The organism is Cyanobium sp. CH-040 (assembly GCF_024346135.1).
GTDB lineage: Bacteria > Cyanobacteriota > Cyanobacteriia > PCC-6307 > Cyanobiaceae > NIES-981.
Window position 1 is genome coordinate 54874 of record NZ_JAGQCJ010000012.1, and the last position, 52532, is coordinate 107405.

At 70.9% G+C, this 52532-nt stretch carries 47 protein-coding genes and 1 pseudogene (1 of these 48 running past the window's edge); 25 read left to right on the forward strand and 23 right to left on the reverse strand.

Features of this window, described 5'->3' with window-relative positions:
* Together pta and KBY90_RS11320 are read right to left on the reverse strand one after the other, a co-directional pair.
* A protein-coding gene (gene pta / locus KBY90_RS11315) for a phosphate acetyltransferase (RefSeq protein ID WP_254968745.1) crosses the window boundary here: on the reverse strand, positions 1–823 show its beginning. 1280 nt of this gene lie to the left of the window's left edge; only the first 823 of its 2103 coding nucleotides appear in the window; its start codon is at positions 821–823; its stop codon lies off the left edge, out of view.
* A 163-nt stretch (positions 824–986) separates the two neighbouring features.
* On the reverse strand, positions 987–1265 hold the full coding sequence (locus KBY90_RS11320; RefSeq protein WP_254968746.1) for an RNA-binding protein: 279 nt from the start codon (positions 1263–1265) through the stop codon (positions 987–989).
* Positions 1266–1485: 220 nt separating this feature from the next.
* On the opposite strand from KBY90_RS11320, the gene KBY90_RS11325 reads away from it, so the two are divergent.
* Entirely contained in the window at positions 1486–1860 is a 375-nt protein-coding gene (locus KBY90_RS11325) for a DoxX family protein (protein WP_254968747.1), read from the forward strand.
* Here the strand turns inward: KBY90_RS11325 and KBY90_RS11330 are convergent.
* The 3 genes from KBY90_RS11330 to KBY90_RS11340 are packed head-to-tail and all read right to left on the reverse strand — an operon-like array spanning position 1842 to position 3714.
* A complete protein-coding gene (locus KBY90_RS11330) occupies positions 1842–2804 on the reverse strand; it encodes a bile acid:sodium symporter family protein (protein ID WP_254968748.1) in 963 nt (320 codons plus the stop codon). The genes KBY90_RS11325 and KBY90_RS11330 overlap by 19 nt on opposite strands.
* A 56-nt stretch (positions 2805–2860) precedes the next feature.
* Positions 2861–3418 (reverse strand): DUF924 family protein, encoded by a 558-nt coding sequence (locus KBY90_RS11335; RefSeq protein WP_254968749.1) that lies wholly within the window; start codon positions 3416–3418, stop codon positions 2861–2863.
* Positions 3418–3714, reverse strand: a complete 297-nt coding sequence (locus tag KBY90_RS11340) for an MTH1187 family thiamine-binding protein (RefSeq protein WP_254968751.1) — start codon at positions 3712–3714, stop codon at positions 3418–3420. The genes KBY90_RS11335 and KBY90_RS11340 overlap by 1 nt, the downstream gene beginning before the upstream one ends.
* Before the next feature lie 185 nt (positions 3715–3899).
* Here KBY90_RS11340 and KBY90_RS11345 point away from each other — a divergent pair, with 185 nt between their 5' ends.
* The 5 genes from KBY90_RS11345 (at position 3900) to KBY90_RS11365 (ending at position 7999) form a co-directional block, all read left to right on the forward strand.
* Positions 3900–4418, forward strand: a complete 519-nt coding sequence (locus tag KBY90_RS11345; protein ID WP_254968753.1) for a hypothetical protein — start codon at positions 3900–3902, stop codon at positions 4416–4418.
* Complete coding sequence (locus KBY90_RS11350; protein WP_254968754.1) at positions 4415–4933, forward strand: DUF3122 domain-containing protein; 519 nt, start codon at positions 4415–4417, stop codon at positions 4931–4933. Before KBY90_RS11345 ends, KBY90_RS11350 begins: the two co-directional genes overlap by 4 nt.
* Before the next feature lie 195 nt (positions 4934–5128).
* Entirely contained in the window at positions 5129–5530 is a 402-nt protein-coding gene (locus KBY90_RS11355) for a DUF6858 family protein (protein WP_254968755.1), read from the forward strand.
* Positions 5530–6501 (forward strand): arsenic resistance protein, encoded by a 972-nt coding sequence (locus KBY90_RS11360; RefSeq protein WP_254968757.1) that lies wholly within the window; start codon positions 5530–5532, stop codon positions 6499–6501. The genes KBY90_RS11355 and KBY90_RS11360 overlap by 1 nt, the downstream gene beginning before the upstream one ends.
* A 193-nt stretch (positions 6502–6694) precedes the next feature.
* Positions 6695–7999, forward strand: a complete 1305-nt coding sequence (locus KBY90_RS11365; RefSeq protein ID WP_254968759.1) for an NAD(P)/FAD-dependent oxidoreductase — start codon at positions 6695–6697, stop codon at positions 7997–7999.
* A 27-nt stretch (positions 8000–8026) separates the two neighbouring features.
* Here KBY90_RS11365 and KBY90_RS11370 read toward each other — a convergent pair whose 3' ends face one another.
* A complete protein-coding gene (locus KBY90_RS11370; protein WP_254968760.1) occupies positions 8027–8458 on the reverse strand; it encodes an Hsp20/alpha crystallin family protein in 432 nt (143 codons plus the stop codon).
* A gap of 798 nt (positions 8459–9256) precedes the next feature.
* On the opposite strand from KBY90_RS11370, the gene KBY90_RS11375 reads away from it, so the two are divergent.
* Entirely contained in the window at positions 9257–12517 is a 3261-nt protein-coding gene (locus KBY90_RS11375) for a DUF5801 repeats-in-toxin domain-containing protein (protein ID WP_254968761.1), read from the forward strand.
* Positions 12518–12898: 381 nt separating this feature from the next.
* On the opposite strand, the gene KBY90_RS11380 is transcribed toward KBY90_RS11375, so the two are convergent.
* Positions 12899–13324, reverse strand: a complete 426-nt coding sequence (locus tag KBY90_RS11380) for a MerR family transcriptional regulator (RefSeq protein WP_254968762.1) — start codon at positions 13322–13324, stop codon at positions 12899–12901.
* A 76-nt stretch (positions 13325–13400) separates the two neighbouring features.
* Between KBY90_RS11380 and KBY90_RS11385 the strand changes: the two genes are divergently transcribed.
* From KBY90_RS11385 to KBY90_RS15190, 5 genes and pseudogenes are all read left to right on the forward strand, one after another.
* Entirely contained in the window at positions 13401–14126 is a 726-nt protein-coding gene (locus KBY90_RS11385) for a DUF305 domain-containing protein (protein ID WP_254968763.1), read from the forward strand.
* Positions 14126–16276, forward strand: coding sequence for a heavy metal translocating P-type ATPase (locus tag KBY90_RS11390; protein WP_254968764.1), 2151 nt, complete (start codon positions 14126–14128; stop codon positions 16274–16276). The genes KBY90_RS11385 and KBY90_RS11390 overlap by 1 nt, the downstream gene beginning before the upstream one ends.
* A 172-nt stretch (positions 16277–16448) precedes the next feature.
* The gene (locus tag KBY90_RS11395; RefSeq protein WP_254968765.1) at positions 16449–17966 is read left to right on the forward strand and encodes a multicopper oxidase family protein; all 1518 of its coding nucleotides are present in this window, start codon (positions 16449–16451) and stop codon (positions 17964–17966) included.
* Positions 17967–17979: 13 nt separating this feature from the next.
* Positions 17980–18516 carry a cytochrome B gene (locus KBY90_RS11400; protein ID WP_254968766.1) on the forward strand — a complete coding sequence of 179 codons (537 nt, stop codon included), beginning with the start codon at positions 17980–17982 and terminating at the stop codon, positions 18514–18516.
* A gap of 130 nt (positions 18517–18646) precedes the next feature.
* Positions 18647–18691: pseudogene (locus KBY90_RS15190) on the forward strand (hypothetical protein); the annotation flags it as partial.
* Here the strand turns inward: KBY90_RS15190 and KBY90_RS11405 are convergent.
* The 3 genes from KBY90_RS11405 to KBY90_RS11415 all read right to left on the reverse strand — a co-directional run bounded on the left by KBY90_RS11405 (position 18682) and on the right by KBY90_RS11415 (position 21909).
* Positions 18682–19533: a penicillin-binding transpeptidase domain-containing protein gene (locus KBY90_RS11405; RefSeq protein WP_396122576.1), complete on the reverse strand. Its 852-nt coding sequence runs from the start codon at positions 19531–19533 to the stop codon at positions 18682–18684. The pseudogene KBY90_RS15190 and the gene KBY90_RS11405 sit on opposite strands and share 10 nt — an antisense overlap.
* A gap of 201 nt (positions 19534–19734) precedes the next feature.
* Entirely contained in the window at positions 19735–21285 is a 1551-nt protein-coding gene (locus KBY90_RS11410) for an acetolactate synthase large subunit (RefSeq protein ID WP_254968768.1), read from the reverse strand.
* Positions 21286–21459: 174 nt separating this feature from the next.
* The gene (locus KBY90_RS11415; protein ID WP_254968769.1) at positions 21460–21909 is read right to left on the reverse strand and encodes a nucleoside deaminase; all 450 of its coding nucleotides are present in this window, start codon (positions 21907–21909) and stop codon (positions 21460–21462) included.
* A gap of 149 nt (positions 21910–22058) precedes the next feature.
* Here KBY90_RS11415 and KBY90_RS11420 point away from each other — a divergent pair, with 149 nt between their 5' ends.
* Complete coding sequence (locus KBY90_RS11420) at positions 22059–22481, forward strand: GNAT family N-acetyltransferase (protein ID WP_254968770.1); 423 nt, start codon at positions 22059–22061, stop codon at positions 22479–22481.
* Positions 22482–22584: 103 nt separating this feature from the next.
* Positions 22585–22731, forward strand: coding sequence for a hypothetical protein (locus KBY90_RS11425; protein WP_254968771.1), 147 nt, complete (start codon positions 22585–22587; stop codon positions 22729–22731).
* 7 nt (positions 22732–22738) lie between these two features.
* On the opposite strand, the gene KBY90_RS11430 is transcribed toward KBY90_RS11425, so the two are convergent.
* Positions 22739–25573: a cation-transporting P-type ATPase gene (locus KBY90_RS11430; RefSeq protein WP_254968772.1), complete on the reverse strand. Its 2835-nt coding sequence runs from the start codon at positions 25571–25573 to the stop codon at positions 22739–22741.
* A 675-nt stretch (positions 25574–26248) separates the two neighbouring features.
* Here KBY90_RS11430 and KBY90_RS11435 point away from each other — a divergent pair.
* Together KBY90_RS11435 and KBY90_RS11440 are read left to right on the forward strand one after the other, a co-directional pair.
* The gene (locus KBY90_RS11435) at positions 26249–27025 is read left to right on the forward strand and encodes an ATP-binding protein (protein WP_254968773.1); all 777 of its coding nucleotides are present in this window, start codon (positions 26249–26251) and stop codon (positions 27023–27025) included.
* A 268-nt stretch (positions 27026–27293) separates the two neighbouring features.
* Complete coding sequence (locus tag KBY90_RS11440; RefSeq protein ID WP_254968774.1) at positions 27294–27752, forward strand: hypothetical protein; 459 nt, start codon at positions 27294–27296, stop codon at positions 27750–27752.
* Here the strand turns inward: KBY90_RS11440 and KBY90_RS11445 are convergent.
* From KBY90_RS11445 to lysA, 7 genes are all read right to left on the reverse strand, one after another.
* Positions 27722–28261, reverse strand: a complete 540-nt coding sequence (locus KBY90_RS11445) for a hypothetical protein (protein WP_254968775.1) — start codon at positions 28259–28261, stop codon at positions 27722–27724. The genes KBY90_RS11440 and KBY90_RS11445 overlap by 31 nt on opposite strands.
* Complete coding sequence (locus tag KBY90_RS11450; protein WP_254968797.1) at positions 28258–29313, reverse strand: DUF952 domain-containing protein; 1056 nt, start codon at positions 29311–29313, stop codon at positions 28258–28260. The genes KBY90_RS11445 and KBY90_RS11450 overlap by 4 nt, the downstream gene beginning before the upstream one ends.
* 419 nt (positions 29314–29732) lie before the next feature.
* Positions 29733–30701, reverse strand: coding sequence for a rhodanese-related sulfurtransferase (locus KBY90_RS11455; protein WP_254968776.1), 969 nt, complete (start codon positions 30699–30701; stop codon positions 29733–29735).
* Entirely contained in the window at positions 30698–31693 is a 996-nt protein-coding gene (gene bioB, locus KBY90_RS11460) for a biotin synthase BioB (protein WP_254968777.1), read from the reverse strand. The genes KBY90_RS11455 and bioB overlap by 4 nt, the downstream gene beginning before the upstream one ends.
* A gap of 43 nt (positions 31694–31736) precedes the next feature.
* Positions 31737–32525 carry an isoprenyl transferase gene (locus KBY90_RS11465; protein WP_254968778.1) on the reverse strand — a complete coding sequence of 263 codons (789 nt, stop codon included), beginning with the start codon at positions 32523–32525 and terminating at the stop codon, positions 31737–31739.
* Positions 32522–33352 carry a diadenylate cyclase gene (locus KBY90_RS11470; protein ID WP_254968779.1) on the reverse strand — a complete coding sequence of 277 codons (831 nt, stop codon included), beginning with the start codon at positions 33350–33352 and terminating at the stop codon, positions 32522–32524. The genes KBY90_RS11465 and KBY90_RS11470 overlap by 4 nt, the downstream gene beginning before the upstream one ends.
* A 21-nt stretch (positions 33353–33373) precedes the next feature.
* Entirely contained in the window at positions 33374–34789 is a 1416-nt protein-coding gene (lysA, locus tag KBY90_RS11475) for a diaminopimelate decarboxylase (RefSeq protein WP_254968780.1), read from the reverse strand.
* Positions 34790–34847: 58 nt separating this feature from the next.
* On the opposite strand from lysA, the gene KBY90_RS11480 reads away from it, so the two are divergent.
* Both KBY90_RS11480 and KBY90_RS11485 read left to right on the forward strand, forming a co-directional pair.
* The gene (locus tag KBY90_RS11480) at positions 34848–35288 is read left to right on the forward strand and encodes a GNAT family N-acetyltransferase (protein ID WP_254968781.1); all 441 of its coding nucleotides are present in this window, start codon (positions 34848–34850) and stop codon (positions 35286–35288) included.
* A gap of 244 nt (positions 35289–35532) precedes the next feature.
* The gene (locus KBY90_RS11485; RefSeq protein ID WP_254968782.1) at positions 35533–38085 is read left to right on the forward strand and encodes an ATP-dependent Clp protease ATP-binding subunit; all 2553 of its coding nucleotides are present in this window, start codon (positions 35533–35535) and stop codon (positions 38083–38085) included.
* A 12-nt stretch (positions 38086–38097) separates the two neighbouring features.
* On the opposite strand, the gene KBY90_RS11490 is transcribed toward KBY90_RS11485, so the two are convergent.
* Positions 38098–39594, reverse strand: a complete 1497-nt coding sequence (locus KBY90_RS11490) for a gamma-glutamyltransferase (RefSeq protein WP_254968783.1) — start codon at positions 39592–39594, stop codon at positions 38098–38100.
* A 35-nt stretch (positions 39595–39629) separates the two neighbouring features.
* Here KBY90_RS11490 and KBY90_RS11495 point away from each other — a divergent pair, with 35 nt between their 5' ends.
* From KBY90_RS11495 to KBY90_RS11505, 3 genes are read left to right on the forward strand one after another with little or no spacing between them, the layout of a single operon-like run.
* On the forward strand, positions 39630–40853 hold the full coding sequence (locus tag KBY90_RS11495; RefSeq protein ID WP_254968785.1) for an iron-containing alcohol dehydrogenase family protein: 1224 nt from the start codon (positions 39630–39632) through the stop codon (positions 40851–40853).
* Positions 40850–41776, forward strand: coding sequence for an alpha/beta fold hydrolase (locus KBY90_RS11500; protein WP_254968786.1), 927 nt, complete (start codon positions 40850–40852; stop codon positions 41774–41776). Before KBY90_RS11495 ends, KBY90_RS11500 begins: the two co-directional genes overlap by 4 nt.
* A complete protein-coding gene (locus KBY90_RS11505; protein ID WP_254968787.1) occupies positions 41773–42450 on the forward strand; it encodes a DUF2993 domain-containing protein in 678 nt (225 codons plus the stop codon). Before KBY90_RS11500 ends, KBY90_RS11505 begins: the two co-directional genes overlap by 4 nt.
* Before the next feature lie 33 nt (positions 42451–42483).
* Here KBY90_RS11505 and KBY90_RS11510 read toward each other — a convergent pair whose 3' ends face one another.
* From KBY90_RS11510 to KBY90_RS11520, 3 genes are read right to left on the reverse strand one after another with little or no spacing between them, the layout of a single operon-like run.
* Positions 42484–43371, reverse strand: a complete 888-nt coding sequence (locus KBY90_RS11510) for a phosphatidate cytidylyltransferase (protein WP_396122574.1) — start codon at positions 43369–43371, stop codon at positions 42484–42486.
* Entirely contained in the window at positions 43368–43979 is a 612-nt protein-coding gene (gene cbiT, locus KBY90_RS11515) for a precorrin-6Y C5,15-methyltransferase subunit CbiT (protein WP_254968788.1), read from the reverse strand. The genes KBY90_RS11510 and cbiT overlap by 4 nt, the downstream gene beginning before the upstream one ends.
* Positions 43980–43985: 6 nt before the next feature.
* Positions 43986–45362, reverse strand: coding sequence for an aminotransferase class I/II-fold pyridoxal phosphate-dependent enzyme (locus KBY90_RS11520; protein ID WP_254968799.1), 1377 nt, complete (start codon positions 45360–45362; stop codon positions 43986–43988).
* Between the two features lie 175 nt (positions 45363–45537).
* On the opposite strand from KBY90_RS11520, the gene KBY90_RS11525 reads away from it, so the two are divergent.
* From KBY90_RS11525 to KBY90_RS11540, 4 genes are all read left to right on the forward strand, one after another.
* Positions 45538–47148, forward strand: a complete 1611-nt coding sequence (locus tag KBY90_RS11525) for an ABC1 kinase family protein (protein WP_396122577.1) — start codon at positions 45538–45540, stop codon at positions 47146–47148.
* Positions 47149–47289: 141 nt separating this feature from the next.
* Complete coding sequence (locus KBY90_RS11530) at positions 47290–47709, forward strand: hypothetical protein (RefSeq protein ID WP_315858736.1); 420 nt, start codon at positions 47290–47292, stop codon at positions 47707–47709.
* Between the two features lie 93 nt (positions 47710–47802).
* Positions 47803–51261, forward strand: a complete 3459-nt coding sequence (locus tag KBY90_RS11535; protein ID WP_254968789.1) for a hypothetical protein — start codon at positions 47803–47805, stop codon at positions 51259–51261.
* A 13-nt stretch (positions 51262–51274) separates the two neighbouring features.
* Positions 51275–52234, forward strand: coding sequence for a M48 family metalloprotease (locus KBY90_RS11540; RefSeq protein ID WP_254968790.1), 960 nt, complete (start codon positions 51275–51277; stop codon positions 52232–52234).
* Here the strand turns inward: KBY90_RS11540 and KBY90_RS11545 are convergent.
* On the reverse strand, positions 52219–52532 hold a 314-nt coding region (locus KBY90_RS11545; RefSeq protein WP_315858735.1), incomplete at its 5' end, for a sigma factor-like helix-turn-helix DNA-binding protein. The genes KBY90_RS11540 and KBY90_RS11545 overlap by 16 nt on opposite strands.

The window sequence follows — 52532 nt, forward strand, 5'->3', positions numbered from 1 at the left end:
GCGATTCATGGGCCTGGAGCATGCCCATGATCACGTCGCCCCGGTCCCCCGGCGTGACCACCAGGCTGCCCTCGCGCAGCCAGTCGAGGGCGTGCTGCATCTGCATCGCGGCCACCATCTGATGCAGGGCCAGCCGCTCCAGCGCGGCATGCCCGTAGAGCACCTCCGCCTCCAGGTGGTGGGCGATGTCGCGCACACGGGGACTGATGAGGCGCCGGTCGAAGGGGATCACGCTCAGCACCCAGCCGCTGCCCCCGAACTCCCGCTCCAGGTCCTGGCGCAGGGCATCGACGCGGTCGGGATCGGCCTTGTTGAGCACGATGCCGACGATCCGGCAGCCATGGCGCCGGTAGGTCTCCACCGCCAGCCGCACCGGGCGCAGGGCATCGTCGCTGTCGCGCCGGTGGGCGTTGCCGAGGATCAGGATCGGGCAGCCGAGGTTGCGGGCGATCTCCTGGTTGAGGTTGAACTCGAAGGCGGAACCCTCGCCGAGGTAGTCGGAGCTCTCGCAGAGCATGAAGCTGCCGTCTCCGGCCAGGGCCTCGTAGCGGCTGATGATCTGCTCCAGGCCGTCGTTGATGCGGTTGGCGGCGATCAGGTCGTTCATCGCCGCGGTCGACAGGCCGAAGGAGTCGTCGGCGCGCTGCGGCAGCGCAAAGCTGCTCAGGATCAGCTCGATGTCCTCATCCGGGGTGTCCTGGATCACCGGCCGGAAGAAGCGCACGCGATCGGTGCGCCGCAGCAGCTCGTGGATGAGGCCCAGGGCCACCAGCGCCTTGCCGCTGCCCGCCTCGGTGGTGCTGATGTAGAGGGCCCTGCTCATCGGCGCGGAGACGGCTGGCGACAGCATCGCCCCGGCCGCCGGGATCAGCGTGTATCGGCTCGCCGCGGTCGCCGCCCTCGCTGGCGGGTCTTCGGCACGAAAAAAGCCGCCCCTGGGGGCGGCGGGCTGGTGTCACCAGACTGGTGTCACCTGGACTGGAAGGTCACCAGCGCGAGCGGCCACCACCGCCGGCGGGGGCGGGGCGGGGTTCGGCCTTGTTGACGCGGATGTTGCGGCCCATCCACTCGACGTCCTGGAGGTCGTCGATGGCCTTGGTTTCCTCGCTGGCGCTCGCCATCTCGACGAAGGCGAAGCCACGCTTGCGGCCGGTTTCCCGGTCCAGGGGCAGGGTGCACTTGCGCACGTCGCCGTATTCGGCGAACAGGTGCTGGAGGTCCTCCACTTCGGCATCGAAGGAGAGGTTGCCCACGTAAATGGTCATGAAAGAAATGAAACTATGAACCCGATTCGTCGAAAGCCCTGAAGAAAGTTGCTGGCCTGGTGGAGAAATCCCGTGGAACTCGCCGCGCTGGGGAGAAACCCGCTGAAGACTGATCGCTGAATCGGCTCAACCCTACAGCACCTCGATGGACAGTCAGCAGATTGCCCCTGGGGCCTGGCCGGCGCTGCCGCCAGACTGGGGCTGACTGACGGCCAACCCCATGCCCGAGCAGACCACGCGCCCCTCCCTGCTGAACCGGGTCGCCCGGGTGCTGCTCTGCCTGGTGTTCCTCCACTCGCTGATCGGCAAGCTCACGGGCTTCGCCGGGCCGGCCGGCGCCATCGCCGCCAAGGGGCTGCCGCTGGCGCCGCTGCTGCTGGTGATGGCCATGGCCCTGATGGCCGTGGGCTCCGCCCTGGTGATCAGCGGCTGGAAGGCCCGCCTGGGCGCGGTGCTGCTGCTGGTGTTCCTGGTGCCCACCACGCTGATCTTCCACGGGGATGTGGGCGATGCCGCCGAGCGGATCCAGCTGCTTAAGAACCTGGCGATCGTGGGCGGCCTGCTGCTGGTGGCCGATCAGGACGGACGACCCTGAGGAACGGCCTGGGCGCCCGAGGTTCCCGCCACTCCGCGCCGCCGCCACCAGCTGGCCAGCAGGCTTCCCAGCACCGCATGCACCACCGCCGAGACGGCACCGGGCAGGGCCGTGAGCGGGGCTGCGGCAAAGCCGGAGCGGGCCAGCACCACCGCCAGCCCGGAGTTCTGCATGCCCACCTCGATGCTGATCGTGCGCCGCACCGGCGGCGGCTGGCCCGCCGCCGAGGGGATCAGCCAGCCCAGCAGGAAGCCGATGCCGTGCAGCAGCAGGGCCGCCAGCAGCAGCAGGGGGCCCTGATCCAGCAGCGCCTGGCGCTGGCTGCCGACGATGCTGGCCACGATCAGCACGACCGCCAGCACCGCCAGGGGCGGCATCACCGGCGCGATCGCACGGGCCAGGCGGGGGACACCCCGCCTGAGGGCCACACCGGTGGCCACCGGCAGCAGCACCACCTGGAGCACGTCCAGCAGCAGCCTCCAGCCGTCGACGGGCACGTAGCGGCCGGCCAGCAGGCCGGTGAGCGCCGGGGTGAGCAGCACCGCCGCCAGGGTGCTCGCCGTGGTCATCACCACCGAGAGCGCCACGTCGGCCCGGGCGATCAGGGTCACCACGTTGCTGGCCGTGCCGCCGGGGCAGCAGCCCACAAGGATCAGGCCCACCGCCAGCGGCGGCTCCAGCCGCAACGCCCAGGCCAGCGCCGCCGCCAGTGCGGGCATCACGGCGAACTGGGCGAACACCCCGAGGGCGGCCGGGCGGGGACGCAGCAGCACCCGTCGGAAATCGGCCGCCTGCAGCTCCAGGCCCATGCCCAGCATCACCAGGGCCAGCGCCAGCACGATCAGCGGGCCCTGCAGCCAGGTGAACAACCAGGGGAAGGGCAGGGCCAGGGCCACCCCCACCACCGTCCAGACGGGAAACAGCAGGGTGAACCGCTCCAGCACCGCCCACCCACGCCCCAGGTGGCGGGACCCTACCCCGCCCCGTCGGGCCGGAGGGATCAGAAGCCGGAGCCCGGGGTCTGCAGAAAGGCCAGTTCCTCCGGCGTCGACGGGCGGCCCAGGGCGGCATTGCGGTGGGGAAAGCGGCCGAAGCGGGCGATCACCTCGCGGTGGCGGCGGGCGAAGTCCAGCGTGCGCCCATCGCTGAAGCGCGCGAACAGCGGCAGGGCCGCCTCCTGCACCGCCAGCTCCTCGCTGTGCATCAGCGGCATCAGCCAGAACTGCCGCCGTGCCTGCTCAGGTTCCGCGGCCACCCAGCCGTCGTCCACGGCACGGCGGCTGAGGGCCAGGGCCTGGGGGTCACCGGCGAAGGCCGTGGCCGTGCCCCGCCAGATCTGGCGGGGGAACTGATCCAGGAGCAGCACCAGGGCCAGGGCGCTCTGCGGCTCCTCGCCCCAGGGGCTCAGCGCGCCGGCCACCGCCGCCCGGGTGAGGGCGCAGAAGCGATCCTGCACCTGGGCGTCAAAGGCCGGATCCTTGGCGAACCACTGATGCGGACTGGCCTCCTCGAACCAGAAGCGCAGAACATCGGCCGGATGCGGTCCGTGGTTCGGCATCAGAGCAGGGCCTGCACGCTGGCCACCTTGTCCTCCAGGGTCTGCTCCCGGTCGGTGCGGGTGTTGATCTTCACCGTGGTGTAGAGGCGCGGGCAGCCCATGGCGTGCACCGCCCGGTGGCAGGCCTCGATGGCGGCGAACACCGGGCCCCACTCCCCTTCGATGGCGGTGCCGTTCGGGTGCAGCTGGAACTTCAGGCCGGCCTCGCTGAGCACCCTCTCGCAGGTGGCGATGTAGGGGGCCAGATGCACGCCGACGCCGATCGGCACCACGCACAGATCCACGATCACCTTCATGGCCGCCGAGAGTTCCGTGCAGCCATCGTGGGACCGTCAGCCCTGTGCATGACGCCGGCGGGCACGGGCCTCACATCCTGGCGCAATAACGGTATCGTGATCACGTGACGTGCTCCTGCCGCGCCCCCGGTCCCGTCCTCCCCTCCTCTTCTCTCCTTTCCGTTCTCGTCACTGAGCCGCCTGCCATGTCTCCACTGATGCCCCGCGAGCTGGAGGCCCTCCAGTGCGCCCTCGACCTGGCCTACCAGGGCTGGGCGAGCTGCGATCAGGTGATCCGGCGACACGGTGAGGTGCGCCCGTTCTCCCGCATCCGCGATGCCGAGCGGCGGCGGATCCACCAGCTCTGGCGGCTGTTCATCAGTCACGGTCTGCCGATTCCAGAGAATCCCTGGGCAGGAGCGATCCCCTCGGCGGAGTCCCTGCCGGAAGCCTGTGCCCGGGCCCTGGAACAGGAACGCGCCCGCTTGCGGTGCTGCGCGCGGCTGCTGGCCGGGGTGGACCAGGAGGATCTGCGCACCGCCCTGAGCGACCTGGCCGAGGCCAGCGAAGCGCGGCACCTGCCGGCCTTCGAGCGCTGCGGCCAGTGCCGCAACACCGCTGCCGGCGGCTGCCCGGATGGGCCCTCCCGGCCGGCTTCCGCTCCGCCGCGGCGCTGCGTGGCGCGGACCCATCAGGACTGGCTGTGGGAGGCGGCATGCTCATGAGGCGCAGCCGAGGCCAGGCACGGTCGGCCGGCAAGCGGTTCGCGCCCGGCGCCGCCTTCGCCGCGGCGATCGGGCTGGCGCTGCTGGTGCTGCTGATCGCTCCCTCCGTCGGCCTGGCGCTGGAGCCCCAGCGCTGGACGCTGCAGGACCAGAACGGCCAGCCCTGGTCGCTCACCCTGCTGGAGCAGGCGGATCCCAGCTATCCCCCAGGCCTGCGGCTGCGCCTCACCGACCGCTCGCGTCAGCACCCCCTGGACCATCGCCGCCCGCTGCTGCTGCGCGACGGGGCCGGCGGCAGCTGGGAGCTGGCCAACCGCAGCGAAGAGCTGGTGCCGGCCGGCACGGAGGCGCTGCCCCCAGGCTCAGCCCAGTTCGACCTGGCCGGCCTGGAGCCCAGACCCCGTGCCGAGCTGCCGCTGGCCCTGGCCGTGCCGCTGCAGTCCGGGGCTGAGGCCCGGCTGGTGGCTGGTGCGGCCACGGTGGCGGCGCTGCACGGGGCGGCGGAGGGCGCCTGAGGGCAACAGCAGGGCTCCCGAAGTGTCCCCTCTCCCCCCGGGTGCGTGGCGAAGGGGCCAGGACCGCCGCCATGGCCATCCTCTGTCTTGCGCCTCCAGGCTTGCGTCTACGGCCTTGCGCCTACAACCTTACCGTTATGTAGCATTGAGGTGGTGGCGTCTGTCGGCGCCCGGTGTCACTCCCCTGCCAGCGCCATGAAGCAGACCGTCCTGCTGGAGAAGTATCCGGTATACGAGCTGGAGCTCGACAAGCGCGAAACCACCTACCAGAACGCCCAGGAGGTGATCGAGGCTCTCAAGGCGATGATCAAGGCTCACCCATTGGTGTCCTACATCGGCGACTTCGACCACTACACCCACACCCGCAATCTGGATGCCGGCGAGATCGCTCCCGAGATCAAGGATGCGCGCCTGGTGGTGTTCTGCTTCGGCGTCAAGCTGCCCAACCCCCATGTGCTGGCGGTGCGTCCCCGCTCGATCGGCGTGGCCGACATGGGCGACCGCTTCGTGATCAATTTCCTCGAGCCGCCGATGCCGGTGGCCACCGAGGCGATGGAGGGCTGGGTGAAATCCCTGCGCAATCGGAGCCAGGACTGATGGGGCTGCTGTTCGCGTTGCAGAAGCGGCTGGTGTGGGCCGTGCCGGGCGCCATGGTGCTCGGGCTGATCTGGGGGGCGCTGCTGCCCTCCGGCTGGCTGGCGTCGCTGGTGATCCCGCTCACCTTTCTGATGGTCTACCCGATGCTGGTGGATCTGCGCCTGCCGCTGCTGTTCGGCGGCAAGGACGTGCGCCTGCAGCTCACCGCCCAGGCCATCAACTTCCTGGTGATCCCCTTCGTGGCCTACGGCATCGGCCGCTGGTTCTTCCCCAGCCAGCCCCTGGTGGCGCTCGGCCTGCTGCTGGCCGCCCTGCTGCCCACCAGCGGCATGACCATCTCCTGGACGGGCTTCGCCAAGGGCAACCTGGAGGCGGCCGTGCGGATGACGGTGGTGGGCCTGGTGCTGGGCTCGCTGGCCACGCCGCTCTATGCCAAGGCGCTGCTGGGAGCGGTGGTGGAGGTGCCGATGGCGAAGGTGTTCCAGCAGATCCTGATCATCGTGTTCCTGCCCCTGCTGCTGGGTCAGATCACCCGCGCGGTTCTGATCGCCCGCACGGGGGAGGAGCACTACCGCAAGGTGCTCAAGCCCCGCTTCCCGCCCTTCTCCACCCTGGGGGTGATCGGCATCGTGTTCGTGGCGATGGCCCTCAAGGCGGAGCTGATCGTGAGCCAGCCCTTCCTGCTGGTGCGCATGCTGATCCCGCTGCTGCTGCTCTACGGCATCAACTTCGTGCTCAGCACCCTGGTGGGGCAGCGGTTCTTCGACCGTGGCGACGGCATCGCCCTGGTGTACGGCACGGTGATGCGCAACCTCTCGATCGCCCTCGCCCTGGCGATGACGGCCTTCGGCAAGGAGGGATCGGAGATCGCCCTGATCATCGCCCTCGCCTACATCGTGCAGGTGCAGGCAGCGGCCTGGTATGTGAAGTTCTCCGACCGCCTGTTCGGTCCGGCACCCCATCCCTACTGAGCGTCTTCCAGTGGAGCGTCATCAGGCGCAACCTTTCTCAACCCGAATGTCCCTGCCGGCTGCGCGAACAGGCCTCCCTTTCTAGGTTGAATCCATCCCATCGATCCCTGATTCCCCTGTCCCACGACTGGAGGCCCTTCGGGAATCTTCCAGAGCAGATCCACGTCATACAGATCCACATCGGAGGTGAGCCATGGCACGGGCGGTCGTGATCGGAGCGGGGCTCGGAGGACTGCCCGCGGCCTACGAACTGCGGCACCATCTGCCGAAGGACTGTGACGTCACCCTCATCGCCGGCGAGCCGCAGTTCACCTTCATCCCTGGCCTGGTGCAGGTGGCCCTCGGCCACAAGCCCCTGGAGCACGTGCAGCAGGATCTGCACGCGCTTGCCCGGCGCCACCATCTCACGCTGGTGGACCGTGCCGTGACCGCCATCGATCCCGCCGGCCGCCGCATCACCGTGGCGGGCGGGGAGACGGTGGACTACGACCAGGTGCTGATCGCCACCGGCGCCGCCCTGGCCTTCGACCTGATCCCCGGGCTGGGGCCCCACGGCGGCCACACCCAGTCGATCTGCACGCCGGAGCATGCGCTGCAGGCCCGCGAGGCCTGGCAGCGCTTCCTCGAGGAACCAGGCCCGCTGGTGGTGGGGGCCGCTCCGGGTGCCGGCTGTTTCGGGCCCGCCTACGAGTTCCTGCTGATGGCCGACCACGACCTGCGCCGCCGCGGCCTGCGCGAGCGGGTGCCGATCACCTACGTGACCCCCGAGCCCTACGTGGGGCATTTGGGGGTCTCCGGGGTGAAAAACGCCCGCGAGCTCACCACCCAGCTGATGGCCGAGCGCGGCATCGAGGTGATCGACAGCATGCGCATCACCGCCGTGGAGCCGCAGCGGCTGCTGCTGGAGAACGGCCGGGCGCTGCCCTTCGGCTACGCCATGGTGCTGCCGTCGTTCCGCGGCGTGTCGTTCATCCGCGACTGCCCCGGCCTCGGCGACGAGAAAGGCTTCATCCCGGTGGACCCCACCATGCGCCACCCCCGCTTCGAGAGCGTCCACGCCGCGGGGGTGAGCGTGAAGCTGGTGCAGCCGGACCCCACCCCGATCCCGATCGGTCTGCCCAAGAGCGGCCAGATGACCGAGGCGATGGCCACCGCCGCCGCCCACAACATCGCCGTGGAGATGGGCGCCCTTCCGGGTCCCCTGCAGGTGCCCACCCTGGAGGCCCTCTGCTTCGCCGAGTTCGGCCCCACCGGCATCGCCTACATCGCCGCGCCGGTGCTGCCCGATCCGGAGACGGGCCGGCGGCGCTCCTCCTACGCCGTGCGCGGTCCCTGGGTGGTGTGGGCGAAGGCGGCGTTCGAGGAGTACTTCATGCTCAAGATCCGCTACGGCGCCGGCCTGCCCTGGTTCGAGCGGCTGGGCCTGCGGGCCCTGTTCCGGCTCCGGCTGTTCAGGCCGGCCCCGCCACGGCAGGCACCGCAGATCGCCGGCACCTGATGGTCACCGCCGCGGGGCGCTCAGACCTCAGCCGTCCACCTGCACGGTCACACTGGTAACCTTGTTGGCCTTGGGGGCCGTGACGGTGAGCACGCCATCGCGGTAGGAGGCCCGCAGCTGGTCGCGGTCGATGGCCTGGGGGAAGCGGAAGCTGCGGCTCCAGGTGCCGTAGCGGAATTCGCTCAGCAGCGGAGCCTTGGCCTCCGTGGAGCCTTCCGGCTCGGCGGGCTGCTGGCGATGGCTGCGGCGCTCGGCGCTGATCACCAGGCTGCGGTCGGTGGCCTTCACGTCGATGGCGGCCTTGTCGACGCCGGGCAGCTCGAGCAGCAGCTCATAGGCCTCGGGGGTCTCATGCACCTCGGCGGCGGGCACGCGCTCAGCGGTGTGGAGCTGCTGGCTGAGCTGCTGCTCGAGGCGGTCAAACAGATCGAAGGGAGAAGACGAACGCAGGCTGAGCATGGCTGGGATGGCGAAGGATGGGTCGCGGGGTCGTCATTCGCCCCCGGTGCAAGCACTGTGGCCGCGGTGATCCATGCCGAGGATCCGGGCAGCCGAACCGTCCGATTCGGCCCCCACGACAGGGGGCGGCAGACCCCACCGCGCTGCCGGGAGAACCGAAATCAGCCCCAGAGGCGAGCGCAGCGGCTGTACGGGAACAGGAACGCCCCCAGGGCCCCCCAGCCCGGCAGCAGGCTTACCTTGAGGTTGAGGGGAGGGAGAGGCCAGCCCCACCGTCCCCTCCACAGGAATCCGGCCAGGTTCGCCCGAGCCGGTGCCAGCCAAGGAGTTGCAGCCCTTGATCTTCACCTCGGTGGCGCAGCGAGAACGCCACCCCGACCGCGTCGAGCCACATGCCACTTCTGATTCCGGTGATTCCGGTCCGTTGAACCCCCGGGCTGCATAACCCGGGCAACGGTCACTGATGGGGAGGTCAAGCCCCGAGCATCTCTCCCCAGCGCCGTGACCGCGTCCTTGCCTGCCAGGCCCAAGACAGGCTGACCGTTGAAACCCAGACACCCGACCGATGGCGCCCGAAATGCCAGGGTGACCCCTCGCAACCGGTGCAAAGGCGCCCCCCATGGGGCGCCTTCTTCGGCGATCGGCACGGAGGGGTGAACTCCGTGCCGATTGAGGTCACCCCTGGCCAGAACACCCCGAAGGTCTCCCGGGGTCAGGCGAAGGCGGTCCGGCGCTTTCCGTGCCGTCGACGACGTTCAGCTCCAGGATCCAGCCAGTGCTGTTGACGGCCTTCCGGCTTTGCCGCGGCCTCTGGTTCGGCCAGAGACAGGAGCAGCTCCTGTCCGCATGCCCCGGATCTGCAACCAACACAGGGGGTGTGGTGGTCGCTGCGCAGCAGCCGGCTCGGCCCGCACCGCCCGACGAGCACCCGGGAATGTAGCGGTTGTTACAGATAGTGATGCTTGGTCAAGCATCCCGCGATTCCGTTGTCGCAGGCCTAGACCAAAAGAAGAGAGACAGCCCCCCTCCGGGGGGCCTGCGGCCATGACGACTCCAGCAACGGTCCTGTATCTGGACCAGACGACAGGCAACCAGCACGACGAGACAGATCCGAGCCAGACGCTCCTAAGCGAGTGGGGCTTCACCGAGCCCACCGACTTCGCATCAACTGCATCAACGCCCCAGAGCTTCAGCCAGCCCTCCGACTCCATCAGCTTCCAGTTGCAGGCTGGCAACGACACCGGCCTGACCTCCCTGGACGGATCTCCGATCCTGCTCAGCGCGGCGAAGACCGCTGCCAACGGCGACACCTACTTCGATGCCGTCGTGAGCGGTGGCGCCTACGACGGCGAGGTGGCCTTCCGGCTGGTGTACGTGCCCACCTACAACAGTGACAGCCAGGTGACGGGCTACACCCTGTACACCCTTCTGTACAACGACGCCGCCCCGATCCGGCACGGCGATCCCGCCAACCCGAACGATCTGGCCACCATGACGGCGCTGGTGGAGGCCCTCCTCACCGTCGACCTGCAGTTCGTCTACAGCGACTTCTCCGGCATTCCGGCCGGGCAGCAGGCCTTCGGGGTGCTCAAAGAGCCCAGCCTCGACCCGGATCCCAGTCCTGGGATTTCCAACGATGTGGTGATCACCAGCAAGGTCTTCAACGGCACAACCTGGGTCGACGGCACCATCAACACCAGCAATGTGGCCGGCACGGCCAGCGCCATCGGCGTCGGCAGCCAGGCGGTGGGCACCAATGAGGCGGTGATTTACGACTTCGTCACGAACGCCACCTACACCGACAGCAAGAACCTCGACACGCTCGATATCACTGGCGCGGTGTCCGCGAACCGGGCCTTCTCCACCGTCACCCAGCTGAACCCGAACAACGCCAACACCCGCGCCGATGTGAGGGTGTGGCTACGCGACGGCGATCCCGGCGCTGCCATGTTCGATGGCGCGGACAACACCGGCATCAAGACCGTCTACCTCTACCTCAACGGCAACTACACCGAAGCTGCCTACACCATCCCCAGCAGCGGCGGGAACTGGACAGGCCCCGGCGGGCTGAGCGTGACATTCGAAAATTCGGATGGCGACGCAGCCTACGAGTACGCCGTGATCAAGGGCCTCAAGGCGGGAGACCGCTTCGAGGTGGAAGGCGACACCCAGTTCAACCGGCTGGTGGTCGGCAACGCCGGCACCGGCAACCGCACCTTCGACCTGGGCGTGACGGGTTATTCCATCGACAGCTCCGAGACCACCGGCCAGCTGCTGGGGGGCATCGGCATCTACGACGACGGTCCCAGCCTCTCCGCCATCGGGGTGGGTGACACCACCCTGACGCTGGATGAGAGCCCCCTGCCCACTGCGGGGGATGGCCTCTTGAGCGACAGCGTGGTGTTCGGCACCGCCGCCTACTTCAACGACCCCGACTATGGCGCCGACAAGCAGGGAGCCGACCCCGCGACTTATGCGCTGGCGCTCAGTGCCGATGGGCTCGGCTCCGGTCTCTTCGCCCTCGATCTGGCCAACACAACCAACGGCAAGGGCAGTGAGATTCTGCTTTACAACAATGCCGGCACCATCGAGGGCAGGATCGACGGCACCACCTACTTCACCATCGCCGTGAATTCAGCCACCGGCGAGGTGACCTTCACCAGGGAGAAGAACATCTGGCACGGCAATGCCAACAATCACGATGATGCCGAAAGCCTGGTCGTGAGCGGAGGCACGCTCATGCTCCGCAAGACAGTGAAGGACGGTGACCTGGATCCCGCCACGGCCGATCTCAACCTCGGCAACGGCGTGTTCGAAATCGAGGACGACGGTCCGGCCTTCCTCTTCCCTGCTGGCAAGACGGCCGTGGAGCTGCTCTCGGCAGCCGGACCGACAGCCCAGACCGAGGAGGTGCTCGACTGGGATCCCGGCACCGACGGCTTCCGCAAGCTCGACCTGGCGAACTTCAGCGGCACCGCCACCCCGGGCAATGGCGGATTCAGCGTCAGCGATCCAGTCGTGAGTGAGGACGGCACGAGCATCAGTCTCGACGTCAGCTACGGCGGCCAGAAGATCGCCAGCCACGTCTTCAACGCCGACGGAGACGACACCTTCACAACCTACAAATATGAAGGGCAGGTGCTGATCGAGCCCACCCAGCTTGAGGCCGGCGCCGCCGTGAAGGCCGGTGGTCCCCATCCGCTGGAATTCCGCTTGTTCCCGGATCCTCAGGCTCTGGCGATCATGGTCACGGGCGGCACCCGTACCTCCTCGGAGGACGAGACCGATCCCTTCACTCCAGGCCAGCTCAACACCAGCGCCCAGGGGTATGCCGCTGGCAACACCAACCAGAACCTGGAATTCCGCGAGGCGATCAAGTTCACGTTCACCGAACACGGGGCCTATGACTACAACGGGATGGCTGCACAAGCAGCAGCCGACTTCAAAGCCGGAACCTACAGCGAGCCTGTGCCGGGAGTAGACATGGGTGATTACAAGGCCGAGGGTGGCTTCGGCTTCGACATCACCAAGCTCACCGGCGGGGCGAAGGTGGCCGACTTCATCGCCAAGGCAACCTTCGAGCTTGAAGGTGGTGGAACGACAGATGTCTACTTCCAGTTCACGGATGTGGGTGTGAATACCAAGCACAACCCCAAGGTGTTCGTGGGCTACGACATGCTCACCGGCTGGACGGCCTACACATGGAAGGACGCCAACGGCAACAGCCTGCGTGATGGTGACCCCCTTGAAGCCCTGAATGGAAAAGCAGAGCTGATCCATGGAGGAGCCCTCCCGGACAACATCACCGGCCTGGATGCGCTGGAGATCTACAACAACGATGTCGACGGCAAGTCCGACACCTTCAACGTCACCAACCCTCGCTTCTACAGCCTGGGCAGCCGCACGGAGGTTGTGCCGGAATTCAACTACAGCTTTGATCTGAACCTGTACGACCTGGACTTCGACACCACCACCGCCAGCATCAACGCCAAGATCGATGGCAAGAACACCGGCAGCATGAGCGAGCAACTGCTGCTCGGTCAGTCGTCCCTGGTCTGAGGCACGACGCCACACGCCAGGGCCTGATCGACTCCACTTGCTTCCAGGGGGGGCTTCCCCCCCTTTTTTTGTGCTTGCCCCGCCAGCCTTCCGCACTGGTTCTTGCTTCCTTGGCGCTGCTCACCGCCATCCGCAGGGCGTGGGGCTGCCCCTTGGACCGCTCCCCGCTTGCCCCAGGGTTGCACAACGTTTCTGTGCTGCCAGTGGGTCGGGTGCTTGCTCCTTCAGCTGCTCAGGATCGAGGAGGCCGGTCTGTTCTCCTTGACCATGGTTGCGGTGACCATGGTTGCGGTCGCTCTCAAGGATCAACCGCTCCAGGGATTGACTGCGACCGTGGGACTCTGCGGGCTGAGGAAGACCGGCATGGGCACTTGAGCCCCATCAACCTGGCGCGGCAGAAGCCGCCGAGGCCAGCGGCGGGTGTGATGGCCGCCGGCCACCGCAGGCCTGCCAGGTCGCGAGCATGCGCGTGAGCTCGCCGTGCAGCTGCTGCAGATCGCTGATGCGCTGCTCGATCTCGCCGGCTTTCCGGCTGATCGTGCCTTTGAGTTCATCGCAGTGGCAGATGCCGGAGCGACGCGCTTTCAGCACCTCGCCAATGGTGACCAGAGGGATCTCCAGAGCCCGCAGCATGCGGATCAGGGCCAGTTCGTCGTACACCGTCTGATCAAAGAGGCGGTAGCGCCCTTCACTGCGGGCACTGGGCTGCAGGAGGCCCTGATCGCAGTAGAAGCGGATGGTTTTCACCGGCACGCCGGAGCGCTGGGCCACGGCGCCGATCTTCTGGAGCACGGGGGAGGAAGGCATGGCGAGCCGTCGTCCAGACACTTGACTCTCCATCTACAGGAGAGTGCATGGTAGGTGCAGATCGCGCTCGTCCGTCATGCGCCTGTTGGCTGCTCCCCTGCTGCTCGCCGGGACCTGGGCGGTTCCGGCCCTGGCTCAGCCGGATCCCCATCTGCACCACCAGCATCACAACCACCAGCAGCATTCAGCCCCGGCCAGCCCCAGGCCAGGCAGCGCCAGCCATGGCAGCCACGGCCATGGCAGCCACAGTCACGAGCTGGGCCCCGCCGGCGCCACCTACGACCTGCGCTGGCTGGACGCGATGGTGCAGCACCACACCGGCGCGCTGCGCATGAGTGAGTTCGTGTTCAACGTCGGCTCGCCCGGCATCGGCGCCCTGGCCACCAGCATCTGGCGCGACCAGGCCCGCGAGATCAGCGCGATGAACCGGTGGCGCCGGGCCTGGTATCCCGAGGCGCCCGCCTATCCGCTGGCGCTGCGGCCCGGCGGCGACCCCAACACCATGGCGGGCCTCGAGCGCATGACCCCTGCCCAGATCGAGGCGATGCGGATGATGGCCGAGATGCCCAGCCGCGACAACCGGGTGGTGTGGTTTCTCGAGGGCATGCTCATGCACCACGGCGGGGCCCTGGAGATGGCCCACGACGCCCTGGAGAAGTCCACCAACCCCAGCGTGCGGCGGCTGGCCCGCGAGATCATCGTCGCCCAGCGCCGGGAAATCCTCGAGCTGCGCCGCATGCTCCGGCACGAAGGCCTCGACAAACCTGACTACCGCCAGTTCGACAGCCTCTTCAGCTTCTGATGCCCACATCCAGCTGCACGCACCACGCCTCCGCGGAGCGGATGGCCAAGGATCCGATCTGCGGCATGGTCGTGCCCACGGCCACGGCGCTGTCGGCGCAGCGGGGAGGCCGCACCTATTACTTCTGCAGCCAGGGGTGCCGGCAGACCTTCCTGGCGCCCGAGCAGCACCTGCGCCGCATGCGCCGGCGCATCGGCATCGCCCTCAGCGGCGTGCTGGCGCTGGCGATCATGCGGGCCGGGGCCTTCCTGGCCCTGGCGGCCGGGGTGAGTGTCATCAACATGGCGCCGGTGGCCCAGCTGCCCTGGCTCACCTGGGGGGTGTGGCTGTTCCTGCTGGCCACGCCGGTGCAGGTGTTCGGTGGCTGGAGCTTCTACGTGGGGGCCTGGACGGCCCTGCGCCAGCGCGCCCTCAACATGGACGTGCTGATCGCGCTGGGCACCTCGGTGGCCTACATCTACAGCGTCGTTGTGGTGTTCGCGCCCCAGTGGCTGCCCGTCGGCGTCGATGAGCGGGGCGTCTACTTCGAGGTGTCGGCGGTGGTGATCGCCTTCGTGCTGCTGGGGCAGTACATGGAGGAGATCATCAAGCAGCGGTCCTCGGCGGCGGTGCGCCGGCTGCTGGATCTCCAGCCCGCCAGCGCCACGGTGATCCGCGAGGGCCAGGAGATGACCGTGCCCGCCGAGGCCGTGCTGCAGGGCGATCTGGTGCTGGTGCGGCCTGGCGAGAAGGTGCCGGCCGATGGGGTGGTGGTGGAGGGCCGCTCGTCGGTGGATGAGGCGCTGATCACCGGCGAATCGCTGCCGGTGAGCAAGCAGGCGGGATCGGAGCTGATCGGCGGCACGATCAATGGGCCGGGGCTGCTGCGCTTTGAGGCCACACGGGTGGGGGCCGACACCGCCCTTGCCCAGATCATCCGCATCGTCGAGGAGGCCCAGGCCAGCTCGGCGCCGGTGCAGCTGCTGGCGGATCGGGTCACCGCCTGGTTCGTGCCTGCCGTGGTGGGCGTGGCCGTCCTGGCCTTTGCCCTCTGGACCCTGGCCGGCAGTTTCAGCGGCGGCCTGCTGGCCTTCATCGCCGTGCTGGTGATCTCCTGCCCCTGCGCCCTGGGCATCGCCACACCGGCGGCCCTGATGGTGGGCGTGGGCAAGGGGGCCGAGCTGGGCATCCTGATCCGCAGCGGCGAGGTGCTGGAGCGGGTGGAGCAGCTCACCACCGTGGTGTTCGACAAGACCGGCACGCTCACCCGCGGCAGGCCGGCGCTCACCCGGGTGGTGCCGTTCGCCGGCCGCTCCCGGCAGCAGGTGCTGCAGCTGGCGGCCTCGCTGGAGCATGGCTCGGAGCATCCCCTGGCAGCAGCCCTGCTGGAGGCCGCCGGCGCCGAGGAGCTGACGCTGCTGCCGGCCCGGCACTTCCAGGCCCAGGTGAGTGAGGGCGTACAGGCCGAAGTGGGCGGTCAGCGCCTCTGGCTCGGAAATCGCCGGATGGCCGGACGGTTTCTGCCCGAGCTGAACGGGACCCTCCACCAGCAGCTGCAGCAGCTGGAAGCCCCCGGCAACACGGTGATGCTGCTGGGCCAGGGCGCCGAGGTGATGGGGCTGCTGGCGGTGGCCGACACCGTGCGGCCCGAGGCCAGGCACGCCGTGGAGCTGCTCCAGCAGCGGCGGATCCGGGTGGTGATGCTGAGCGGCGACAACCGCACCACCGCCCAGGCCATTGCCACCCAGCTGGGCATCACCGAGGTGATCGCCGAGGTGCGCCCGGCCGACAAGGCCGCCACGATCCAGACGCTGCAGCAGGCCGGTCAGGTGGTGGCGATGGTGGGCGACGGCGTCAATGACGCCCCGGCCCTGGCCACCGCCGACATCGGCATCGCCATCGGCTCGGGATCCGATGTGGCCAAGGAAGCGGGCGACCTGTTGCTGCTGGGCAACGACCTGCGCGATGTCGTCACCGCCATCGGCCTGTCGCGGGCCACGATGCGCAAGATCCGCCAGAACCTGTTCTGGGCCTTCATCTACAACAGCCTGGGCGTGCCGATCGCGGCCCTCGGCTGGCTCAACCCGATGATCGCCGGCGCCGCCATGGCCCTGAGCTCGCTGTCGGTGATCGTCAATTCATCGCTGCTGCGCCGCTACCGGCGTGCCTGAGCTGCAGCACCGCTTGACTCTCCCCTCACTGGAGCCCCTACGGTTGACGGGTGCCCCTCGGATCTGCCGGCATGGAATCGTCCCTGGGGAGAGAACCCGACGCCGTCTTCTCCTTCACGGCTGAGGGGACCTACCGCGCCTTCCAGGGGATCGAGGTCTGAGGGCGCGATCCGTGACCAGAGCCCACCTCAGCCGGCGTTCGTTCCTCACCCTCGCGGGCACTGCAGCTGCCACGGTTGCGGCCGCCTCCGTCTGGACCCGTTCGCGCCACGCTCGCCACGGCGCAGGCACCCATGCCGCGGCCGAGGGGGCGTGGCGCTCCAGTGGCGGAGTGCTGGAGCTGGATCTGGTGGCCGAGGATACGACGGTGGCCATTCCCGGTGGGCCGCCGCGGGCGCTCACCTACAACGGGCTGCTGCCCGGTCCGGTGCTGGAGGTGCACCCCGGTGATGCGGTGCGCCTGCGCCTGCGCAACCGGCTCGATCAGCCCACCAACCTGCACTACCACGGGCTGCACATCCCCCCCGGCGGCACGGCCGACAACGTCTTTCTGAGCGTTGACCCCGGTGCCAGCCAGACCTACGCGTTCACCCTGCCCGCCGACCACCCCGCCGGCACCTTCTACTACCACCCCCACCGCCACGGCACCGTGGCCGATCAGGTGTTCGGTGGCCTGGGCGGAGTGCTGATCGTGCGCGGCGCCCTCGATCACATCCCCGAGGTGGCGGCGGCGCGGGAGCAGGTGCTGTTCCTCAAGGACCTGCCGGCCGGCGGCGGCACGGCAGGCGTCATGGGCATGGGCATGGGCATGGGAGGGATGATGCTGGGCCGGGAAGGACCGGTGCTCACCGTCAACGGCAAGGTGAACCCGGAGCTGTCGGTGCCGGCCGGCGGCCTGCTGCGGCTGCGCATCGTCAACGGCTCCAATGCCCGCTTCTGGCGGCTGGCCCTGGAGGACCATCCGCTCCATCTGATCGCCAGCGATGGCGGTGCCCTCGAGGCGCCGGTGGAGTTGCAGGAGCTGCTGCTGGCCCCCGGGGAGCGCGCCGAGGTGCTGGTGCAGGCCAACCGCAGCGCTGGCCGCTACCGGCTGCTGAACCTCCCCTATGCCCGGGTTCGTGGCGGCATGGGCATGGGCATGCGCGGTGGCATGGGTATGGGTATGGGCCGTGGTCCCGGAGCCGGGCCGGGCCCTGGAGCAGGTCGCGGCCAGCAGAGCCAGGAGACGATCGCCACCCTCACCTACGCGGGATCCGTCGCCCCCCTGCCCCTGCCCCGGCGACTGCTGCCGGTGCAGCCCCTGCCGGAGCCGGTGCGCACGCGCCGCTTCGAGCTCAACCACGGCATGGCACCGGGCCAGGGCCTGGTGTTCCTGATCAATGGCCGCCCCTACGACCACCACCGCACCGACACCCGCGTGCGGCTGGGGGACACCGAGGACTGGGAGGTGATGAACACCGGCGTGATGGATCACCCCTTCCACGTGCACATCAATCCCTTCCAGGTGATCAGCCGCAACGGCACACCCGAGCCCTACCGGGCCTGGAAGGATGTGGTGCTGGTGCGGCCGGGGGAGACGGTGCGGATCCGCACCCGCTTCGCCGATTTCGCCGGACGCACCGTTTACCACTGCCACATCTTTGACCACGAGGAGCTGGGCATGATGGGCAACCTCGAGATCGACGCCTGACCGGCCAGCCGCCATGCCGCCTGCCCGTCCCTATCAGCCTTCCCTGCTGCGGCTGCTGCACGGCGCCATGGTGCTGCTGGTGCCGCTGGCCTGGCTGAGCGGACTGGTCGTGTACTCCAACCACGATGGCCGCTGGGGACGCCTGGGCCAGCAGGTTCCCGGCGCCTGGATCGACATCCACGGCAGCCTGGGCGTGCTGCTCTGGCCCCTGGCCCTGCTGTTCGGTCTCTATGCCCTGAGCCTCGGCCGTTTCCGCCTCCGGCAGGGGGCCCATGCCTCCGCCCTGCTGGCCCTGGCGCTGGCGGTGGGCAGCGGCAAGCTGATGAACGAGGACTGGCTGCGCAGCGGCCGGCTCGATCACCTTGTCTACAGCCTGCACCTGCTGGCCTGGCTGCTGATCGCCGCGGCGGTGCTCTGGCATGTGGCCTCGGTGCTGAACCGGGGCGGCCTGGCCCTGGCCGTCTCGATGGTCCAGCTCCACGTGCGCGGCGGCGACGGGCCGCGCCACTGGCCTGCCCAGGTGCGCCGCTGGTTCCGGCGCCCGGCCTGAGCATGGCGATTCATGGCGACCTCAGCGAGCCGGTGGTGCTCGACAGCACGGTGCTTCCCTGGACGCCCTCGCCGATGGCCGGGTGGAGCGGCGCCTGCTCGAGCGCCACGGCGGCGGGGAGGAGATCCTGGTGCTGGAGGGCACCTTCTCCGATGAGCGGGGCGACTATCCGGCCGGCAGCCCCCACCGGCCCTGGAGCGAAGCGGGCTGCACGATCTGGGTGAAGACCGGCCCTGGCGAGGCCGGCAGGATCTCCAACGCCTGCAGGCTGGCGCGTCCCAGCTGTTCCCGTCTGGGGGCATCGGCCGCGCCAGCCATGGCGATGTTGAGAGCAAAGGGCGTGATGCGCTCGCCCCGCCGCACCCAGCCCACCCACCAGCCCACGCCGGCGCCCGGGGCGTTCTGCCAGCCGGTCTTGGCATGGAGGCTCCAGCCGGGGCCTGCATCCACCAGGCTGATCGCGGCCACCTGCTGCTGGGCGGACCGGGGGAAGGGCAGCGACTGGTGAGCCAGCCGCGAGAGGAAGCGGGTCTGCTCCACCGCACTGATCGCCAGGGGGCCCCGCAGCCAGAAGGTGGTCACGTCGTTGCCGATCTGGGCGTTGCCGTACTCCAGCCGCCGAATGGCCTCACGCATGGGCTCCAGGCCGATGCGCCGTGCCAGCTCCTGATACAGGGGCACGTTCGACACCCGGAATGCACCGCGCAGGCCCATGGGCTCCAGCCACTCGCGCATGAACGGATTGGCGTCGCCCGTGTAGGGGATCCGCTCGTCCACACTGCTCACGGCCCGAAGCGACAGCCCCACCAGGGTGTTGGCGAACTTGAAGGTGGAGGCCGGTGAGAAGCGTTGCTGCGCGCGCGCGTGGTTGTGGCCGCGAAGCTCCCCACTGCGCTCATCCAGCAGCACGAAGCTGCCATCCACACCAGCCTGCCGGAACAGGGCCGCCACCGCCGGTTCCTCGCGCCACGGGGCTGCCCCGGCCGCGCTGGGCAGAACCGCTGGCACAAGCAGCAGAACAGCTGCCCTGAACCGAAAAGCCGCTGCAACGGCAGCCTTGCCCCTTCTCTGGGGCGTCCAGGCGCACCGCGTCCATCTGCAGTTCATCGGGGACCGGTGCGGAGGGTCGGCCCAGCCTGGCCCGGAAGACCCGGCGCACCGGCACGGCCTGGCTGCCATTGCAGCAGGCATCGGGGTGGGATGGAGCGCCTCGGCTGGCTAGAGCAGCGCCTCGATCAGGCTCGGGCCCGGTTCAGCCAGGCAGCGCCTCAACGCCTCGTCCAGCGCCAGCTCACTGCGCACGCGACAGGCCGGCATCCCGAAGCCCTTCGCCAGATCGGTCCAGTTGATCTCCGGGCGGGTGAGTTCCGTGAGGGAGCTGGCGGTGGGTCCAGGCTCCCGGCAACCGGCGCGCTCCAGCTCCACCTGCAGGATCCGGTAACAGCGATTGGCGCACACCACGACGGTCACGTCGACCTGCTCCCTGACCATCGACCAGAGGGCCTGAAGGGTGTAGAGACCGCTGCCATCGGCCTGGAAGGCGATCACCCGCCGGTCGGGGCAGGCGAGCGCCGCACCGAGGGCATTCGGCAGGCCCTGACCGATCGCTCCTCCTGTGCTGAACAGCATGGTGTGGGGCGCCGCCTGGGCCGCGTGCAGGGTGTTCCAGGTGAAGCCGGCGGTGGTGGCTTCGTTCATCACGATCGCCCGCTCCGGCAGCTGCGTCGCCAGCAGCTGACACAGGCGGTCGGCTGTGAGTGGAACGGACCGGGGCGGCACGGGAGCCGCCTGAGCTGGGGGCATCGCCCAGGCCGGGGCGTCCAACGCCTCGGCGAGCGCCTCCAGGGCCAGGGCCGCGTCGACGTTGTCCTCCGGATCGGCGAGGTGAAAGCTCTCCGCCCCCTCCGACAGGAGCCGTGAGGGCTGCTGCGGATAGGCAAAGAAGGCCACCGGCTCCCGTGCACCCGCCAGCACCAGGCCACGCAGATTCGCCAGCGCCTCGCAGGCCTGTTCCGGGAAATAGGGCAGGGGCGGAATCCGGGGAACATGACGGCCGCACTCCTGGCGAGCGGGGAAGGTTTCCAGCCAGAGCGGGCAGCCGCTGGCCGCCGCCACCCGCGCCGCCGCGCGCAGGCCGGCGGCCGTGAGGGCCGACCCCCCGAGCAGAAGCCCGGTGCGCCCGTTGCGCAGTTGGCGGGCTGCGGCCTGGATCACCGACTCCGGAGCCTCGCGCCAGGTGGGGGTGACGCTGGCGCTGAGGGGGGCAGGTCCAGGCGCCCACTGGCAGTCCGAGGGAATGATCAGCGTCGCCACGCGCCCCGGCGGGCCGAGGGCAGCCTGCACGGCCGCCAGGCTCGCCTCGGCCATCTCGTGCACAGCGCCCACGCTGCGGGTCCAGCCCACGCAGCCGGCGAGGACGGCGATGTCGCTCAGCAGGGGCGGATCGAAGGGCCGATGGCGGGCAGGGTGCTCGCCGATCCAGTTGACGACGGGGCTGCGGGCCCGCCGCGCGTTGTGCAGGTTGGCGATGCCATTGGCCAGGCCCGGGCCCAGGTGCAGCAGGGTCGCGGCGGGCCGGCCCGTCATGCGGGCCCAGCCGTCGGCGGCACCCGTGCATACGCCCTCGAACAGGCCGAGCACCACCCTCAGGCCAGGGGTGCGATCGAGGGCGATCACCATCGGCATCTCGGTGGTGCCGGGATTGGCGAAGCAGATCTCCACCCCCGCCTTCCGAGCGGTCTGCACCAGGCTGTCGGCGCCCGTGGTCATGGCTTGCCTGCTGGGCCCAGGGATCATCCTCGGCGTGAACCAGCGGCGTGCCGGTCAGTCGCAGCCCTTCTCCACAGGCCCCGGCATCGCCGCGTCAGCCGCCATCGCCGCAGATCCGATGCGATCGGGCAACGGCGTCTTCAGCGGAGCCCCGGCTGACAGCCCGAACCCGTCTCAGCGGCCGATGTCTTCCTGCCAGAGGTCCGGCTTGAGGCGCTGCATCCGCTCCATCAGCGCCACGCAGGCCGGATCGTCCAGACAGTCCACGGCGATCCCCGCCTGCCTCAGCCACTCCTCGGCGCCCTGGTAGCTGCGCCGTTCACCGATCACCACCCGGCGCAGGCCCAGCAGCACGGCGGTGCCAGCGCACATCGGGCACGGGGAGAGCGTCGTCACCAGGGTCAGCTGGTGCCAGTCGCGGCGCCGTCCTGCCCTGCGGATGCACTCGGTTTCTCCATGGCTGGTGGGATCCCCGTGCTGCACCCTGCAGTTGTGGCCGCGGGCCACGATCGTGCCGTCCTCGCTGGCCAGCACGGCACCCACCGGGATGCCGCCGTCCTGCCAGCTGCGCTCCGCCTCGGTGCGGGCGGCATCCATCAGGCGCGTCATGGTGAAGGAATCCATCGGGGGCCGGATGGCACACATGGCCCCAGCTTCCAGCGGCCCCGGGCGTGGAGCCACAACCTGGAACACGACCTCACCCATCGCGGCAGCCGAGGGCGGGAGGATCACGGTTCCGAGCCTCGGCATCCCCGGTCCTGGTGGCAGTCCCGTTGCAGATCCGCCCGTTTCAGCCGGCCGACTGGCCGGGGGTGTGGCAGGTGCTGGAGCCGGTGTTCCGCGCCGGGGAGACCTTCCCCCATGACCCGGCCATCAGCGCAGCCGAAGCGCGGATGCTTTGGGTGGAGCAGGCCGGGCACTGCCGGCGACAGGGCCTCGGCAGCCGCCTCTGCCAACACTCCCTTCAGACGGCGCGCCAGCTGGGCTACCGCGCCATGCAGTTCAACCTGGTGGTGAGCACCAACACCGCCGGGATCCGCTGCTGGCAGGCGAACGGCTTCCGCATCGTCGGCACCCTGCCCGGCGCTTTTCGCCACCGGCAGCTGGACTACGCGGATGCCCTGGTGATGTTCCAGGGCCTGGTGGAGGAGGGAGGCGCCAGCGAGATCCCGGCCCCCAGGGGGCGACTGGCGTGAAGAGCGCGGGCGGGGGAGCGGACTTGAGACAACAGGCATGAGCACCTATTGACCCGGCACCGGGCCGCAGCCGAGCATCTAAAGAGATTCTTAAGAACCGGCCGTGCCCCGCCATCCCGAGACGTCCCTGATCGTCTATGTCGACCACAGGCCGTTCGCCTGGTGCATCGACCGCGGCGAAGGTCTGCGCGTCGTGCGTGATCTGCTGAAAACCCATCACTCCAAGCGGGTGCACCTGCTCAGGGCCTGACCCCCGATCAGACCGTTCCTGCCGCACCGGCGCTCCAGAGCCGCCGCCCCAGCCGCTTGTGGACGCTGTCGGCCAGCAGCACCGCCAGGGGAGCCAGGGCCATCGGCAGCACCAGCCGGGGTGAGAGCGGCGTCAGGGTGAACACCCCGGCCAGAGCCGGCAGCAGCACCAGGGTGGACGCCACCAGGGGCTGGCTCAGCCAGCCAAGCCAGAGCAGCGGACTGGCGCTGCGCAGACGGTGCCAGAAGGGCAGCCGTGCGCTGCGGCAGGCCAGCAGATTGCCCATCTGGCAGGCCACGATCAGGCAGAAAGCCACCGTGGAGGCGCGGCGCTGGATCTCCTCCACGGCCGGAGGGGCGCTGCGGTGCAGCAGCGCCGGCGCCAGGGTCTGCAGCTGCACCAGATCGACGCCATTGGCCTGCCACACCAGCAGGTAGCCGGCCATCGCCACCAGGCCCTCCACGAGCCCCAGCACCAGGTAGGCCCGCAGCAGCAGGCCCCGGTTCAGCAGCGGCAGACCCCGGGGCCGGGGCGGCACCCGCATCACCCCAGGCTCCGGCGGCTCGGCCCCCAGCCCCAGGGCCGGCAACAGGTCGGTGCCGAGGTCGACCGCCAGGATCTGGAGGACGGTGAGGGCAGCCGGGATCCGCAGGGCCACCATGGCCAGGAACGGTGCGATCTCCGGCACGTTCGAGGCCAGGATGTAGGTGATGAACTTGCCGATGTTGGCCACCACGGCGCGGCCCTGGCGCACGGCCTCCACGATCGTGGCGAAGTTGTCGTCGAGCAGCACCATGTCGGCGGCCTCACGGGCCACATCGGTGCCGCTTCGTCCCATCGCCACCCCCACATCGGCGGCGCGCAGGGCCGGGGCGTCGTTGACGCCGTCGCCGGTCACCGCCACCACCTCCCCAAGGGCCCGGTAGGCCTGCACCAGGCGCAGCTTCTGCTCCGGCGCCATGCGCGCGAACACCAGCCGATGCCGGTACTTGAGCAGTTGCCGCAGCTGCAGGTCGCTGATCCTGGCCAGCGTCGACCCCTCGATCACCCGCACCGGATCCGCCAGGCAGCCGCTCTGGGCCTGGGGAGAGGGCGGGTCGAGCAGGCCGATCTGGCGGGCGATCGCCTGGGCGGTGAGGCCGTGGTCACCGGTCACCATCGTGATCTTGATGCCCGCCTCGCGGCAGCGCCGGATCGCCTCGGGCACCTCCGGCCGCGGCGGGTCGTACAGGCCGATCAGACCCAGGAGGATCTGCCCGGTCTCCAGCTCCTGGGCCGGGTCCATCTCCACCGATGCCGGCTGCGCTGATGCCGGCTGCGCTGGGGCCGGAGCGGTCTCCAGGGGGCGCAGCGCCACCGCCAGCACCCGGAACCCGGAGCCGGCGAGGGCAGCGTTCGCGTCCAGGGCCCGCTGCCGGCGGTGCGGGTCCAGGGCTTCGTCGCCGCGGGGGGTGCGCCAGCTGCGGCACTGGGCCAGCACATCAGCCGGGGCCCCCTTGGTGATCACCATGGCCGTGCCCTCCCAGTCCACCACCACCGTCATGCGGCGGCGGTGGGAGTCGAAGGGCACCTCCCGCAGGCGGCGATGGCGTCGATCCAGGGTCTCGGGCTCCAGCCCGGCATCGCGGGCCGCCTGCAGCAGCGCCGTCTCGGTGGGATCGCCCACCGGCTGGTCCCGGTCGAAGCGGGCGTTGCTGCAGAGGCAGGCCGCCTTCAGCAGCGCCATCCGGGTTGCCGGTGAATCCCCGCCGGGGTCAGCGCTCTGCGCAGCAGCCTCACCTGGAAGCCAGATCTCCTCCACCGCCATGCGGTTGCCGGTGAGGGTGCCGGTCTTGTCGCTGCAGATCACACTCACCGATCCCAGCGTCTCCACCGCCGACAACCGCCGCACCAGGGCCTGGCGCCGGGCCATCCGCTGCACGCTCAGGGCCAGCGCCAGGGTGACTGTGGGCAGCAGTCCCTCCGGCACGTTGGCGACGATGATGCCGATCGCGAACACCAGGCTTTCCAGCGGGGTCATCCCCACCAGCACCAGGCTGAGGGCAAAGGCGAGCAGCCCCATGGAGATGGCGATCGTGCTCACCGTGTGCACGATCCGGGCCACCTGCGTCTCCAGCGTGCTGGCACCCCGGCGGGTGCCGGCCGTCAGGTGCGCCACCTGGCCGAATTCCGTCTCCGGGCCGGTGGCATACGCGAAGGCCTCGCAGCGCCCGGCGGCGATCGCACTGCCGGCCAGCAGCAGATTGGGCCGCTCGCCGGGGGCGATCGGACACGCCTGCTCCGCTGACGAGAGGTCCGTCGCCTCGCGCGCCACCGGCAGCGCTTCGCCCGTCAGCACCGACAGATCCACCAGCAGGCCGTGGCTCACGGCCAGGCGACAGTCGGCGGGCACCCGGTCCCCTTCCTCGAGGAGCAGGCGGTCGCCCGCCACCAGCACCTCGGCGGGCCGGAACACCAGCTCGCCATCGCGCCACACCTGCACCTGCTGCGGCAGGGAGCGCCCCAGGGCGGCGAGGGTGCGCTCCGCCTGGAACTCCTGCAGAAACGAGAACAGGCCGTTGATCAGCACCACGGCCCAGATCGCCCAGCCCAGCTGCGGGGTGCCGGCCACGAACGCCAGCCCCCCAGCCAGCCAGAGCAGCAGCGCCATGAAGTGCAGCAGCTGATCGAGCAGACGCAGCCCGAGCGGCCGCCGCCGCAGGGCCGGCAGCCGGTTGGCGCCATAGCGCTCCAGGCGGCGGCGCGCTTCCTCCTCCCCCAGCCCCAGGGCCGTGGAACCCAGGGCTGATGGCACCTGCTCCTGCGGCAGGCACCAGATCGGCCGGTCGGCAGCGAGCAGCATCAGGGGGCTCGGCGGGGCGGGATTCGCGGCCAGCGGCCACGCTCATCTGACGGCATGGATTGATCCCGGCAGGCAGGTGAGCTCGGCAAGGTCATCATCGCGGTGACTCATCTCCCTGTGTTCAGGTGATGTTCAAGCCACGGCAGTCCCCGGAGTCCTTCTGACCTCGTCGTGGCCTCGTGAGCTCCCGCAGATGTCAGGGGACCTCGGGCCCATCCCTGAACGTGATCTCTCCGCTGAGCCATGGCCCTTCGACAACAAAGACATGCCTCACGGGTCGCCGACTCACAAGCAACCGTTCCAGGCCTGGAGGGCTGAAACGATCAGGATGATTGGGGAACATGGGCCACTTCCAGGCCGGTTGTCTGGCGGCGCCTTGCCAAGACCGAGTTGAGCGGCGACAGGCAGTCGGAGGCTGGGAGCAGGGCAAGGAACCCACCAGCCGCTCGGCTCAACCGCCCAAGCGGAGCTTTCGCCAGATGGGCGCGACACGCAGAGGAACGTCGCGTCGTCGTTTATGGACATCGAGAGAGGCTGGCAACCTGGTGAACCATGCAGCCCAGAGAATCGAGTCCGACAATGCAGTCCAAGCAGATGACATCGATGCAATGGATCCGCTCGGATCAAGGCCCCTCGCTCGCCTAGAATCACCCTTATTCCCGCCCCGCAAGTCCGATGGGCCCCCTGATCATCGTCTACGGCCTGCCAAGGACTGGTACGACGTGGACCTTCAATGCCGCCATCAACATACTCAGGCAAAAAACAGCAAACGTCAGAAGCTTTTACGCAAAACCTGGATTAGAGAAGCTGCCCATCGACGCATGTCCGACCGCGGATTCGGTCGTCATCAAGACTCACAAGCTTCAGCACGTGAATACGGCATGCCAACAGGCCGAGCCGCAACGCATCAGGATCCTGCTCGCGCTGCGCGATCCAGGAGACACCATTCTATCCCGGATCAGAGTCGGAATTGCAGGAAAAGACAGCACTGGAACGACGGACACGGATGTGACCCGAAAGCTTCAAAGGCTCCGGCAAGCCTACAGAAGAATGGAAAAGGCGCTGCAGACAACGCCCAGGATCTTCATTGTTGACGAAGCACACATCGAAAGCGGCTCTGTCGAGATTCTGCGAAGCCTGTCTCGCTACATAGGCCACCCCATTGACCCCGATGCGGCCAGCAGACTGGCCCACAGCCTATCCAGGAAAGTGATCGCGCAGAGCATCAACGAAGCAAATATCAATCTCGACCGCAAGGGTGTCTTCAATGAATTCGACAGAGCGACCCATTGGCACGCGAACCACATAAGATCGCACGATTACTCGCATCGCTGGAGCAGCAGAGACAGGAGGATCATCAATAGAACACTCCGGATTCATGAACGAATCAAACATGCCAATGAGCTGAAGACGCATTCCGCTCTCTTTCCGCCAGCTGCCTGCACGTCCTGAATGCCCATCGCTCCAGGCAGCCAGCTGCCGCTGCAGGTCATCCAGCCCCACCCATGAGCCCCTGAGATCAGAGTTCCCGAGATCCGAGTTCCCGAGATCCGCGACATCCCTCCTCATTCAGGCGCGGTCCACAGGCGCAGCCGCAAAGCCATGGCTGGCTGACGGATCGAGCATCGGCGGGCTCTGGCTCACTCACTCACTGCCGCCCTGATCCGTTCACCGACGCGCCCTAAGGTTGCCGGATCCCGATCACCTCAGGCCTGCACCGATGCCACCGCTCCCGGCCCTGCTCGCCGCCTCAGCCCTCGCACTCACGGCGGCAGCCGGGCCGGCCCAGGCCAGCTGCCGGTTTCTGATGCCCATCGGCGGCGGCGGTGAAGCTGTGGTGGAGAAGCGCATCAGCCCCGATGGACTGATCCGCCGCAACAACTGGAACACCGACTTCGCCGTCGACCGGGCCTACGCCAGCTATCGCATCAACCTCCAGTCGGCCTCCACCGAGCGCGGCCTGTTTCCGGTGGCGGCGTTCCTGCGCTTCACCGACAACACCGACCTGCGGGTGGTGAACGAGAACGTCACCCTGGAGCCCCAGCAGAGCCGCAGCTTCGGTCCCTTCCCGGCCGTACCCGGCAAGCGCACCAACCAGGTGAACGTGCGCGTCGGTGCCACCACCATGCCCGGATCCACCGGCTTCAGCTACCGCGTGTCGGTGGAGGGCTGCGACTGAGCCAGCCGCCGCGCGCTGCGGCGCAGGCCCTCGGCACAGTCCGCCTCCATCAGCAGACCGGCCCCCCCCCAGAGCAGCCGGGGCGCCAGATCCCCCGCTCCAGCACCGAGCTCCCGCAGCGGTGTGAACCCGAACCCGCGGAAGTAGCGCACCAGCCGGTGGTGCTGACGTGCGTGATCGCGGATCGCCAGCAGCCGCGCCCGGCGGCAGGGGGTGCACTCCAGGGCCCAGGCGAAGGTGGCCGCCCAGATCAGCGCCCCCACTGCCGCGGTGCGCTCCCCCTGCACCCGCATCGTGTCCAGGCGCAGGCCGGCGCTGCTGGGCAACGCCCAGCCCTTCAGCTCCCCCAGCAGCGCCAGCGGCGCGGGCCGCGCCACCCCCACGCGCAAGGTCCAGAGCAGCCCGGCCGGGCGGCGCACCTGCAGCCGCAGCAGCAGACCCCGGCGGGCGGCCTCAGCTTCCAGCTCGGCCAGGGTGGGCAGGGTGTCGGAAAGCTGGACGGGCTTCATGACGCCGCCGGCTCAGCCGGACTGCCGCGCCGGGGCAGGTTGGACTCACCGCTGGAGGCCGGCCGCCAGGGTTCCGCCCGCAGCACCGCCGCTAGCGGCAGGGGGCCGTGGAGATGCGGGAACAGCTCGCCGCTGCCGGGCGCCGGCTCCAGCCGCACCTCCACACCGGCCGCCGCCAGCCGGTCGCGGTCGAGCACCAGCAGCGTCACCGCGCCGGGATCCAGATCGGCGTAGTACCGCCCATGGGTGGCCTCCAGCTGGTGGGCCTGGCTGAGGTGAATGAAGCCCACCTCCTCCAGCGACCGCCCCCGCGTGGAGCGGCGGTAGCTGCCCGCCGTCCGCGCCGCCTGCCACTCGTGGCTCAGGGCCAGGTGATACAGCCAGCGGGGCGAGCGCCAGGGGCTGCGCGCCGCCCAGGGCGGATCCAGCACCGCCGCCAGCTCCGGACTCGCCAGGAAGCGCTCCAGCCAGATCCGCAGTGGCTCCAGCCCCGGCTCGGCGTCGAAGCCACCGGGATCGGCCAGGCGGAACTGGCGCACGAACGGCAGCAGGGCCGGATCGGCCAGCGACGGCCGTCCGCCCAGCAGCCAGCCGCCTGGCTCCAGGCGCCGGCTCCAGCCCCGCAGGATCGCCAGGGCCGCGGCCCGGTGCCCCTCCGGCTCGCCGCCGCCGCCACGGCCGCCGAAGCGGCTGGCGTACTTGAAGCGGTCCAGGTGGTGCTTGAAGGGGCCGTCGTTCTCGGCGATCAGCGCCTCGCCGGCGGCGGTCTCGGCCGCGCTCCAGCCACCCAGCCAGCCGCGGGGATCGTGACGCTCGAGGGCCCAGCGCATCAGCTCCAGGCTCTCGTCGATCACCTGATCGCCGTGCACCAGCACCGGCACCGTGCCCTTGGGTGAAGCCTCCAGCAGCTCCGGCGGCTTGGCCTTGAGGCTCACCTCGCGCAGCTCCAGATCCACACCCGGCAGCAGGCCCGCCGCCGCCAGCGCCAGCCGCGCCCGGATCGCGTAGGGGCAGCGGCGGAAGCTGTAGAGCACGGGGCGCTCGGGCTCCACCCAGCCCCGCCGTGCCTGCACCGACCCCAGGCGCCGGGGGGGATAGGCGCGCAGCGGAGCCGATGGATCGGCCAGCGGCGAGCGCAGCAGACACGCCAGGGACTGCTGCAGCGGCAGATCCGCATGGCGGCCCCGGTGCTCTGCCACCGCCTGGAGGAACCAGCGCGTGAGTGTTTCGTGGTAGCCGGAGTGATCGGTGTTGGCCGTGCCGGTGGCGACGTTGTAGGCGCGGATGCGCTGGCGCAGATGGGTCAGCGCCGCCTCGGGGGGCAGCCGGCTCAGGGTCCAGAGCGCCACCGCCAGATGGGCCGCGTGGGTCCACTGCTCGCGCGGCAGGGTGCCGGCTTCGAAGGCCGCCGCCAGTGCCGCGATCTCGGCTGCGCTCCAGGCCGGAGTGGGCGGGTCCGCCATCGCCCCGGTCAGGCGGGAAACGCCCGGCCGATGTGGACTTCGCCCCGGCTGGCGGCCAGAGCCATCTGCCGCTGCCGTTCGGCCAGCCGCCGCCGGCGCGCGCTGGAGAGACCGTCGAGGCAATGGTGGCAGCTGACACCTTCCACGTAACCCGGCAGCGCCCGCTCGGCCGGGGAGAGCGGCATCCGGCAGGCGTGGCAGAGGCTGTGCTCGCCGGGTTCGAGGCGGTGATTCACCGCCACCCGCTGATCGAACACGAAGCATTCGCCGCGCCAGTGGCTCCGCTGCTCGGGCACCTCCTCCAGATAGCGCAGGATCCCCCCCTGCAGATGGTGCACCCCGTCGAAGCCCTGCTGGCGCAGGTAGGCGGTGGCCTTTTCGCAGCGGATGCCGCCGGTGCAGAACAGCGCGATCGCCTGCGGTCGGCGCTCCGCCACCAGCGGCCGCAGCTCCCGGTCCACCCACGCCGGGAACTCGCGGAAGCTGGCGGTGCCCGGATCGATCGCCCCCTCGAAGCTGCCGACCGCCACCTCGTAGGCGTTGCGGGTATCGATCACCAGGGTGTGCGGGTCGGTGATCAGGGCATCCCACTGCCGAGGCGGCACGTGGGTGCCCACTGCAGACGTCAGATAGGGCGCCACATCCGGCTGGCCGAGGGTGACGATCTCGCGCTTGAGGCGCACCTTGAGCCGGTGAAAGGCCTGCTGCTCCGCCCGGCTGAACCTGGCCTGCAGCCGCTCCAGCCCGGCCACCTGCCGCAGCCGCGCCAGCACTGCCTCCACGGCGGCATCGGGCCCGGCGATGGTGCCATTCACCCCCTCGCTGGCCAGCAGGATCGTGCCGCGCACCCCTCGGGCGCTGGCCAGTTCGAGCAGCTCGGCCCGCAGGGCAGGCAGGCCCTCGAGGGCGGCAAAGCGGTAGAAGGCCGCCACCAAGACCTCGGGCTCGCCCCCAGCAGCCCGCTCGATCGCGCTCATGGCCAGGCCTGCACGCCGGCGGCGGCCAGCAGCTCCCGGTCGGCGTCCACCGCGGGATTTGAGGTGGTGAGCAGCGTGTCGCCGTAGAAGATCGAATCGGCCCCGGCCAGCAGGCAGAGGATCTGGGCCTCGCGGCTGAGCTGCTCACGGCCTGCGCTGAGGCGCACCCGCGAGCGGGGCATGAGGATGCGGGCGGTGGCCACCATGCGCACCAGATCCAGGGGATCCACCGGCGGCTGCTCCTCCAGGGGCGTGCCCTCCACCGCCACCAGGGCGTTGATCGGCACGCTCTCGGGATGGGGATCGAGGTTGGCCAGCACCTGCAGCAGGCCGGCGCGGTCCTCCGGACCCTCGCCCATGCCGATGATGCCGCCGCAGCAGAGGGTGATCCCCGCCCGCCGCACCCGCTGCAGGGTCTCCAGCCGCTCCTGGTAGGTGCGGGTGGAGATGATCCGGTCGTAGTGCTCGGGGCTGGTGTCGAGGTTGTGGTTGTAGGCGGTGAGCCCGGCGTCGGCCAGCCGCGCGGCCTGGCTGTCGGTGAGCATGCCGGCGGTCACGCAGGCCTCCAGGCCCAGCTCACGCACGCCCCGCACCATCTGCAGCATCGCCTCGAAGGGCGCGCCATCGCGGATCTCGCGCCAGGCCCAGCCCATGCAGAAGCGGTGGGCGCCCGCCTTCTTGGCCGCCCGGGCCCGCGCCAGCACCGGCTCCACATCGAGTTCCGGCCGGCCGGCCACATCACTGCTGTGGTGCATCGACTGGGGGCAGTAGGCGCAGTCCTCCTCACAGCCGCCGGTCTTGACGCTCAGCAGCGAGGCCAGCTGCACCCGGTAGCCGGGGTTGGCCAGGCGGTGCACCGCCTGGGCCCGCCAGAGCAGATCCATCAGCGGCAGCTCCAGAAGCGCCTGGATCTCGGCCCGGCTCCAGTCGTGGCGGCTGGTGGCGGAGTGGGGGGCGGGGTGATGGGCGGGAGCTTGCGGAGAAGCGGTCACAGGTGCTGGCGAGGGCTGGGGGCGGGATGGGCGGTGACGGGATTCACGGGGCCGGATCCACCCCACCGAAGCGGCGCTGGCGGCTCTGGTAGTCCACCAGTGCCGCCAGCAGGGCCGCCTCGTCGAAGTCGGGCCAGAGCACCTCGGTGATGTGCAGCTCGGCGTAGGCCAGCTGCCAGAGCAGGAAGTTGCTGAGGCGCTGCTCGCCGCTGGTGCGGATCAGCAGGTCGGGGTCACGTTCGCCGGCGGTGTGCAGCCCCTCCGCGAAGGCGGCCTCGTCGATGGAGGCCGGATCGAGTTCTCCGCGCGCCACCCGTTCGGCCAGCCGACGGGCCGCCGCCACCAGCTCGGCGCGACCGCCGTAGTTGGTGCACACGTTGAAGCGGATGCCGTCATTGGCCTGCGTGCGGGCGGTGGCCTCGGCGATCAGCTGCTGCAGACCGCCCGGCAGCGGAGCCAGGTCGCCCAGGAAGCGGATCCGCACCCGCTCCCGCTCCAGCCCCTCCAGCTCCCGCTGCAGCACCCGCTCGAACAGGGCCATCAGGAAGCTCACCTCCTCCCCCGGGCGGTTCCAGTTCTCCGTGGAGAAGGCGTAGGCGGTGAGCGCGCCGATGCCCCAGTCGCTGCAGAGGCGCAGGGTGCGCTTGAGCGCCTCCACGCCGGCCCGGTGCCCCATCACCCGGGGCAGGCCGCGCCGGCGCGCCCAGCGGCCGTTGCCGTCCATGATCACGGCCACGTGGGCGGGCAGGCGCGCCTGGTCGAGGGCCGCGGGCAGCGGCTGGCGGGCACCACGCAGCAGGGAGTGGCTGTTGGTCGCCAGAGCGCGACTCATCCGCGGGAATCCGGCGTGTCCTTGGCCACGCTACGTCCAGCCGGCCTGGCCAGGGCTTCGCTGAGCAGGTCATGCAGCCGGCTGCTGGTGATCGGCCGTTCCAGCCGCCCCTGGCACGCCAGCGACAGCGTGCCGGTTTCCTCCGACACCACGATCGCCAGGCAACGGTGGAAGCGCTCGGTGAGGCCCAGCGCCGCCAGGTGACGGGTGCCATAGCGGTTGATCCCCTGCCGGGAGAGGGGCAGGATCACCCCGGCCGCCAGGATCCGGCTGCCCTTCACCAGCACGGCGCCGTCGTGCAGGGGCGTGTCGGCGGTGAACAGGTTGAGCAGCAGATCCACCGACAGCTGGGCATCGAGCTCGATGCCGGGGTTGAGGAAGTCCTCCGGACGCAGGTCGCTGCCGTGGTCCACCACGATCAGGGCGCCGCGGCGGGCCTGGGAGAGGCGGCCGGCCGCCACGCTGAGCACCGCCACGGAGCCCGAATTGAAGGCGTCGCTGGTGCGGCTGCCCACCAGCACCCCCAGCCGGCCGGTGCCGAGCAGCTCCATGAACCGCCGCAGCTCACCCTGCCAGAGGATCGCCAGCGCCAGGCTGCAGGCCAGCACCAGGGCATCCACCAGCTTGGTGGTGAGGGGCAGATTGGCGAAGCGCTGCACCCCCCAGGCCAGGGCCACAAGCAGCAGATAGCCCCGCAGCAGCCAGAGGGTGCGCGGCTCGCGCACCCGCCCGAGCACCACCACACCCAGGCCGAACGCCAGGAGCAGGTCGATGAACAGGCGCGGATCGAGTACCCGGAGCCAACTCCCGAGCCAGAGCCCGCTCACACCGTCACCGAAACCTGTTCGTCAAGATACCGGTGAGAGGCGGGCGGGCAGCACGTCGTAGCGCAGTAGGTCTTCCGGCTGTTCGCGGCGCTGCACCACATCGGCCAGCCCGTCGTGCACCAGCACGGCGGCCGGGCGCGGGATGCGGTTGTAGTTCGAGGCCATCGAGGCGTTGTAGGCACCGGTGCTGAACACGGCGAGCACATCGCCGCTGGTGGCCGGCGGCAGGGCCACATCCCGGAGCAGCACGTCACCGGACTCGCAGTGCTTGCCGGCCACCGTGACCGTCTCGCTGGCCTCGGCGCCGGGCCGGTCGGCCAGCAGAGCGGTGTACTGCGACTGATAGGTGATCGGCCTGGGGTTGTCGCTCATGCCGCCGTCCACCGACAGATAGGTGCGGAGACCGGGAATTTCCTTGCGGCTGCCCACCGCGTAGAGCGTCACGCCGGCGCTGGCCACCAGGGAGCGGCCGGGCTCGCAGAGCAGCCGCGGCAGCTCCAGATCCCGCTGGCGGCAGGCCTGGGCCACGGCTTCGGCCACGGCCCGCACCCACTCCTCGATGCTGGGGGGATCGTCGCTGGCGACGTAGCGGATCCCCAGGCCGCCACCCACGTTCAGATCAGTCACGGGGTGCCCGAGGGAGCGGGCCAGGGCCAGGGCGTCGGCCATCACGCCGGCCAGGTCGCGGTGGGGCTGCAGCTCGAAGATCTGCGAGCCGATGTGGGCGTGCAGACCCGTGAGCCGCCCCCAGGAACAGGCCGCCAGGTGCTTCAGCACCGCCTCCAGCTGGTCGGGGTCGAACCCGAACTTGCTGTCCAGGTGGCCGGTGCGGATGTACTCGTGGGTGTGGCACTCGATGCCGGGCGTGAAGCGCAGCATCAGCCGCACCGGCTCGGTCAGGCCGGGGGCCAGGTCGGTGAGCAGTTCGATGTCCCGCCAGTTGTCGAGCACCACGGTCACGCCGCGCCGGGCGGCCAGGGCCAGCTCGTCGCGGCTCTTGTTGTTGCCGTGCAGCACGATGCGATCCGCGGGCATGCCGCCCTGCAGGGCGGTGAGCAGCTCTCCGGCCGACACGGCATCGAGGCCCAGGCCCTCGGCCGCCACCAGGGCGGTCACCGCCACCGAGCTGTTGGCCTTGGAGGCGTAGAGCGCCAGGGAGGGTCCGGGGTAATGGGTTTCCAGGGCCTGCCGGTAGGCGCGGCAGCAGGCGCGCAGGGTGGCCTCATCGAGCACATACAACGGTGTGCCGTAGGTGCGGGCCAGCTCGCTCAGGCGGCAGCCGCCCACGGTCAGCCGCCCCTCGGAGTCCACCGTGGTGGTGAGCGGCGTGAGGTTGCGGTTGGGACTGGCCGGATCGCGGTCCGCCTCGAAGGGTTGGCCGCACAGGCCCTCGTCGCCAGCGCGGTCCAGGCCGGTGGGTTGACTGGAGATCACCATGGCCGGACCACGGAGGTTGCGAAACGCAGAATGTACGAAACTCCCCGGCCCCGCGGCCGTGCCTGCTGAACCGGCGCCGCTGGGGGTCGCCGATCTGGAGGCCTGCCTGGCCCTCGATGGCCGCTGCCTGAACGGGCTCTGGAGCCGCCGCCAGTGGCACACCGAGCTGGCCGATCCCCAACGCCCGGGACTGGGCCTCTGGCAGGAGCAGCGCCTGCAGGCCATGGCCTGCGGCTGGCTGGTGCTCGACGAGCTGCACATCACCCTGGTGGCGGTGGATCCCGGCGCCCGGCGCCGCGGCCTGGGGCGGCTGGTGCTGCAGAGCCTGCTCGCGGCAGCCGCCGGCCGGGGCGCCGACCGGGCCACCCTGGAGGTGGCCAGCGGCAACACCGCGGCCCTGGCCCTCTACCGCTCGCTGGGATTCCACGAGGCCGGCCGCCGCCCCGGCTACTACCGCAACGGCGACGACGCCCTGATCCACTGGCTTCGCCTCGGCTGAGCCCCTGATCCCCTGATCCCGATCTGCCCTGCCTGAGCGGCGGCAGACGGAGCTATTCCTGTTGCGGAACGGTTCGGTTTACCGGATTTTGTTATGGCGAAAACGGCTGAATCCAGAGCCTTCTGCTGCACTCAGAACACCTGCCGGCGCTGGTGCCACGGGGGATCTGCCCGCCGGGTCGCGCCGATCACACCCTCCCTGTCAATCCTGATAGGTTGGACCAACGTGCAACAGGCCCCGCCCCATGTTCGAGCGGTTTACCGAGAAGGCCATCAAGGTGATCATGCTGGCCCAGGAGGAGGCCCGCAGGCTGGGCCACAACTTCGTGGGCACCGAGCAGATCCTCCTGGGGCTGATCGGCGAGGGCACGGGCGTCGCCGCCAAGGTGCTCAAGTCGATGGGCGTCAATCTCAAGGACGCCCGCGTGGAGGTGGAGAAGATCATCGGCCGCGGCTCCGGCTTCGTGGCGGTGGAGATCCCCTTCACCCCCCGCGCCAAGCGGGTGCTGGAGCTCTCCCTGGAGGAGGCCCGCCAGCTGGGTCACAACTACATCGGCACCGAGCACCTGCTGCTCGGCCTGATCCGCGAGGGTGAGGGCGTCGCCGCCCGCGTGCTCGAGAACCTCGGCGTGGATCTGGCCAAGGTCCGCACCCAGGTCATCCGCATGCTCGGCGAGACCGCCGAGGTGGCCGCCGGCGGCGGCGGTGGCAAGGGTTCCACCAAGACCCCCACCCTCGACGAGTTCGGCAGCAACCTCACCCAGCAGGCCGCCGACGGCAAGCTCGACCCGGTGGTGGGCCGCCAGCACGAGATCGAGCGGGTGATCCAGATCCTCGGCCGCCGCACCAAGAACAATCCGGTGCTGATCGGCGAGCCCGGCGTCGGCAAGACCGCCATCGCCGAGGGTCTCGCCCAGCGCATCCAGTCGGGCGATGTGCCCGACATCCTCGAGGACAAGCGCGTCCTCACCCTCGACATCGGCCTGCTGGTGGCCGGCACCAAGTACCGGGGCGAGTTCGAGGAGCGCCTCAAGAAGATCATGGAGGAGATCCGCGGCGCGGGCAACGTGATCCTCGTGATCGACGAGGTGCACACATTGATCGGCGCCGGTGCCGCCGAGGGCGCCATCGATGCTGCCAACATCCTCAAGCCCGCCCTGGCCAGGGGTGAGCTGCAGTGCATCGGCGCCACCACCCTGGACGAATACCGCAAGCACATCGAGCGCGACGCCGCCCTCGAGCGGCGCTTCCAGCCGGTGATGGTGGGCGAGCCCTCGGTGGAGGACACGATCGAGATCCTGCGCGGCCTCAAGGACCGCTACGAGGAGCACCACCGGCTCACGATCGAGGATCAGGCCCTGATCGCCGCCGCCACCCTGGGCGACCGCTACATCTCCGACCGCTTCCTGCCCGACAAGGCGATCGACCTGATCGACGAGGCCGGCAGCCGTGTGCGGCTGATGAACTCCAAGCTGCCCCCGGCGGCCAAGGAGATCGACAAGCAGCTGAGGGCGGTGCAGAAGGAGAAGGAGGACGCCGTGCGCGAGCAGGACTTCGCCAAGGCCGGCGAACTGCGCGACAAGGAGGTGGAGCTGCGCGATCAGATCCGCAACATCCTTCAGGCCCGCAAGAGCGAAGGCGCCACCGCCGACGCGGAAACCAGCGATGAACCCACGGTCGCGGCCAGCGAGGCCCACGCCCTGGAGGACATCGACCGCGGTCCCACCGTGACCGAGGAGGACATCGCCCACATCGTCGCCTCCTGGACCGGCGTGCCGGTGCAGAAGCTCACCGAGAGCGAGTCGGCCAAGCTGCTGAACATGGAGGAGACCCTCCACCAGCGCCTGATCGGCCAGGACGAAGCCGTCAAGGCGGTCTCGCGCGCCATCCGCCGCGCCCGCGTGGGTCTGAAGAACCCCAACCGGCCGATCGCCAGCTTCATCTTCTCCGGCCCCACCGGCGTGGGCAAGACCGAGCTCACCAAGGCCCTGGCCGCCTACTTCTTCGGCAGCGAGGAGGCGATGATCCGCCTCGACATGTCGGAGTTCATGGAGCGCCACACGGTCAGCAAGCTGATCGGTTCGCCTCCTGGCTACGTGGGCTTCAACGAGGGTGGCCAGCTCACCGAGGCGGTGCGGCGCCGGCCCTACACGGTGGTGCTGTTCGACGAGATCGAGAAGGCCCACCCCGATGTGTTCAACCTGCTGCTGCAGCTGCTGGAGGACGGCCGCCTCACCGACTCCAAGGGCCGCACGGTGGACTTCAAGAACACTCTGATCATCATGACCTCGAACATCGGTTCGAAGGTGATCGAGAAGGGCGGCGGCGGCCTCGGCTTCGAGTTCTCCGGCGAAGCGGCAGAGGAAACCCAGTACAACCGCATCCGCTCGCTGGTGAACGAGGAGCTCAAGCAGTACTTCCGCCCCGAGTTCCTCAACCGTCTCGACGAGATCATCGTCTTCCGTCAGCTCAGCCGCGATGAGGTGAAGGAGATCGCCGAGATCATGCTCAGGGAGGTGTTCGGCCGCATGGAGGAGAAGGGCATCCACCTGGCGGTGACCGACGCCTTCAAGGAGCGGCTGGTGGAGGAGGGCTACAACCCCTCCTACGGCGCCCGCCCCCTGCGCCGTGCCGTGATGCGCCTGCTCGAGGACTCCCTGGCCGAGGAATTCCTCAGCGCCCGCATCGGCGAGGGCGACCACGCCCTGGTGGACGTCAACGACGACAAGCAGGTGGTGATCCGCAAGCAGGACACCGCCGCACCGGCGGTTCCGGAACTGGCCGGCGCCGGGGCCTGATCCAGCGGCGGTTCAGATCCCCCCGCCGGTGACTGCCGTCGATCCCCCCCGCCGGGGATCGGCCAGCGCCAGCAGGGATCCATCCGCCAGCTGCGCCACCAGCTTCACGCCCCCGAAGTACATGTCGGGGGCGTCGAAGCAGCGCAGCTCGAAGGCCTCAAGCTCGGCCTTGAGCTCTGGCGGCACGGCATCAGACTCCAGCTCCGGTTCCAGACCGGGCTCCAGCAACAGCCGTGGCCGCGGACTGGTTTCCGCGTTCACGTGCAGCCTGGGAGCCGTGATCGCCGCCTCCAGGTCCAGACCCTCCTTGGCATAGCGCCACCACACCTGGGCCAGGGCGGTGGTGATGCGGCTGGCACCGGGCGAACCGAAGGCCAGCAACCGTCCGTCGCCGTGGCTGGCCAGGGTGGGAGCCATGTTGCTGGGCAGGCGCGTGCCGGGGGACGCGGCCAGATAGCCGCCGGGGTTGAGTTCCGGCTCGCCCAGGCTGTTGTTGCAGGCGATGCCGGTGCCGGGGATGGTGATCCCGGCCCCGTAGCCGCTGCTGAGGGTGAGCGACACCCGGTCCCCCCTGGCCGTGAGCACGCTGATCTGGGTGGTGCTGGCCGGCGCCGTCCGCCGCGGCCCCTCTCGCCAGCGGGCCAGTTCCAACTGGGCGCGGGCCTGGTGCAGCAGCCAGGGCGCCCCCCGGCGCCGCTCCACCGGGCTGCACTCCATCAGTGCCAGCAACCGGTCCAGCGCCGCACCGCCCCGGGCCGGCGCCGGGTTGAGGGCCAGCTGGAAGCCGCTGCTGCGGTGCCGCAGCGGACGGCGCACCACGGCCCGGTAGCGCGCCAGATCGGCCAGGGTCACCAGGCCGCCGCAGGCCGCCATGGTCTCGGCCCAGACAGCCCCCAGATCGCCGCCATAGAGGGCAGCGGCTCCCTCGCGCGCCACCAGCTCCAGCGTGCTGGCCATGCCGGGAAACCGCAGCCGCTCCCCCTCCCGCAGGGGGCGCCGGCCAGCGGCCAGAAAGCAGTCGCGGCTCGCCTGCTGGCGGGCCAGCAGCGGCTCGCCTGCGATCGCCAGCCAGCGGGCCGTGGTGACCCCCACCGGCCAGCCCCGGCGGGCCAGATCGAGCGCCGGCTGCACCAGCTCCCGCCAGGGCAGCGAGCCATGGCGCCGCCAGGCGAGATGCAGACAGGCCAGCAGACCGGGCACCGCCACCGAGCCCGGTCCCGCCCGCAGGGTGATGCCATCGCCGTAGGGCAGGCTGATCTCCCACACGTCGGCCTTGCCCGGGTCACCGGAAGGCACCACATCGGCCCCGTCGATCAGCTCGGGCGGCTGAGCGGCCCGCTGCACCATCAGGAAGCCGGAGCCGCCCAGGGAGCACATCAGCGTCTCGCTGAGGGTGGCGGTGAGGGCTGCCGCCACCGTGATGTCCACGGCGTTGCCGCCGGCCTCGGCGATGGCCACCGCGGCGTCCCGGGTGAGCGGTGCGTCCACGGCAATGGCGGCGCGCGTCATGGCCGCTGGCTCCAGCCACTGCATACGATTGTGCGATGACCGCAGCCCAGAGCCCACACCCCCGCGCGGAACCCACCGGCGAGGGCGCGCCCGCCAGGAGCAGCCACAGCTCCGTGAGCAGCCACGGCTCTTTGAGCAGCCACAGCATCGCTCCGGCGCGGGTCCTGCGCGGTGCCGGAGCCTGGACCGACGCCCGTCCTCTGATCGCCGGCCTCGGCCGCGAGGTGCTGCTGCTCGGCCGCAGCCGGACCACGGCGGAGCTGCGGCGGCGGCTCGCCGCCGAGGTCGAGGCCGACGGCCTGGGGGTGCGCCAGGCCGAGCTGGAGCACGACTGCTGCGCCGAGGATCTGGAGCGCCTGCAGGCCGAGGCCCATGGCTGGGGCGTGGATCTGGTGCTGGCCGCCGGCGGCGGCAAGGTGCTCGACGCCGGCAAGCTGCTGGCCCAGAGGCTGGCACTGCCCTGCGTCACCGTGCCCACCAGCGCCGCCACCTGCGCCGGCTGGACCGCCCTCTCCAATCTCTATTCACCCCAGGGCGCCTTCCTCGGGGATGTGGTCCTGGACCGCTGCCCGGATCTGCTGGTGTTCGATCACCAGCTGGTGCGCCAGGCCCCGCCCCGCACGCTGGCGAGCGGCATCGCCGACGCCATGGCCAAGTGGTACGAGGCCGCGGTGAGCAGCGGCGGCAGCCACGACGGCCTGATCCAGCAGGCGGTGCAGATGGCGCGGGTGCTGCGCGACCAGCTGCTGCTGGAGGCCGAGGCCGCCCTCGCCGACGCCGCCCAGCCCCACCAGCCCCCCAGCCAGGCCTGGGTGCGGGTGGCCGAGGCCTGCGGGCTCACCGCCGGCCTGATCGGTGGGCTCGGCGGCGCCCGCTGCCGCACCGTGGCCGCCCATGCCGTTCACAACGGCCTCACCCACCTGGCCGCATGCCACGGCAGCCTGCACGGCGAGAAGGTGGGCTTCGGCATCCTGGTGCAGCTGCGGCTGGAGGAGCTGGTGGGCGGGCAGCAGCTCGCGGCCCAGGCGCGCCGGCAGCTGCTGCCCCTGTTCCGGCGGCTGGGGATTCCCTCCACGCTGGCGGAACTGGGCCTGGGCCAGGCCAGCCTCAGCGACCTGGAGACGGTGTGCGTCCATGCCTGCGCCCCCGGCTCCGACCTGCACCACCTGCCCTTCCCAGTCGGCCATGCCGATCTGCTGGCGGCGATGGTGAGCACCACCAGCGAGGCCCTCTGCAGCCCAGACCGGCAGCCGGCGTGATCCCCCGCGACCAGCAGGAGCGCTGCAGGGCGCTGGTGAGTGAGGCCGCCGCCGGCCTGCTCGATCCCCAGGGCCGCGACCTGGCCGCCCGGGTGCAGTGGTGGTCCCTGGCCGGGTTGCCGGGGGAGTGGCCCGTGGCGGTGCTCGGGGAGGGAGCGCCGCTGCTGCTGCTGCACGGCTTCGACAGTTCCTTCCTCGAGTTCCGCCGGCTGGCACCGCTGCTGGCCGCCGGCCACCGGCTGTTCATCCCCGACCTGCACGGCTTCGGCTTCACGCCGCGCCCCGCCGCCGGCCCCTACGGACCGGGACCGGTGCTCGACCACCTGGAGCGGCTGTTGGCGGCGATCGCGGAGCAGCATGACGGCGGCCGCCGGGGCTCGGGCAGCCGCGCAGGGGGGATCGGCCTGATCGGCGCCTCGATGGGGGGCGCGGTGGCGGTGGAGCTGGCCCGGCGCCTGTCCGGCAGCATCGACCGCCTGCTGCTGCTGGCACCGGCGGGGCTCAGCGGCCGGCCCATGCCGCTGCCGCCCCTGCTCGATGGCCTGGGGGTGCGCTTCCTGGCCCTGCAGGGCGTGCGCCGCGGCCTCTGCCGCAGCGCCTTCGCCGATCCCGACAGGGGCGTGGGGCCGGCGGAACTGGAGATCGCCTCGCTGCACCTGCAGGCACCGCGCTGGGCCGAGGCCCTGGCCGCCTTCGCCCGTTCCGGAGGCTTCGCCGGCTGCGGCACCCCCCTGCCGCCCCAGCCGCTGCAGGTGCTCTGGGGAGCCCAGGACCGCATCCTGCGCGCCCCCCAGAAACGGGCCGTTCTGGACCTCCTGGGCGATCGCGTGCAGGAGCTGCAGCACTGCGGCCACCTGCCCCACATCGACCAGCCCGACACCGTGGCGGCCACCTGGCTGCGCCGGCCAGCCACCACGCCGTGACCCAGTCCCCCCCGCCTCCGCCACCCCCCGCCGGCCCGGACGGCACAGGCCCCGATCAGGGTGGCCCGCTGCTGCACCTGCTCTCGGCCGCCCTGCAGCTGTGGCTGCGTCAGCAGTGCCAGCGGGTGGAGACCCTGGAGATCCAGCTGCGGGGCTCCGCCGGAGCGCTGCTGCGCGGCCGCCTGGCCGGGGTGCAGGTGAAGGCCCGGGGGGTCACCTACCAGAACCTCGACCTGGAGCTGGTGGAGCTGGTCAGCGGGCCCCTGCAGGTGCAGATGGGCCACCTCTGGCGGGGGCAGGGCGTGCAGCTGCAGCAGAGTTTTCGCGTCAGCGGACTGGTGAGCCTCACGGCTGCGGGGCTCAGCCGGTCCTTCGCCCAGCCCCGCTGGCGCGCCATCGCCGATCAGCTGGCCGAGGAACTGGTGGGGATCACGCCGCTGGTGGGCCTGCAGGTGCGGGGGGAGCGCCTGGTGCTGGTGGCGCAGGGCGTGGCGGAGCCCAGACCGGTGGAACTGGAGACCACGCTGCGGTCCTGCGAGGGCGGCGTTGAGGTGGCCAGCCTGGACGGCAGCCTGCGCAGCCTGCTGCCGTTCGAACCGCCCCTGCGGCTGCAGCGGGTGGCCGTTGAAGCCGGCATGGTGGTGCTGGAGGGTGAAGCCACGGTCATCCCCTAGCCATCCACCAGCAGTCATCCCCCAGGGGTGGGCCTAACGCTGCAGCAACGGCAGCACCAGCGTCACCAGGGAATAGACCACCGCCGGCACGAACAGGTAGCTGTCGATCCGGTCCAGAACACCGCCATGGCCGGGGATGGCGTCGCCGGAATCCTTCAGCCCCGCGTCGCGCTTCATCATCGATTCGGTGAGGTCGCCCACCACCGCGAACAGGGCCACCACCGCCCCCAGCACCGCCCCGATCAGCCAGCCCCACCGCCAGCCGATCCAGAACCCGCCGATCAGCCCCACGGCCATGGCGCAGGCCACCCCGCCCAGGGCGCCTTCCACGGTCTTGCCGGGGGAGATCGGTGACAATGGCCGCCGCCCCAGGCGCCGGCCGATCACGTAGGAGCCGATGTCGGTGGCCACGATCAGCAGGCAGGCCAGCAGGGTGAGCGCCAGCCCGCTGTCGGGCAGGGCCCGCAGCTTGATCCAGTGGCTGGGCAGAAAGCCCAGGTAGAACAGTCCGAAGATCGAGGCGGCGATGTCGGCGATCGTGCCCGTCACCGGCTGCAGCAGCAGCCAGCCGCAGATCACCGCTCCGGAGGCGGGCAGCACCGCCGCCGCCACGTCGGCCACCAGCCAGCCGCCGGCGCCGGCCGCCTGGCTGGCCGCCTGGGTGGTGAACAGCAACAGCTGCACCGCCACCAGGGTGGTCTTGGTGGCGGGGCGGATCCCCTTGAACTGGGCCATGCGGAAGAACTCCAGCAGGGCCAGATGCACGATCACCCCCACGGCCACCGTGAACCACCAGCCGCCCAGGGTCACCACCACGAGGCCGAACCCGCCCACGGCACAGCCGCTCGCCAGCCGGGCCAGGGAGGTGGCCTTGCGGGACCGGGACGGGGTAGGCGTGGCGAGGGGCGGCGGCGGACTCAAGGGCGTTCGGCCGCGATCAGGAACAGCGGCTCCGCCGCCGCCAGCTTGGCCTGGCTGCCGCGGCGCTGCATCCGGTGCACGGTGGCCTGCACCACCTGCACATCCCGGGCGGCCAGCTGGCTGAGGGTGTCGGTGGCATCCACCAGCCCCTCCAGGCTGGCGGTGCTGATCACCAGCCGGCCGCCGGGCTGCAGCGCCTGCCACACCGCCGCCAGCACCGCGCCGAGGGGACGGCCCACCTCCAGCAGCACCCGGTCGGGCCGCGGCGGCAGCAACTCCAGGTCGTCCGGGGCCGCGCCGGCGTGGATGTGCAGGTTGGCGATGCCGAAGCGCTGCCGGTTGCGCTCCAGCAGGGCGATCGCCTCCGGGTCCCGCTCCAGGGTGTGCACGGCACCGGCCGGCATCAGCCTGGCGATCTCCAGGGCCAGGGCGCCGGTGCCGCCGCCCACGTCCCACACCAGCGAGTCGGCCCGGGGCCGCAGGTGGGCCAGCAGCATCACCCGCAGCTCCATCGGCGTGGGGCTGAAGCCGGGGGCGTCGGCGAAGGCGCCGTCGGGCAACCCCGGCGTCACGAAGTCCCAGCTGAAGGGGGTTGGTGGTCCGGCCACGGGGCGTCAGCTGGCCACAACCTTCACCGTATCAGCGATCTGGCCGGGCCACCGGAGGGCCTCCGCGGCCAGCCAGGCCGCCCGGGCGGCGTCGATCCGCTCCCCGGGCACCAGCAGGGGGATGCCGGGGGGGTAGGGGCAGAGCGGCTCGGCGGCCAGGTGGCCGGCGGCCTCCGCCAGCGACACCGCCAGGGCCGGTGCCCGCCAGGCGCGGTCCAGGGCCAGCTCCGGCTCAGCCACCAGCGGCAGCGGCGGCGGGCTGAAGGGCGCCAGGGGATCGCCCCCCTGCTGCCGCACCAGCGCGGCCAGGGCCCGCGGCAGGCGGCGGGCCACGCCCGGCGGCGGCACCTCCCCCAGGCAGAAGGTGAGCGCCCCGGGCTCGGGCAGCTCGGCGATCACGCCCCGCTCCAGCAGCCAGCGGTCGGCCTGGAGTCCGTTGATGCCCAGGGCAGCCGTGTGCAGCACCAGGCGCAGGGGATCGTGATTGCGCAGCAGCGGCAGGCCCAGACCGGCGCAGCGCCGCTTCAGCCGGGCCGCCACGGCCTCGGCGCGGCGGCGGCGGACACGGCCGGCCGGACTGCCGGCGTGGCGCAGGGCCGCCTCCGCCGAGGCCAGCAGCAGGGCGCTGGGGCTGGACGTCTGCAGCCAGAGCAGGCTGCGGGCGATCGCCGCCGGCTCGTGCCGCGGCCCCTGGGCCAGCAGGGCGGCGCTCTGGGCCAGACCGCCGCCGGCCTTCTGACAGGAGAGCACCACCAGATCGGCTCCGGCCGCCAGGGCCTCGCCGCCGCCGTGGGCCTGGTCCACCAGCAGCGGCAGTCCAGCGGCGTGCACCAGCGGGGTCAGCGCCACCAGATCGGCGCTGAAGCCCTGATACGTGGGGGACACCAGCACCACCGCCGCCAGGGGCCCCTGCGCCAGGGCCGCCGCCAGCACCCGCTCCAGCCAGGGGGCGTCCGGAGGCCGCCAGAGGCCGCTGGCCGGATCGAAGGGCAGGTTGAACAGCACCGGCCGCAGCTGTCCCAGCACGCAGCCGTGCAGCAGGGACCGGTGCAGGTTGCGGGGCAGCAGCACCCTGCTGCCCGGCGGTGCCAGGGCGAGCAGGGCCGCCTGCAGCAGGCCGCTGGCGCCATTCACCCCAAACCAGCAGCGTTCGGCGCCGAGCAGTTCGGCGCAGGCCCGCTGGGCGTCGGCCACGGCCCCCACCGGCTCCAGGAGCCCGCCGATGGCCGGCAGTTCCGGCAGGTCCCAGCTGCCGGGGGGCTGGCGCAGCAGGGCCGCCAGGTCCGGGGCCAGGCCGCGGCCGCGGCCATGGGCGGGCAGATGCAGCTCCAGGGGCCGGCTCCAGGGCGGTCCCGGCCACCGGGCCCTGAGCGCCCGGCCCAGCGGCAGGGGATCCGGCGCACGACCGGGGGCAGGCGCCAGTGAACGGAGCAAGGGAACCGGTGCGCGCTTTCTAGAGTCTGGCCATCGCCCCCGCCGCCGCCGGCGGCCCGCCACGCCCTTGACCGCCGCCCCCACCAGCCCCGTCTACGACCCGAGGGCCGACCGGCGCTGGCTGATGCGGCGGCCCTGGATGCTCCTCGGCCGGCTGGGCAGCGTGCTCTGGCAGCTGGGCAGCCTCACGCTGGTGCTGGCACTGCGCGGCGGCAGCCGGGACGCCGCGGTGCAGCGCCGGCTGGGCCAGCGCATCCTCGCCACCCTCACCAACCTGGGACCCTGCTTCATCAAGGTGGGCCAGGCGCTCTCCACCCGTCCGGATCTGGTGCGGCGCGACTGGCTGGAGGAACTCACCCAGCTGCAGGACAACCTGCCCCCCTTTCCCCTGGCGGTGGCCCTGGCCACGATCGAGGCCGAGCTGGGCGCCCCCGCCAGCCAGCTGTTCGAGGAGTTCCCCGACTACCCCGTGGCGGCGGCCAGCCTCGGGCAGGTGTACCGGGCCCGGCTGGGTGACGGACGCTGGGTGGCGGTGAAGGTGCAGCGCCCGGGCCTGGAGCGGATCCTCCGCCGTGATCTGGTGCTGATCCGCCTGCTCGGCACGCTCAGCGCGCCGCTGCTGCCGCTCAACCTCGGGGTGGGGCTGGCCGAGATCATCGACGAGTTCGGCCGCTCCCTGTTCGAGGAGATCGACTACCGCCGCGAGGCCGACAACGCCGAGCGCTTCTCCACCCTGTTCGAGCACCACCCGGAAGTCACGGTGCCCCAGGTGGAGCGCGAGCTGAGCGCGCGGCACGTGCTCACCACCACCTGGATCCACGGCACGAAACTGCAGGAGCGGCGGGCCCTCGAGGCCCAGGGTCTGGATCCCTCCGCCCTGATCCGCACCTGCGTGATCGCCGGCCTGCGCCAGCTTCTCGAGTTCGGCTACTTCCACGCCGACCCCCATCCCGGCAACCTCTTCGCCCTCCCCGGCCGCAGCGGCGCCCTCGGCCATGTGGCCTATGTGGACTTCGGGATGATGGATTCGATCACTGACGCCGACCGGCTCACCCTCACCGGCGCGGTGGTGCATCTGATCAACCGCGACTTCCGCGCCCTGGCGGAGGACTTCGTGGCGCTGGGTTTTCTCAAGCCGGACAGCGACCGCGAGCCGATCATCCCCGCCCTCGAGGATGCCCTGGGCGGCGCGCTGGGGGAGAACGTGGGCAGCTTCAACTTCAAGTCGGTCACCGATCGGTTCTCCGAGCTGATGTACGACTATCCCTTCCGGGTGCCGGCCCGCTTCGCCCTGATCATCCGGGCGGTGGTGAGTCAGGAGGGTCTGGCCCTGCGGCTCGACCCCGACTTCAAGATCATCCGGGTGGCCTACCCCTACGTGGCCCGGCGCCTGCTGGCGGGCGACACCGCCGAGATGCGCGACAAGCTGCTGGAGGTGCTGTTCGACAGCGACGGCCGCCTGCGGGTGCAGCGGCTGGAGAACCTGCTGGCCGTGGTCGAGGGGAGCGGCTCCGGTCCGGACCTGCTGCCGGTGATGGGCTCGGGCCTGAAGCTGCTGCTGGGCCCCGAAGGCAGCAGCCTGCGGCAGCGGCTGCTGCTCACCCTCGTGCAGGGAGACCATCTGCACACCGAGGATCTGCGGGCGCTGGTGGGGCTGCTGCGCCGCACCTTCACGCCCGCCAAGCTGGCTGGGGGCGTGCTGGCCCGGCTCAACCCGCTCGCTCCGGCCGCCTGAAGCGCCTCTAGGGTCAGCCCCAGCCTGCGGCCCCCTGTGATCCTTTCCGCCCCGACTCCTCCCACCCCGATCCTGTCCTCCGCCCTGTTCACCGCCGCCAGCCACCTCGCCGCCATCGAACCCGGCGGCGATGCAGGCGCCGTGGAGCTGTTCAGCGATCTGGACGCCGCCGCGTTCCTGCTGGAGGTGGGCGTGCTGATGCAGCCGCCCTACCTGGTGGCCGGCCTGGGGCTGGCCATCGGTGTGCTCTGCGGCCTCACCTTCGCCCGGCTGGTGCGCGACAAGCTGGAGGCCTGGAAGCAGGACCGGCTGGCCCTGCTGCCCCTGGGCAGCGGCGTCACCACCCTGCCCTACATCGGCGTGGTGATCGGCGTGACGCTGTTCATCGGTGGCAGCCTGCAGGTGTTCGGCTTCTCCTCCGGGGTGGCGCTGCTGGTGTCGTTCATCCTCTCGGTGGCCACCGCCGGGGCCCTGTGGGTGCAGCTGGAGCGGCTGATGGCCCAGGTGGAGAACGGCACCTTCAGTGCCGTGGACTTCGACAACTTCGATCAGTTCTTCTGAGCTCATCCGGCCGGCGGTCAACGGCAGTGACAAGGCGCTGACGGAGCGCCCCCGCCCCCGCTAGGCAGGGGGCGCCACCAGCCAGCCTCCGCCGTGTGCTTCTGGGTCCTGCTCGGCCTGGTGGGTCTCGGGCTGCTCCTGCGCGAGCGCCGGCTGCTGCGCGAGCGGCTGAACCGGCTCGAGGAGGCCGTGCAGCAGCTGGAAGGCCAGCGGCCGGAACCGCTCCGGCAGCTGGCTGAGACCCCCCGGCCTGCGGCTGGGCCGGGTTCCGCCAGGGCCGCCCCCGAACCACCGCCCCAACCCCAGCCCCTGCCGCGCTGGCTGCAGGCCCCGGAGCCGTCCGCAGCCGCCGCCCCCCCGCCGCCACCGGCGCTCGCACCGCCCGCGCCCCCTCCCCCTCTGCCGCCCGGATCGCCGACTGGCGGGAAGCCGCCACTCGGCCCCGACCTGCGGCAACGCCTGGAGCGGCTGCTGGTGGAGAACTGGACCGGGATCCTCGGCGTGGTGGTGCTGGTGGCGGGGGTGAGCTTCATCGCCATCCACGCAGCCCTGCGACTTTCGCCGCTGCAACGCTTCCTGCTCACCAGCCTGGTCGCCCTGGGCCTGACGACCCCCTCCCTGCTGGTGGGCGGGCGCCCCCGCTGGCGCAACCTCAGCGCCTGGATGCGCAGTGGCGGGGGAGCCCTGTTCCTGCTCGCCTGCACCGCCTCCGGCGGCCTCCCCCAGCTGGGGCTGCAGTGGATCGACCGTCCGGAACCGGCCCTGGCCCTGATCGCCCTGGCGGTGCTGGCGAACCTGCTGCTGGCCGCCCTGGCACGCACCCAGACCGTGGCCTCGCTGCACGTGGTGGTGAACCTGGTGCCGCTGGCGATCGTGCCCCAGTCGGGCCTGATCCTGGGGATCGCCAGCGCCGTGGCGCTCACCGGCCTGGGGCTGCCGCCCGGCCGCCGCTGGAGCGGTCACCAGCTGGTGGTGACCTGGGCCTACGTGCTCTACCACCTGGCCTGGGTGGTGCGCAGCCAGCCGCTGCTGGCGGTGGATCCCCGGCTGCGGGCTGGGGCGGCCCTGGCCGCCGTGCTGGTGTTCGGGGGCGGCGCCCTGTTGCAGCACCACCGCCGCTGGCGCCACCCCGAGCTGCGCGCCCTGCCCCTGGCGCTGGTGCTCAGCCAGGCGGCCGGCCTCGCCGTCACTCTGGTGCTCTATCCGCGCCAGGCGGCGGTGCGGGCCCTGAGCCTCGGCCTTGTGGCAGTGGCCGCCCTGCTGCTCGCCCAGCGCTGTCGCCGCAGGGGCTGGCCCTGGCTTGCGCTCACCGATGCCCTCACCGGCCAGGGCTTCGCCGTGGCGGCGCTGTTCAGCCTGCAGCCGCTGGTGGCCAACCCCCTGCTGCTGCTGCTGGTGGTGCAGGCGGAGTGCCTGGCCTTCCTGTGGCTGGGAGCGGCGCAGCGGCAGGCGTGGATCCGCCGCACCGGCTGGGCCCTGAGCGCCCTGAGCGCCATGGCGATGGCGCTGGTGACGCTGCTGCAGCGTCTGCCAGGGGCCACCGAGCGGCTGCCGGTGGGGCCGCTCGCGCCGGCGGGGCAGACCACCACCGTGCTGCTGGCCTCCGGCCTGCTGCTGGTGCTCACCCAGGTGCTGCTGCGGCGCCGGGACGTGCCCCTGCCCCTGCCGCCCCTGCTGGGCTGGCTGGCCGGCGTGCCGCTGCTCCTCGCGCTGGCGCTCACCAGTCCCGAGCCCTGGCGGCCGGCCCTGATCACCGCGCTGCTGGGCGGGCTGCTGGTGCTGGCACGACCCTGGCCGGCCTGCGGCGTGAGAGCCGGTCTGAACGGCGTGGTGGTGGGTCTGCACGGACAGCTGTGGCTGTGGCTGCTGCGCCCCGAGCCGTGGCAGGCGGCCCCCCTCGCGGCGCGGCTGCTGCCGCCCACGCTGGTCGCGCTGCTGCTGCTGGCGAACCGCCAGGCCGTGCCCAGCCGGCGCACCGGCTGGTTGCTCCTCCAGGGCACCGGCACCAGCCTGGTGCTGGCCACCCTGCTGCTGCGTTCGGCGGGCACCCCCGCTCCCCTGCCCGCCGGCCACGCCGCCGCCCTGCTGGGCGGCGCGGCCCTGTTCACCGCCCTGCTGCTGCTGCTGGACCGGTGGCGCCTGACCGTGCCCTGGGGCTGGCTGGGGGGGTGGATGGGCGCGCTCCTGGCGCTCACCGGCAGCCTGGCCTGCCTGCCAGCGCCGCAACGGAACTGGCTGGCGCTGGCCGGGCTCGGCCTGCTGCTGGTGCTGGCCCGGCGCTGGCGGCCGCAGGGCCTGCTGGCGGGCAGCACCGCAGCGGTGGCGGTGGTGCACGGGGTCAGCTGGGAGCTGCTGCTCAGCCGCCAGCCCTGGCAGCCCGGTGCCCTGCTCCTGCATCTGGCGCCCGTCCTGGCCCTGGCCCTGGTGCTGCATGGGGCGGGACGCCGGCGGCCGCGGGTGCGGCAACAGGGCGCGGCCTGGCCCCTGGCCCGGGGGCTGGGCCTCGACCTGTTCAGCCTCGGCCTCAGCCTCGGGGTCTACCTGCTGCTGGCCCCCCGCTCCCCGCTGCTGCCGGGAGTCGCCTGGCTGCTGCTGGCCCTGCTGCACCTGGAGACAGCCGATCGCCTGGAGCCGCGCGATGCCTTGCACCTGCTCGGGCTGGGGCTGATCAACCTGCTGGCCTACGGCGGCGCCTATCTGCTGGTGATCAGCCAGAGCCCGGCGGCGGTGACCCTGGGGCCGCTGGTGCTGCCGGGCCGCCTGCTGATCGAGTTGCTGGCGGTGCTGGTGCTGCTCTATGGCTGGTTCTTCCGGCCGGCCGCCGGCCTGCGGCGCCTGCCGCTCTGGCGGCGCCTGCAACCCTGCCTGCTGGAGGCCACCCTGCTGGCCGTGGCGGTGCTGGTGCTCAACGAGGTGGAGCTGCTCTGGCGGCCGCTGGCCTGGTCAGCACTGGCCGTGGCCCTGCTCAGCCCGCCGCTGCGGCGGCTGTTCGCGAACCGGCTGCAGGTGTATGCGGTGCTCCTGTTCTGGCTGGCGATGGCCACGCTGGTGGCGATCCTGGCCACCCTGCCCTCGCCTTCCCTGCACTGGGCGAGCCGGCCCCAGCTGCTCGGACTGCTGGCGATCGCCCTGCAGGTGCTGTTCATCGTGGCCGCCCATCGCTGGCTCGACCCGGCCCTGCTGCGCAACCCCGGCGGGCTGCCGCCGCTGGCCTGGATCGGCCGGCTGGTGGCCCGCCGCCCGTTCCGCTGGTTGTACCTGCCGCTGTTCGCGGCCGTGGCCTACTACCTCGCCCTGCGCTACGACCGCTCGCTGCTCACCCTGCTCTGGGCCGCCCAGGCCTTCGTGGTCTTCGCCCTGGGCCTGCTGCTGCGGGAACCGCCGTTCCGCACCCTTGCCCTGGCGGGCCTGGCGGCCTGTCTGGTGCGCCTGCTCTGGATTGACATGTCCGCAGCCGACCTGAGCCTGCGCGGCCTGGTGTTCGTGGGGGTGGGAGTGCTGATGCTGGCCATGAATGCCCTGGCCAGCCGCTTCGGCGGCAGGCTGGACTGAGATCCGGACTGCGATGAAGTCCTCCGCGGCCCCGCAAAGAAACCGGCGTCTGGCGGCGCTGGCCGTGCTGCTGGCCTTCGGCGCCGGGCTGATCGCCCTGCTCTGGCGCGACCGGCCGGCGCCGCCGCTGCGCAGCTCCCTGGCCACGCCCTTCCAGCTGCTGGGCACCCCGCTGCATCTGGTGGACCGGCTGGCCAGCCGGGCCCTGCCCGTCGGCGATGTCGACGAGGAGGCTCTCGGGGAGGTGCTGCGCCAGCGCTTCGAGGCCCAGGTGCGGCCGGACGACCCCGACCAGCGCTACCTCGACGCGCTGATGGCGGGCCTGGCCCCCCACAGCCAACGCCCGTTCCGCTACCGCGCCTACGCCGTGGGAGCCTGCGGCACGGCCAATGCCTGGGCCCTGCCGGGGGGCGTGATCCTGGTGTGCGCCGAGCTGCTGGAGCTGCTCGAGTCCGAGGCCGCCCTGGTGTCGGTGCTGGCCCATGAACTCGGCCATGTGGAGCTGGGGCACTGCTTCGCCCGGGTGCGCTTCGAGCTGCTCAGCCGCCGCCTGGGAGGGTTCCGCACCCTGGCCCAGCTGGCGGACGGGACTGTGGCGCTGCTGCTGCAACGCCCCTACAGCAAGGCCGCCGAACACGAGGCCGACGACTATGCCCAGGCGCTGCTGCAGGCGAGTGTCTACGACCCGGCAGCGCAGGGCCGGGCCTTCGCGGCACTCAACGCCGCCCACGGGCAGAGCCGCCCCCGGGCCGACCTGATCCTCGATGGACTCGAGACCCATCCCCCGGGAGCTCTGCGCCAGGCGGAGTACGAACAGCGCGCCGCTGCCTGGTGGCGGCGGCACCCGGAGGCACGGCGCTACGTGGGCCGGCGCAATCTCGAGGAGCGCCGCAGCCTGGGGGAATGGACGCTGGCCGGCGAGTGGGTCGACGCCAGCGCCGCCGGCAGCCCGCTGGATCAGGCCGCCAGGTAGCCCTCGAGCCGGCGCGACTGGGAGCGGATGCCCTCCAGCGCCTTGCGCTCCAGGTTGCGGGTCTTGTCGCGGCTCATGCCGAGGGCCTTGGCGATCGAACTCAGGCTCATGGGCTCGGCCAGGACGTCTCCGTCGGTGGGGATGCCGTAGCGCATCTTCAGCACCCGACCCTGCAGCTCCGGCAGCTGCTCCAGCAGCGCCCGCAGGTCTCCCTTCAGGCACTCCCCGTCCACCCGCTCCTCCGGCAGCTCCTCATCCCCCGCCAGCAGCTCCAGCAGCTCCGTGTCCTCCCCGTCCC

What these genes read in the sequence shown, in the direction of transcription:
- KBY90_RS11400 (WP_254968766.1), top strand. Translation starts at nt 17,980, where the DNA reads ATGCCGCCTGCCCGTCCCTATCAGCCTTCCCTGCTGCGGCTGCTGCAC.
- KBY90_RS11365 (WP_254968759.1), top strand. Translation starts at nt 6,695, where the DNA reads ATGGCACGGGCGGTCGTGATCGGAGCGGGGCTCGGAGGACTGCCCGCG.
- KBY90_RS11390 (WP_254968764.1), top strand. Translation starts at nt 14,126, where the DNA reads ATGCCCACATCCAGCTGCACGCACCACGCCTCCGCGGAGCGGATGGCC.
- KBY90_RS11525 (WP_396122577.1), top strand. Translation starts at nt 45,538, where the DNA reads ATGCGGCGGCCCTGGATGCTCCTCGGCCGGCTGGGCAGCGTGCTCTGG.
- KBY90_RS11345 (WP_254968753.1), top strand. Translation starts at nt 3,900, where the DNA reads ATGTCTCCACTGATGCCCCGCGAGCTGGAGGCCCTCCAGTGCGCCCTC.
- KBY90_RS11370 (WP_254968760.1), bottom strand. Translation starts at nt 8,458, where the DNA reads ATGCTCAGCCTGCGTTCGTCTTCTCCCTTCGATCTGTTTGACCGCCTC.
- KBY90_RS11485 (WP_254968782.1), top strand. Translation starts at nt 35,533, where the DNA reads ATGTTCGAGCGGTTTACCGAGAAGGCCATCAAGGTGATCATGCTGGCC.
- KBY90_RS11360 (WP_254968757.1), top strand. Translation starts at nt 5,530, where the DNA reads ATGGGGCTGCTGTTCGCGTTGCAGAAGCGGCTGGTGTGGGCCGTGCCG.
- KBY90_RS11335 (WP_254968749.1), bottom strand. Translation starts at nt 3,418, where the DNA reads ATGCCGAACCACGGACCGCATCCGGCCGATGTTCTGCGCTTCTGGTTC.
- KBY90_RS11445 (WP_254968775.1), bottom strand. Translation starts at nt 28,261, where the DNA reads ATGAAGCCCGTCCAGCTTTCCGACACCCTGCCCACCCTGGCCGAGCTG.
- KBY90_RS11540 (WP_254968790.1), top strand. Translation starts at nt 51,275, where the DNA reads ATGAAGTCCTCCGCGGCCCCGCAAAGAAACCGGCGTCTGGCGGCGCTG.
- KBY90_RS11440 (WP_254968774.1), top strand. Translation starts at nt 27,294, where the DNA reads ATGCCACCGCTCCCGGCCCTGCTCGCCGCCTCAGCCCTCGCACTCACG.
- KBY90_RS11355 (WP_254968755.1), top strand. Translation starts at nt 5,129, where the DNA reads ATGAAGCAGACCGTCCTGCTGGAGAAGTATCCGGTATACGAGCTGGAG.
- KBY90_RS11490 (WP_254968783.1), bottom strand. Translation starts at nt 39,594, where the DNA reads ATGACGCGCGCCGCCATTGCCGTGGACGCACCGCTCACCCGGGACGCC.
- KBY90_RS11435 (WP_254968773.1), top strand. Translation starts at nt 26,249, where the DNA reads ATGGGCCCCCTGATCATCGTCTACGGCCTGCCAAGGACTGGTACGACG.
- KBY90_RS11410 (WP_254968768.1), bottom strand. Translation starts at nt 21,285, where the DNA reads ATGACCACGGGCGCCGACAGCCTGGTGCAGACCGCTCGGAAGGCGGGG.
- KBY90_RS11385 (WP_254968763.1), top strand. Translation starts at nt 13,401, where the DNA reads ATGCGCCTGTTGGCTGCTCCCCTGCTGCTCGCCGGGACCTGGGCGGTT.
- KBY90_RS11340 (WP_254968751.1), bottom strand. Translation starts at nt 3,714, where the DNA reads ATGAAGGTGATCGTGGATCTGTGCGTGGTGCCGATCGGCGTCGGCGTG.
- KBY90_RS11325 (WP_254968747.1), top strand. Translation starts at nt 1,486, where the DNA reads ATGCCCGAGCAGACCACGCGCCCCTCCCTGCTGAACCGGGTCGCCCGG.
- KBY90_RS11465 (WP_254968778.1), bottom strand. Translation starts at nt 32,525, where the DNA reads ATGAGTCGCGCTCTGGCGACCAACAGCCACTCCCTGCTGCGTGGTGCC.
- KBY90_RS11350 (WP_254968754.1), top strand. Translation starts at nt 4,415, where the DNA reads ATGAGGCGCAGCCGAGGCCAGGCACGGTCGGCCGGCAAGCGGTTCGCG.
- KBY90_RS11320 (WP_254968746.1), bottom strand. Translation starts at nt 1,265, where the DNA reads ATGACCATTTACGTGGGCAACCTCTCCTTCGATGCCGAAGTGGAGGAC.
- KBY90_RS11380 (WP_254968762.1), bottom strand. Translation starts at nt 13,324, where the DNA reads ATGCCTTCCTCCCCCGTGCTCCAGAAGATCGGCGCCGTGGCCCAGCGC.
- KBY90_RS11455 (WP_254968776.1), bottom strand. Translation starts at nt 30,701, where the DNA reads ATGAGCGCGATCGAGCGGGCTGCTGGGGGCGAGCCCGAGGTCTTGGTG.
- KBY90_RS11430 (WP_254968772.1), bottom strand. Translation starts at nt 25,573, where the DNA reads ATGCTGCTCGCTGCCGACCGGCCGATCTGGTGCCTGCCGCAGGAGCAG.
- KBY90_RS11415 (WP_254968769.1), bottom strand. Translation starts at nt 21,909, where the DNA reads ATGGATTCCTTCACCATGACGCGCCTGATGGATGCCGCCCGCACCGAG.
- lysA (WP_254968780.1), bottom strand. Translation starts at nt 34,789, where the DNA reads ATGGTGATCTCCAGTCAACCCACCGGCCTGGACCGCGCTGGCGACGAG.
- KBY90_RS11495 (WP_254968785.1), top strand. Translation starts at nt 39,630, where the DNA reads ATGACCGCAGCCCAGAGCCCACACCCCCGCGCGGAACCCACCGGCGAG.